Source organism: Streptomyces sp. NPDC051561 (genome assembly GCF_044454195.1).
In the GTDB taxonomy this organism is placed as follows: domain Bacteria; phylum Actinomycetota; class Actinomycetes; order Streptomycetales; family Streptomycetaceae; genus Streptomyces.
Genome location: NZ_JBITDM010000005.1, coordinates 1 through 57,671, shown reverse-complemented (window position 1 = coordinate 57,671; position 57,671 = coordinate 1). Strand labels below are relative to the sequence as shown.

Annotated in this window: 47 protein-coding genes and 1 pseudogene (1 of these 48 running past the window's edge); 27 read left to right on the top strand and 21 right to left on the bottom strand. The window is 71.5% G+C overall.

The window, feature by feature from the left end; translation table 11 throughout:
* From ACIA73_RS13700 to ACIA73_RS13675, 6 genes are all read left to right on the top strand, one after another.
* Window positions 1-753, top strand: the 3' portion of a protein-coding gene (locus ACIA73_RS13700) for a carbohydrate ABC transporter permease (RefSeq protein WP_399438649.1). 231 nt of this gene lie to the left of the window's left edge; the window shows 753 of its 984 coding nt (coding positions 232-984); its start codon lies off the left edge, out of view; its stop codon occupies window positions 751-753.
* Between the two features lie 98 nt (window positions 754-851).
* Window positions 852-2,186: an ABC transporter substrate-binding protein gene (locus ACIA73_RS13695; protein WP_399438648.1), complete on the top strand. Its 1,335-nt coding sequence runs from the start codon at window positions 852-854 to the stop codon at window positions 2,184-2,186.
* A 165-nt stretch (window positions 2,187-2,351) separates the two neighbouring features.
* Window positions 2,352-3,389 carry a substrate-binding domain-containing protein gene (locus ACIA73_RS13690; protein WP_399438647.1) on the top strand — a complete coding sequence of 346 codons (1,038 nt, stop codon included), beginning with the start codon at window positions 2,352-2,354 and terminating at the stop codon, window positions 3,387-3,389.
* A gap of 53 nt (window positions 3,390-3,442) precedes the next feature.
* Entirely contained in the window at window positions 3,443-5,056 is a 1,614-nt protein-coding gene (locus tag ACIA73_RS13685) for a sugar ABC transporter ATP-binding protein (RefSeq protein WP_399438646.1), read from the top strand.
* Window positions 5,053-6,078, top strand: a complete 1,026-nt coding sequence (locus ACIA73_RS13680) for an ABC transporter permease (RefSeq protein ID WP_399438645.1) — start codon at window positions 5,053-5,055, stop codon at window positions 6,076-6,078. The genes ACIA73_RS13685 and ACIA73_RS13680 overlap by 4 nt, the downstream gene beginning before the upstream one ends.
* A gap of 183 nt (window positions 6,079-6,261) precedes the next feature.
* Window positions 6,262-6,414 (top strand): SCO1431 family membrane protein, encoded by a 153-nt coding sequence (locus ACIA73_RS13675; protein WP_399438644.1) that lies wholly within the window; start codon window positions 6,262-6,264, stop codon window positions 6,412-6,414.
* 43 nt (window positions 6,415-6,457) lie between these two features.
* Here ACIA73_RS13675 and ACIA73_RS13670 read toward each other — a convergent pair whose 3' ends face one another.
* Together ACIA73_RS13670 and ACIA73_RS13665 are read right to left on the bottom strand one after the other, a co-directional pair.
* A complete protein-coding gene (locus tag ACIA73_RS13670) occupies window positions 6,458-7,438 on the bottom strand; it encodes a DUF6114 domain-containing protein (protein WP_399438643.1) in 981 nt (326 codons plus the stop codon).
* Window positions 7,429-7,950 carry a DUF6230 family protein gene (locus ACIA73_RS13665; RefSeq protein ID WP_399439025.1) on the bottom strand — a complete coding sequence of 174 codons (522 nt, stop codon included), beginning with the start codon at window positions 7,948-7,950 and terminating at the stop codon, window positions 7,429-7,431. Before ACIA73_RS13665 ends, ACIA73_RS13670 begins: the two co-directional genes overlap by 10 nt.
* Window positions 7,951-8,175: 225 nt before the next feature.
* Here ACIA73_RS13665 and ACIA73_RS13660 point away from each other — a divergent pair, with 225 nt between their 5' ends.
* The 4 genes from ACIA73_RS13660 to ACIA73_RS13645 all read left to right on the top strand — a co-directional run bounded on the left by ACIA73_RS13660 (window position 8,176) and on the right by ACIA73_RS13645 (window position 13,056).
* Window positions 8,176-8,814: a TetR/AcrR family transcriptional regulator gene (locus tag ACIA73_RS13660; RefSeq protein ID WP_399438642.1), complete on the top strand. Its 639-nt coding sequence runs from the start codon at window positions 8,176-8,178 to the stop codon at window positions 8,812-8,814.
* A gap of 202 nt (window positions 8,815-9,016) precedes the next feature.
* Window positions 9,017-10,189 carry an acyl-CoA dehydrogenase family protein gene (locus ACIA73_RS13655; RefSeq protein WP_399438641.1) on the top strand — a complete coding sequence of 391 codons (1,173 nt, stop codon included), beginning with the start codon at window positions 9,017-9,019 and terminating at the stop codon, window positions 10,187-10,189.
* A 545-nt stretch (window positions 10,190-10,734) separates the two neighbouring features.
* The gene (locus ACIA73_RS13650; RefSeq protein ID WP_399438640.1) at window positions 10,735-11,892 is read left to right on the top strand and encodes a hypothetical protein; all 1,158 of its coding nucleotides are present in this window, start codon (window positions 10,735-10,737) and stop codon (window positions 11,890-11,892) included.
* 54 nt (window positions 11,893-11,946) lie between these two features.
* Window positions 11,947-13,056 carry a phosphotransferase family protein gene (locus ACIA73_RS13645; protein ID WP_399438639.1) on the top strand — a complete coding sequence of 370 codons (1,110 nt, stop codon included), beginning with the start codon at window positions 11,947-11,949 and terminating at the stop codon, window positions 13,054-13,056.
* Between the two features lie 6 nt (window positions 13,057-13,062).
* Here the strand turns inward: ACIA73_RS13645 and ACIA73_RS13640 are convergent, their stop codons facing one another.
* On the bottom strand, window positions 13,063-13,494 hold the full coding sequence (locus ACIA73_RS13640; protein ID WP_399438638.1) for a hypothetical protein: 432 nt from the start codon (window positions 13,492-13,494) through the stop codon (window positions 13,063-13,065).
* Between the two features lie 239 nt (window positions 13,495-13,733).
* Between ACIA73_RS13640 and ACIA73_RS13635 the strand changes: the two genes are divergently transcribed.
* From ACIA73_RS13635 to fxsA, 4 genes are all read left to right on the top strand, one after another.
* Window positions 13,734-14,177 carry an Lrp/AsnC family transcriptional regulator gene (locus ACIA73_RS13635; protein WP_399438637.1) on the top strand — a complete coding sequence of 148 codons (444 nt, stop codon included), beginning with the start codon at window positions 13,734-13,736 and terminating at the stop codon, window positions 14,175-14,177.
* A 63-nt stretch (window positions 14,178-14,240) separates the two neighbouring features.
* Window positions 14,241-15,890 carry an amidohydrolase gene (locus ACIA73_RS13630; protein WP_399438636.1) on the top strand — a complete coding sequence of 550 codons (1,650 nt, stop codon included), beginning with the start codon at window positions 14,241-14,243 and terminating at the stop codon, window positions 15,888-15,890.
* Window positions 15,891-16,413: 523 nt separating this feature from the next.
* On the top strand, window positions 16,414-17,181 hold the full coding sequence (locus ACIA73_RS13625; protein ID WP_399438635.1) for a polyprenol monophosphomannose synthase: 768 nt from the start codon (window positions 16,414-16,416) through the stop codon (window positions 17,179-17,181).
* 94 nt (window positions 17,182-17,275) lie between these two features.
* The gene (gene fxsA / locus ACIA73_RS13620; protein ID WP_399438634.1) at window positions 17,276-17,893 is read left to right on the top strand and encodes an FxsA family membrane protein; all 618 of its coding nucleotides are present in this window, start codon (window positions 17,276-17,278) and stop codon (window positions 17,891-17,893) included.
* Between the two features lie 310 nt (window positions 17,894-18,203).
* On the opposite strand, the gene ACIA73_RS13615 is transcribed toward fxsA, so the two are convergent.
* The 4 genes from ACIA73_RS13615 to ACIA73_RS13600 all read right to left on the bottom strand — a co-directional run bounded on the left by ACIA73_RS13615 (window position 18,204) and on the right by ACIA73_RS13600 (window position 21,780).
* Window positions 18,204-18,578: an RNA polymerase-binding protein RbpA gene (locus ACIA73_RS13615; protein ID WP_142215978.1), complete on the bottom strand. Its 375-nt coding sequence runs from the start codon at window positions 18,576-18,578 to the stop codon at window positions 18,204-18,206.
* A 260-nt stretch (window positions 18,579-18,838) separates the two neighbouring features.
* Window positions 18,839-20,191: an MFS transporter gene (locus ACIA73_RS13610; protein WP_399438633.1), complete on the bottom strand. Its 1,353-nt coding sequence runs from the start codon at window positions 20,189-20,191 to the stop codon at window positions 18,839-18,841.
* A gap of 54 nt (window positions 20,192-20,245) precedes the next feature.
* Complete coding sequence (locus ACIA73_RS13605) at window positions 20,246-21,016, bottom strand: glycerophosphodiester phosphodiesterase (RefSeq protein ID WP_399438632.1); 771 nt, start codon at window positions 21,014-21,016, stop codon at window positions 20,246-20,248.
* The gene (locus tag ACIA73_RS13600) at window positions 21,013-21,780 is read right to left on the bottom strand and encodes a YitT family protein (protein WP_399438631.1); all 768 of its coding nucleotides are present in this window, start codon (window positions 21,778-21,780) and stop codon (window positions 21,013-21,015) included. Before ACIA73_RS13600 ends, ACIA73_RS13605 begins: the two co-directional genes overlap by 4 nt.
* Before the next feature lie 63 nt (window positions 21,781-21,843).
* On the opposite strand from ACIA73_RS13600, the gene ACIA73_RS13595 reads away from it, so the two are divergent.
* Window positions 21,844-23,346, top strand: coding sequence for a PLP-dependent aminotransferase family protein (locus tag ACIA73_RS13595; RefSeq protein ID WP_399438630.1), 1,503 nt, complete (start codon window positions 21,844-21,846; stop codon window positions 23,344-23,346).
* Window positions 23,347-23,471: 125 nt separating this feature from the next.
* Here ACIA73_RS13595 and ACIA73_RS13590 read toward each other — a convergent pair whose 3' ends face one another.
* Both ACIA73_RS13590 and ACIA73_RS13585 read right to left on the bottom strand, forming a co-directional pair.
* Window positions 23,472-25,034 (bottom strand): hypothetical protein, encoded by a 1,563-nt coding sequence (locus tag ACIA73_RS13590; RefSeq protein WP_399438629.1) that lies wholly within the window; start codon window positions 25,032-25,034, stop codon window positions 23,472-23,474.
* A 36-nt stretch (window positions 25,035-25,070) separates the two neighbouring features.
* Entirely contained in the window at window positions 25,071-25,265 is a 195-nt protein-coding gene (locus tag ACIA73_RS13585; protein ID WP_018534760.1) for a hypothetical protein, read from the bottom strand.
* 256 nt (window positions 25,266-25,521) lie between these two features.
* Here ACIA73_RS13585 and ACIA73_RS13580 point away from each other — a divergent pair, with 256 nt between their 5' ends.
* Together ACIA73_RS13580 and ACIA73_RS13575 are read left to right on the top strand one after the other, a co-directional pair.
* A complete protein-coding gene (locus ACIA73_RS13580) occupies window positions 25,522-25,914 on the top strand; it encodes an ankyrin repeat domain-containing protein (RefSeq protein WP_399438628.1) in 393 nt (130 codons plus the stop codon).
* A gap of 299 nt (window positions 25,915-26,213) precedes the next feature.
* Window positions 26,214-27,638 carry a HEAT repeat domain-containing protein gene (locus ACIA73_RS13575; RefSeq protein ID WP_399438627.1) on the top strand — a complete coding sequence of 475 codons (1,425 nt, stop codon included), beginning with the start codon at window positions 26,214-26,216 and terminating at the stop codon, window positions 27,636-27,638.
* 136 nt (window positions 27,639-27,774) lie between these two features.
* Here the strand turns inward: ACIA73_RS13575 and ACIA73_RS13570 are convergent, their stop codons facing one another.
* The 4 genes and pseudogenes from ACIA73_RS13570 to ACIA73_RS13555 all read right to left on the bottom strand — a co-directional run.
* Window positions 27,775-28,656, bottom strand: a complete 882-nt coding sequence (locus ACIA73_RS13570; protein WP_399438626.1) for a biotin-dependent carboxyltransferase family protein — start codon at window positions 28,654-28,656, stop codon at window positions 27,775-27,777.
* Window positions 28,653-29,270, bottom strand: a complete 618-nt coding sequence (pxpB, locus tag ACIA73_RS13565; RefSeq protein WP_399438625.1) for a 5-oxoprolinase subunit PxpB — start codon at window positions 29,268-29,270, stop codon at window positions 28,653-28,655. The genes ACIA73_RS13570 and pxpB overlap by 4 nt, the downstream gene beginning before the upstream one ends.
* Window positions 29,271-29,313: 43 nt before the next feature.
* Window positions 29,314-30,096, bottom strand: coding sequence for a LamB/YcsF family protein (locus ACIA73_RS13560; RefSeq protein WP_399438624.1), 783 nt, complete (start codon window positions 30,094-30,096; stop codon window positions 29,314-29,316).
* Window positions 30,097-30,275: 179 nt separating this feature from the next.
* A pseudogene (locus ACIA73_RS13555) lies at window positions 30,276-30,509 on the bottom strand (MFS transporter); the annotation flags it as partial.
* Window positions 30,510-30,676: 167 nt separating this feature from the next.
* Here ACIA73_RS13555 and ACIA73_RS13550 point away from each other — a divergent pair.
* The 3 genes from ACIA73_RS13550 to ACIA73_RS13540 all read left to right on the top strand — a co-directional run bounded on the left by ACIA73_RS13550 (window position 30,677) and on the right by ACIA73_RS13540 (window position 38,347).
* Entirely contained in the window at window positions 30,677-32,203 is a 1,527-nt protein-coding gene (locus ACIA73_RS13550) for a hypothetical protein (RefSeq protein ID WP_399438623.1), read from the top strand.
* Between the two features lie 64 nt (window positions 32,204-32,267).
* Complete coding sequence (locus ACIA73_RS13545; protein ID WP_399438622.1) at window positions 32,268-33,158, top strand: hypothetical protein; 891 nt, start codon at window positions 32,268-32,270, stop codon at window positions 33,156-33,158.
* A 203-nt stretch (window positions 33,159-33,361) separates the two neighbouring features.
* Window positions 33,362-38,347 carry a hypothetical protein gene (locus tag ACIA73_RS13540; protein ID WP_399438621.1) on the top strand — a complete coding sequence of 1,662 codons (4,986 nt, stop codon included), beginning with the start codon at window positions 33,362-33,364 and terminating at the stop codon, window positions 38,345-38,347.
* Between the two features lie 33 nt (window positions 38,348-38,380).
* Here the strand turns inward: ACIA73_RS13540 and ACIA73_RS13535 are convergent, their stop codons facing one another.
* Entirely contained in the window at window positions 38,381-38,824 is a 444-nt protein-coding gene (locus ACIA73_RS13535) for a hypothetical protein (protein WP_399438620.1), read from the bottom strand.
* 492 nt (window positions 38,825-39,316) lie between these two features.
* On the opposite strand from ACIA73_RS13535, the gene ACIA73_RS13530 reads away from it, so the two are divergent.
* The 4 genes from ACIA73_RS13530 (at window position 39,317) to ACIA73_RS13515 (ending at window position 44,058) form a co-directional block, all read left to right on the top strand.
* The gene (locus ACIA73_RS13530; protein WP_399438619.1) at window positions 39,317-42,331 is read left to right on the top strand and encodes a nitrate- and nitrite sensing domain-containing protein; all 3,015 of its coding nucleotides are present in this window, start codon (window positions 39,317-39,319) and stop codon (window positions 42,329-42,331) included.
* Entirely contained in the window at window positions 42,331-42,771 is a 441-nt protein-coding gene (locus ACIA73_RS13525) for a roadblock/LC7 domain-containing protein (protein ID WP_399438618.1), read from the top strand. Before ACIA73_RS13530 ends, ACIA73_RS13525 begins: the two co-directional genes overlap by 1 nt.
* A gap of 11 nt (window positions 42,772-42,782) precedes the next feature.
* Window positions 42,783-43,304 (top strand): DUF742 domain-containing protein, encoded by a 522-nt coding sequence (locus ACIA73_RS13520; RefSeq protein WP_399438617.1) that lies wholly within the window; start codon window positions 42,783-42,785, stop codon window positions 43,302-43,304.
* Window positions 43,305-43,443: 139 nt separating this feature from the next.
* Window positions 43,444-44,058, top strand: a complete 615-nt coding sequence (locus ACIA73_RS13515; protein WP_399438615.1) for a GTP-binding protein — start codon at window positions 43,444-43,446, stop codon at window positions 44,056-44,058.
* Window positions 44,059-44,211: 153 nt separating this feature from the next.
* Here ACIA73_RS13515 and glpK read toward each other — a convergent pair whose 3' ends face one another.
* The 4 genes from glpK to ACIA73_RS13495 form a co-directional block, all read right to left on the bottom strand.
* Complete coding sequence (glpK, locus tag ACIA73_RS13510) at window positions 44,212-45,732, bottom strand: glycerol kinase GlpK (RefSeq protein WP_399438614.1); 1,521 nt, start codon at window positions 45,730-45,732, stop codon at window positions 44,212-44,214.
* Between the two features lie 91 nt (window positions 45,733-45,823).
* Window positions 45,824-46,561, bottom strand: coding sequence for an MIP/aquaporin family protein (locus ACIA73_RS13505; RefSeq protein ID WP_399438613.1), 738 nt, complete (start codon window positions 46,559-46,561; stop codon window positions 45,824-45,826).
* 235 nt (window positions 46,562-46,796) lie between these two features.
* On the bottom strand, window positions 46,797-47,141 hold the full coding sequence (locus ACIA73_RS13500) for an Mpo1-like protein (protein ID WP_399438612.1): 345 nt from the start codon (window positions 47,139-47,141) through the stop codon (window positions 46,797-46,799).
* 182 nt (window positions 47,142-47,323) lie between these two features.
* Window positions 47,324-48,181, bottom strand: coding sequence for a M15 family metallopeptidase (locus ACIA73_RS13495; RefSeq protein ID WP_399438611.1), 858 nt, complete (start codon window positions 48,179-48,181; stop codon window positions 47,324-47,326).
* 389 nt (window positions 48,182-48,570) lie between these two features.
* On the opposite strand from ACIA73_RS13495, the gene ACIA73_RS13490 reads away from it, so the two are divergent.
* Window positions 48,571-49,101, top strand: coding sequence for an NUDIX domain-containing protein (locus ACIA73_RS13490; protein ID WP_399438610.1), 531 nt, complete (start codon window positions 48,571-48,573; stop codon window positions 49,099-49,101).
* Between the two features lie 94 nt (window positions 49,102-49,195).
* Here the strand turns inward: ACIA73_RS13490 and ACIA73_RS13485 are convergent, their stop codons facing one another.
* Window positions 49,196-51,583, bottom strand: a complete 2,388-nt coding sequence (locus tag ACIA73_RS13485; RefSeq protein ID WP_399438609.1) for a TIM-barrel domain-containing protein — start codon at window positions 51,581-51,583, stop codon at window positions 49,196-49,198.
* A gap of 318 nt (window positions 51,584-51,901) precedes the next feature.
* On the opposite strand from ACIA73_RS13485, the gene ACIA73_RS13480 reads away from it, so the two are divergent.
* Entirely contained in the window at window positions 51,902-53,911 is a 2,010-nt protein-coding gene (locus tag ACIA73_RS13480) for an acetoacetate--CoA ligase (RefSeq protein WP_399438608.1), read from the top strand.
* 81 nt (window positions 53,912-53,992) lie between these two features.
* Window positions 53,993-54,907 (top strand): hypothetical protein, encoded by a 915-nt coding sequence (locus ACIA73_RS13475; RefSeq protein WP_399438607.1) that lies wholly within the window; start codon window positions 53,993-53,995, stop codon window positions 54,905-54,907.
* 64 nt (window positions 54,908-54,971) lie between these two features.
* Here ACIA73_RS13475 and ptsP read toward each other — a convergent pair whose 3' ends face one another.
* On the bottom strand, window positions 54,972-56,642 hold the full coding sequence (gene ptsP / locus ACIA73_RS13470) for a phosphoenolpyruvate--protein phosphotransferase (RefSeq protein WP_399438606.1): 1,671 nt from the start codon (window positions 56,640-56,642) through the stop codon (window positions 54,972-54,974).
* A gap of 77 nt (window positions 56,643-56,719) precedes the next feature.
* Window positions 56,720-57,169, bottom strand: a complete 450-nt coding sequence (locus ACIA73_RS13465; RefSeq protein WP_399438605.1) for a PTS glucose transporter subunit IIA — start codon at window positions 57,167-57,169, stop codon at window positions 56,720-56,722.
* Between the last annotated feature and the right edge of the window lie 502 nt (window positions 57,170-57,671).

Here is a 57,671-nt window from a genome sequence, read left to right as displayed (position 1 = left end):
ACCAAGGACCAGAACAGCCTCTTCAGCTCCTTCGGCCTCTGGTTCGGCGACGACTTCGACCTCTTCGGCAACATCTCCCGCACCCTGACCTACGACGACGGCGTCTTCCTGCGCTGGCTGCTCAACACGCTGCTGTACGTCGTCGTGGGGGCGGGCGGCGCCACCTTCCTCGCCGTACTGGGCGGCTACGCACTGGCCAAGTTCCAGTTCCCCGGCCGCCGGGGGGTTTTCGCCGTCGTCCTGGGCGCCGTGGCCGTGCCCGGCACCGCGCTCGCCGTGCCCACCTTCCTGATGTTCAGCAACATGGGGCTCACCAACACCCCGTGGGCCGTCATCATCCCCTCCCTCATCTCGCCCTTCGGGCTCTATCTGATGTGGGTGTTCGCCGCCGAGTCCGTACCCACCGAACTCATCGAAGCGGCCCGCATCGACGGCGCCGGAGAGCTCCGCATCTTCTTCCGCATCGCCCTGCCCCTGCTGGTGCCCGGCACCGTCACGGTCCTGCTCTTCTCCATGGTCGCGACCTGGAACAACTACTTCCTGCCGCTGATCATGATCAAGGACCCCGACTGGTACCCGCTCACCCTCGGGCTCAACGCCTGGAACTCGCAGGCCCAAACGGCGGGCGGCGAGGCCGTGTTCGACCTGATCATCACCGGCTCGCTGCTCACCATCGCGCCGATCGTCCTGGTCTTCCTGCTGCTCCAGCGGTACTGGCAGTCCGGCCTGGCCGCAGGAAGCGTCAAGGAATAACACAGCTCCGCAGCAGCCGGCTCGGGCCGCATCCCGGGCCCCTTTCCTCTCCGCGCCTCTCCGTACCTCGAATCAAAATCGAATCAGGAGCACCCTCCATGAGAACGCCCAGTACCCGCCGCCGGCTCGTCGCGGCCGCTGCCACCGCCTGCGTCATGGCCCTCACCGCCACCGCCTGCGGATCCTCCGACCAGGCGGCCGAAAGCGGCCCCAAGGACGTCAAGTCGGCGCTGGAGAAGGGCGGCAAGCTCACGGTGTGGGCCTGGGAGCCCACGTTGAAGAAGGCCGCCGCCGAGTTCGAGAAGAAGTACCCGAAGGTCGACGTAGAGCTGGTCAACGCGGGCACCGGCGACAAGCAGTACACGGCCCTGCAGAACGCCATCGCCGCGGGCTCCGGGGCCCCCGACGTGGCGCAGCTGGAGTACTACGCGGTGAGCCAGTTCGCCATCGGCAAGTCCGTCGAGGACCTCTCCTCCTACGGCGCCGCCAAGCTCGACAAGACGTTCAGTGCGGGCCCGTGGAGCGCGGTGCACACCGGCGACGCGGTGCACGCACTGCCCATGGACTCCGGCCCGATGGCGCTGTTCTACAACAAGAGGGTCTTCGACAAGCACTCCATCGCCGTCCCCACCACCTGGGACGCGTACGTGGAGGCGGCCCGCAAGCTGCACAAGGCCGACCCGAAGATATCCATCACCAATGACACCGGCGACGCGGGCGCCACCACCAGCCTCATCTGGCAGGCCGGCGGCCGCCCGTACAAGAGCCAGGACACCGAGGTCACCGTCAACTTCACCGACGCCGGCACCAAGAAGTACGCGGACACCTGGCAGAAGCTCCTCGACGAGAAGCTCGTCGCGCCCGTCAGCTCCTGGAGTGACGAGTGGTACAAGGGCCTGGCCGACGGCAGCATCGCCACCCTCGCCATCGGCGCCTGGATGCCCGCCAACTTCGTCTCCGGTGTCGCCTCCGCCTCCGGTGACTGGCGGGTCGCCCCGCTTCCTCAGTGGACCGAGGGCGCCAAGGCCAGCGCCGAGAACGGCGGCAGCTCCCTCGCCGTACCCAAGGCCGCCAAGAACAAGGAACTGGCCTATGCCTTCAGCGAGTTCGTGACCACGGGCGCCGGAGCCTCCGCCCGCGTCGCCGAGGGCGCCTTTCCCGCCACCAAGGCCGATCTGGACTCGAAGAAGTTCCAGGACACGAAGTTCCCCTACTTCGGCGGCCAGCGGGCCAACAAGGTGTTCGCCGAATCAGCACGCAACGTCGGCACCGGCTGGTCCTACCTGCCCTACCAGGTGTACGCCAACTCGGTCTTCAACGACACCGTCGGCAAGGCCTACGTCTCCGCGACCCCGCTCTCCCAGGGCCTGACCGCCTGGCAGCAGGCCAGCGTCAAGTACGGCACGGACCAGGGCTTCAGCGTCAACAAGTAGCCCCCCTCACGCCTCAGCGCGTCCCGCCCGGCAGGCGGCCCCCCTGCCGGGCGCGCTCCACCACACTCCTGCCCGCCCTTCCACGGGCCCGCACTCCCCTCTGCCCTTTTCCGGGCCCCGCGCCGCCGGGCCCGTACCCCCGCATGCCCTTTTCGAGGAGCCCAGATGTCCCGTACGTCCCGCAGGTGCACATCCGCCGCCACCGGCCTCGTACTCGCCCTGAGCGCCACCGGGTGCTCCTCCGGCAAGGAGGCCGCCGGTGACGACACGACGGCCGAGGTGACGGGAAGGATCTCCCTCACCTACCTCCAGAAGCAGGGCGACCAGGAGTACTTCGTCGGCGAGGCGGCCGGCGCCACGGCCAAGGCCAGGGAACTCGGCATCGACCTCAAGATGGTCAACCTGGGCAACGACGCCAACAAGACGGTCAGCGAGATCCAGTCCGCGATCGCACAGAAGACCAACGGCCTGATCGTCGTCGTCCCCGACCCGGCGGTGGGCCCGCAGGTGGTCCGTACCGCCAAGGACGGCAAGGTCGCCCTGCTGACCTCCGACGACCAGATCTGCACCACCGGCCCCGACCCGTCCGCCTGCGGGAAGACCGATCTGGTCCCGAGGATCGGCTTCAGCGGGGCGCAGATGGGCGTCGAGGTCGGCAAGCGGGCCGCCGAGGAGTACAAGAAAGCGGGCTGGAGGGCCGAGGAGACCCGGGTCATCTCGGCCTGGAAGCAGGACGTCACGGTCTGCGGCGACCGGGTCGGCGCCGCGAAGAAGGCGTTCGGCGCCGCGGCCCCCGGCGTGCAGGCCCTCGACGTACCCACCGACAACACCCCCACCGGCGCCCAGGACAAGATCGCCGCGACCGTCACCGCCCATCCCAAGGTCACGAACTGGGTGGTCTGGGGCTGCAACGACGAGAACGTCATGGGCGGCGTCACCGCCCTCCAGAACTCCGGCATCAGCCCGGACCGCGTCATCGGCATCGGCCTGGGCGCCTATCTCGCCTGCAAGGAATGGCAGTCGGACAAGCCGAGCGGAATGAAGGCGGCGCTGTTCATCAACGGCAAGGACGTCGGTGCCCTGGCCGTCCAGACCATGTACGACAAGCTCAAGAACGGCAAGGACTTCCCGCAGGAGGCCTTCGCCCCGACCACCATGGTGGACCGGACCTCCTGGAAGAGCAGCGGCGTCGTCTGCGGCTGACCGCCCCCCCGCCCAGAGTCCGCTCGCGCGACACCTCAGAGGTGAAACCAGCCATGAGCCGCACCAACTCCCCCTCTTTACCGGACAGCCCGGGTACGCAACCGGAAGGTGCCCCGCACGACCCCGAAGCCACCCCGCACGATCCGCACACCGTCGCCGTCACCGGCATCAGCAAGTCGTTCGGTGCGGTCCACGCCCTCACCGGCGTCACTCTCGACTTCCCGCCCGGCCGGGTCACCGCACTGATGGGCGAGAACGGCGCCGGGAAATCCACCCTCCTGAAGATCCTCACCGGCGTCCACCGGCCGACCACCGGCCAGATCCGGATCGACGGCCGCCCCGTCGAGCTGCACTCTCCCGCCCAGGCCAGGGCCGCTGGAATCCGGATCATTCCGCAGGAACCGGAGATCATTCCGCACCTCTCGGTCGCCGAGAACGTCTACGCGGGGTCCCTGCCCCGCCGCCGCGGCAGGATTCTCGACCGTGCCGAACTGCGGCGACGTGTCGAGGCGGACCTGACCCGGCTCGGCTTCGCCGACGTACTCGACCCCTGGCTCCCCGGATCCAGGCTCACCCCCGCCCAGCGCCAGCTCGTCGAGATCATGCGAGCGCTCACCGGTGACACACCCGCCCGGCTGATCGCCTTCGACGAACCCACCTCCTCGCTCTCGGAGCACGAGGTGGACGCCCTGTTCGCCCTGATCCGACGACTGCGCGGGCAGGGCATCGCGATCGTCTACGTCTCCCACCGGATGCGGGAGATCTTCCGGCTCGCCGACCGGGTCGCGGTCCTGCGCGACGGCGGCCTGGTCGACGTACAGCCGGCCGACGACACCGACGAGGGTGAGCTGGTACGTCTCATGGTCGGCCGCGACCTGACCGGCATGTTCGTCCGCCACCGCGTGGCCACCGACCGACTGGTCCTCGACGTCCGGGGTGTCACCACCGACGACGTCCAGGACATCTCCCTGAAGGTGCACGCGGGCGAAGTCGTCGGCCTGGCCGGGCTGATCGGAGCCGGACGCTCCGAACTCGCCCTGGCCCTCGCCGGTGACCTCCCGCTCCGCGATGGCAACGTAACCATCGACGGAAAGGCCCTGCGCAGCGGCCATCCCGGCGACGCCATCCGGGCCGGACTCGGCCTGGCACCCGAGGAACGCAAGGCCCAAGCCCTGTTCCTGCACCGGTCGGTGCGCGACAACACCACCCTGGTCGTACTCGACCGGCTGCGCCGCTTCCGCTTCGTCCGGCGCTCCGCCGAGCGTGAACTCGCCCAGCAGTACACCGACCGCCTCCGGGTCCGTACGCCGTCGATCAACCACGAGGTGCGCAAGCTCTCCGGCGGCAACCAGCAGAAGATCGTGCTGGCCCGCTGGCTGGCCCGTAAACCCAAGGTCCTGATCCTCGACGAGCCGACCCGAGGCATCGACGTCGGCGCCAAGGCCGAGATCTACCGGATCATCGCCGACCTGGCCAAGGACGGGGTCGCCGTCCTGGTGATCTCCTCCGAACTCCCCGAACTGCTCGGTCTCGCCGACCGTGTCGTGGTGATGCAGGGCGGCCGGATCACCGGCGAGCTCGACCACAGCGAAGCCGACGAAGAATCGATACTCGCCCTGGCCATGGCCGACGACCTGGCCGGCTCCCACTCTGGAGTCACCTCATGACCCTCACCAGCGCTCCCGCCCCCGCAGCGAAGGAGGACAGCGCCGGGCCCCGGCGCTCCGTCCTCGCCGGAGTCGGTGGCCAGAACCTCAGCCTGGTCGGCGCCCTGATCGGCGTGCTCGCGCTGTTCGGGCTCCTCAACGACAATTATCTGAGCCTGTCCAACATGCAGGTGATCGCCGAGGCCGCCACCATCACCGGCCTCCTCGCGCTCGTCCAGACCGTTGTCATCATCTGCGGCGGCCTCGACATCTCGGTGGGCTCCCAGGTCGGTGTCGCCTCGGTGGTCAGTGCGATGGTCTTCGCCGGTTCCGGCTCGAACGCCCTGCTCGGCATGGCAGCGGCTCTCGCCGTCGGAGTCCTGGTGGGCCTGCTGAACGGCCTGGTCATCGTGTACGGCAGGGTCAACCCGACCATCGCCACACTGGCCGGTCTCGCCGCGTACAAGGGCCTCGCCCAACTGCTCTCCGACGGCCGGGCACAGGGATACGTCCTCAACAACGACGTCTTCGTCTTCCTCGGCCGGGGCAGGATCGCCGGGCTGCCGGTGATGGTCTGGATCCTGATCGTCGTCGCCCTCGCGGTGCATCTGCTCCTCAAGTACACCGACATCGGCCGCAACATCTACGCCGTCGGCGGCAACGACACCGCGGCCCGTCTCGCGGGCATCAACATCAACAAGTACCTGGTCTGTGTGTACGTCCTGGTGGGCGTCGTCGCCGCCATCGCCGGCATCCTGCTCACCGCCCGCACCGGCTCCGGCCAGCCCACCTCAGGCAGTGAGGGCCTGGAACTCAAGGCGATCACCGCCGCCGCACTGGGCGGCTGCGCACTGAAGGGCGGCAAGGGCGGCATCGGCGGCACCCTCCTCGCCGTCGCCCTGCTCGGGGCCCTGGAGAACGGCCTCACCGTGGAAGGCATCAACACCTTCTGGCAGAACGTCGCCCAGGGGGCGCTGCTCGTCGTCGCCGTGGTCATCCAGCAGCGGCGCAACGGGGAGCGGGCGGTCGGGCTGCCGCACTGACCGCCCGGCCGGCGTCCGGTCGGGCGGGCGGGCCCCGGGCCCCGGGGACGGTGACCAACGTCATCTGTACCGGGGCCCGTCCCGCTGGCAATGTGGAAGCGATGGTTCCGCATGGTTTCCACCGTTCCTGTTCCACGGTTCCTGTCCCACCGTTCCTGTCCCCTGCCACGTTCGTGAGATCCGATGACTGCCGCCACTGCCGCTGTGTCCACCCGCCTCCGCGCCCGCACCGGCGGCCCCGACGACCGAAGCGGCCCCAAGCTGCTGGAGCACCTGCTGGGCTGGACCCTGGTGGTACTGGTGGCGATGTTCGTCACCGGCGCCGGTCTGCTGTGACGCCGTAGCCCCCGAGAAGGGGGGCCGGTGCTCGGGCCGGGGGTCAGGAGGCGCCGAGGGTGAGCCCGTTCGTCACGATCAAGTCCGAGGTGACCATGGCCTGTTCGGCGCTGACGTCCGTCATGAAGACGAAGGGCGGCACCACCGGCGGTACGGGCAGCCGATCCGGGGTGAAGGTCAGACAGAGCAGCCCTTCCAGGCAGCCGCTGAACTTGGTGAGGTAGAGGGTGACGTTGCCGCTGAGGTCCAGGGTGTCGGCACCCAGGGCGAGTTCGTCGCGGCCGTCGCGAGTCCTGAGCCGGTAGTCGGTGAGGGAGGCGGCCTTCATCTTGAGGACCATCACCTTCAGCGAGCCGTCGGCGGTGCGCACTTCCTTCACCCCGGCGATCAGGAAGCCGTCCGGGGCGAACAGCGTGGTGGTGACGGTCGGCGGCACCCGGGGGGCCAACGGCTCGGCCGGCGCGGCCACCGCCTTCTGGAGCGGGGTGGCGAGGGCGGCGAACAGGACCACGGGCAGCGCGACCGCCAGGGCGCGCGGCCCCTGCTGCCGGACCGGAGGGGGAGTGCGCCCGCCGTCGGCGGCTTCCGGCTGCCGCTCGGCCAGCGGCGCCCATCCGAACCCCATCGCACTGCCCGCGATGCCCAGCACCGTGCCGACCAGGAACCCGCCGAGATTGGTCGCCGCGAACGAGAGCACCGACAGGATCAGCGCGTTGATGCTGACGTAGTGCCGGGTGTGCGGCAGGAACCACAGGAACAGTCCCGCCGCGACCAGCGCGATCCCGATACCGAGGGCGGCGAGCCCGCCGAGACCCAGACTGACCAGCACCGTCAGGGGCGACAGCGGCACGAGGAGCAGCTCGGCGCCCGCCAGGACCAGTAACAGCCCCGCCCAGAAGGGGCGTCGGTGCCGCCAGCCCCGGAATCGCCGCCGCCGCCCGGGCCACGGCAGTCGTTTGTCCAGCCACCTGCGCCGGGCCCGGGCGGGCCCGGCGCCCTTCGGCCGGCCGCCGCTCAGAAGCACTTCTTGCCGTCCAGGTTCACATCCAGCTTCAGGCCCTTCAGCCGGAAGTTGCCGCCGGTCGCCGACCAGGCGTGCGAGCGCACGCCCGCGACCTCGATGTTCCCCGCCTGGAGTCCGAACTTGCCCGCCTCGCCCTTGACCCCCGGCACCGCGTCCAGGGTGGAGGCGTCCCGGCCGATCTGCGCCGTGCCGAAGCGGGCGTTTCCGGTCAGGTCCTCGCCGTCGATGATCAGGTTGCTGGCGGTGACCTCGCCCGCATCCCCGCCCGCCATCAGCTTGAACACCACCGTGCCGACCGGGGTCTTGACCTCGGCGGACTGGCAGATGTCGGAGAGCCTGGCGTTCCCGATGCCGAGCAGGGCCACCGGGTGACCCTTGCCGTCCGCCGACCGGTCCGTCTGGACGTACGACGAAAGGCCGCTGCTGGTCAGCTTGGAGGAGGAGACCTGGAAAGTGGTGCCGGAGACGGCGAACGAGGCGGCCAGCGCGCCCTGCCCCATCATCGCCGCCATCGCCCCGACGGCGAGTACCGCCGGCACTGCCAGGACCGCGCTCCGGCGCCAGGACGTTCTGCCTTCGGGGGACTGTTCCGCCGCTCGATTCCGCGGCTTGTTCGCTGCGCTCACCGGTTCCTCCCGTACGTCGCAGACAGTGCGTTGGGGGAAGTGCATGAGGAGCGGAGGGCGGGCCGTGGAATACTGCGGCCATCCTTCCGGAGTAGGAGGCTAGGGCCTAATTTGAATAAGAGTCAACAGCGCGGAGCGACCGGTAAATCCCAGGCGCGCAGAGCCGAACTCATCGCAACAGGGCGGAAGTTGTTCGCCGACACCTCCTACGACGCGCTCTCCATGGACGACATCGCGCAGCACGCGGGCGTCGCCAAGGGGCTCATCTACTACTACTTCACCAACAAGCGCGGCTATTACCTGGCGATCGTCGAGGAGTCCGTCGCCGACCTGGTCGCCCGAGCCGGCAGTCACCCCGAGCTTCCGCGTGCCCAACGGGTCCGGAGCACCGTCGACGGCTATCTGCGCTATGCGCAGCATCATCAGGCGGCGTACCGCACGATCGTCACCGGCGGGGTCGGCTTCGACGTCCAGGTGCAGTCGATCCGTGACGCCGTGCGCGAGCAACTGCTCACCACCCTCGCCGAGGGCGCGTATGGCAGCGCGAACATTCCGCCCACCGCCCGGCTGGCGCTGCTCGGCTGGATGACCGGCGTCGAGGGCATCACGCTCGACTGGGTCGGTGATCCGGTGCTGCCGCGGGAGGAGGTGTGCGAGCTGCTCGTCGCGCTTCTGCGCGCGACCCTGGAGGCCGTCGGCGAGCTGGTGCCCCAGTGCCCTGCTCCGGCGCTGGACGACACGGTCACGTAACACCGGCGCGCCCTGCCCGGCCTGCGGCTTTTCGACCCGTGACGGATGGGGCGCGATCGGGCATACTCAGCCGCCACAGCCCCGCCGGCCCCGCTTCCGTAACCCGGAAAGTTGGTTCAGGCTGGCAGGGAGAGAGAACCGGCGGCGCCGCCACACCCTGCGCGTGCGTCTGCCGTCGCGCCCGACAGGGAGGACGCCGCACATGCCCGACCGCGCTCCGCAGCCGGTGGAACGACAGCTGCCCACCGAGGAGTCCCGCGACCTGCTCGCGCTGGTACGCGACATGATCCAGCGGGAGATCGCTCCGCAGGCCGCCGCGGAGGAGGACGCCGGGCACTTCCCGCGCCAGGTCTTCTCCCTGCTCTCGGAATCCGGGCTGCTCGGTCTGCCGTACGACTCCCGCTTCGGCGGCGGTGACCAGCCGTACGAGGTCTACCTCCAGGTACTCGAAGAGCTCGCGGCCGCCCGCCTCACCGTGGGCCTCGGCGTCAGCGTGCACAGCCTCGCCTGCCACGCGCTGGCCGGTTACGGCACCAAGGAACAGCAGTCCGCCCACCTCCCCGCCATGCTCGGCGGTGGCCTCCTCGGCGCCTACTGCCTCTCCGAGCCCGCCTCCGGTTCGGACGCCGCCTCGCTGCGCACCAAAGCGGTCCGGGAGGGCGAGAACTGGGTCATCAACGGCACCAAGGCCTGGATCACCCATGGTGGCATCGCCGACTTCTACACGGTCCTCGCCCGAACGGGGGTGGACGGGCCGCGCGGCATCACCGCCTTCCTCGTCCCCGGCGACGCGGACGGGCTGAGCGCCGCCACCCCCGAGAAGAAGATGGGCATGAAGGGCTCGCCCACCGCCCAGCTGCACTTCGACGGCGTACGGGTGTCCGACGAGCGCCGCCTGGGCGACGAGGGCCAGGGCTTCGCCATTGCGCTCTCCGCGCTGGACTCGGGCCGCCTGGGCATCGCCGCCTGCGCCATCGGCGTCGCCCAAGCGGCATTGGACGAGGCGCTCTCGTACGCCACCGGGCGCGAGCAGTTCGGCCGGCCGATCGCGGACTTCCAGGGGCTGCGGTTCATGCTGGCGGACATGGCCACCCAGATCGAGGCAGGCCGCGCCCTCTACCTGGCGGCGGCCAGGCTGCGGGACGCCGGCCGCCCCTTCTCCCGCCAGGCGGCGATGGCGAAGCTCTTCTGCACGGACGCGGCCATGAAGGTGACCACCGACGCGGTCCAGGTCCTCGGCGGCTACGGCTACACGGCCGACTTCCCGGTCGAACGCCTGATGCGCGAGGCCAAGGTCCTCCAGATCGTGGAGGGCACCAACCAGATCCAGCGGATGGTGATCGCCCGGCACTTGGCGGGGCCGGAGTCGCGCTGAGGGCGGCTTCGGGGGCGGTGGCTCGCGCGTGTTCGGGGCCCCGAGCCCCGGCTGCCGGTCTCCCGGGCCTGGTCCGGTTGTCCGTGGGCGCTCATCGGTGGGTGGCGTGGGTCGCCTGCGGTGCGATTCCCCACCCCGCCCCTTCCCGAAATCGGGCGCGAGCCCCCGGGCCTGAGGGGCAGGGGAACGCCTTCAGGTGCGTCGTGGCTGGTCGCGCAGTTCCCCGCGCCCCTGGAATGCCCCTGCGGGGCACCAGGCCGCGAGGCCGCCACCCCCGCTATGCCGCCGCTGCCTTGGGCGGCGGGGCCGCCCCCCGGGGGCGGAATGGGCGGGCAAGGGGGCGGCCCCCGGCGGACGCCGAACCCACCCGGCACCGGCCCGCTCCGGCACCGGCTCCTCCCGCCCCGAGCCCCCGCCGCCGGCGACGTACCCCCATCCCTCACCCCGCCCTCACTCCTCTTGGCCCCGGCCCTCTCCTGACGTACCGTCAGGAAACTCATTCCCAGGGCCGGCCCCACCCGCGCCCGGACAGGCCAGGAGGACCCATGCCCGCCCCCGCCGACCGACCCGCCGACCGCCAGGTCGACCGCCCTGTCGCCCTGGACGAATACCCCGTTCACCAGGCCCCCTTATCGATGAAGCACGTCGTCACCGGTGACCGGAACGCCTACGACCGCTGCATCTACCACCTCGTCGACCACACCGGCCACGCCCTCCTCATCCTCGGCCTCGGTGTCTACCCGAACACCGGCGTCATCGACGCCTACGCGACCCTCCGCGTCGGCGACACCCTGCACGCCGTCCGCGCCTCCGACGCCCTCCCCGACGACCGCATCGGCCCCCTCTCCGTCGGCCCCCTGCGGATCACCGTCGACGAACCCCTGCGCCGCTTCACCCTCGCCTGTGACCCCGACCCCGGCGACCCGGACTCCCTCTCGTACGAGATCAGTTGGACCGCGGACTTCCCGGCCGTCTGGGAGCCCCACCACGTCCAGTACCGCGGCGACCGCCTGATGCTCGAAGGCCGCCGCTTCGTCCAGGCGGGCAGCTGTACGGGAGTGATCCGCGTCGGCGGCGAGGAGATCCGGCTCGCACCGGGGGAGTGGACCGGCACCCGCGACCGGAGCTGGGGCGTGCGCCCGATCCCCGGCGAGGAGGGCGGCCGCGCCGCCGAGGAGCTGCGGCCCGAGGGCTTCCACTGGCTCTGGATACCGGCCCGCTTCGACGACCGCTTCGTGCTGGTGATCGCCCAGGAGGACGCGGACGGCCACCGCACCCTCAACGAGGCCCTGCTGGTCCGCGAGGGCGAACGCGACCGCCAACTCGGCTGGCCCAGGACCGACATCAGCTATCGCCCCGGCACCCGCCACCCCACCGGGGCCGTCGTCCACCTCACCGACCAGGACCGCAAACCCCTCGAACTCGGCATCGAGATCCTCGCCTCCTCGCCCCTGGCCGTCGGCGCCGGCTATCCGCCCGCCGCCGACTGGCAGCACGGCACCTGGCAGGGCCGCGACTGGACCGACCGCCGCACCTACGACCTCTCCGACCCGTCCGCCCACCCCATGGCCGCCTACGGCGTCATCGACCACGCCGCCCGCTTCACCCTCGAAGGCCGCACCGGATACGGCATCTTCGAGCACGGCAGCTTCGGCCGCCACGACCCCAGCGGCTTCACCGGCTACGACTCGACGGCGCCCTGACCCGGGCACATCGCACCGACCCGACCCGCCCTTCCCACCCAGAGGAGTACGGAAATGGTCTCCGCACCGCGCCCCCGCACCACCACCCGCGACCCCGAAGAACTGGGCCGCCGGCTCACCGCCTGGTTCCAGCCCCAGCTGCCGGGCGCCCGCGTCCACGACATCCGGGTCCCCGACTCCAACGGCATGTCGAGCGAGACACTCCTCTTCGACCTCGACCACCCCGACGCCCCGGAAACCGCCTGCGCCCTGCGCCTCGCGGCCGACCCGGCGGCGTACACCGTCTTCCCCGTCTACGACATGGCCCGCCAGCATCGCGTGATGAGCCTGGTCGGCGCGCACACCGACGTCCCCGTTCCCCGCGTGCTCCGGCTGGAGGAGGACCCCGGGCCGCTGGGCGCGCCGTTCTTCGTGATGGCCCGCGCCGAGGGCCGGGTGCCGCCGGACGTCATGCCGTACACGTACGAGGGCAACTGGCTGCACTCCGCGACCGACGCCGAACGCGGCACCCTGGAGGCCGCCAGTATCGGCGTCATCGCCCGCCTGCACGACCAGTTCCCGCCCAAGGAGAGCGAGTTCCTGCTCCCCGAGGTCGAAGGCGGCCCGCTGCGCCGCCATGTGACGGCCCAGCAGACCTACTACGAATGGGTCGTCGACGGACTGCCCCGCTCACCCCTGATCGAGAAGGCCTTCCAGTGGCTGGAGGAGCACTGGCCCGACGACGAGGGCGAGTCCGTGCTGTGCTGGGGCGACGCGCGGATCGGCAACATCGTCTACGACGGCTTCGAGCCCGCCGCCGTACTCGACTGGGAAATGGCCGCCCACGGCCCGCGCGAACTCGACCTCGGCTGGACCGTCTATCTGCACCGCTTCTTCCAGGACCTGACGGTGTCCTTCGGCCAGCGCGGCCTGCCCGACTTCCTGCGCCGGGACGCCATCGAGGAGCGATATGCGCGGCTGACCGGCCACACCCCGCGCGACATGGAGTTCCACACCCTCTACGCCGCGCTGCGGCACGCCGTGGTCATGCTGCGCATCGCCTACCGGCAGGCCCACTTCGGCGAGGTCCGGGTCCCCGAGGACCCGGACGTGCTGATCATGCACCGGGACTCACTGCAGGCCATGGTGCGCGGCACGTACTGGAGTGAACAGGGCCACCGCTAGCGGGGGTTACGCCGCCCGCTGGCGCGGCACCTTCAGGGGACGCGAGCCCGGACCGCCGACGTGCGAGAAGGGCTGCGTCCGCCAGTCCAGCCCCTGCGGGAGCGTCAGGAGCAGAGCGGTGTCCTGCTCCTGCACCTCCGTGGTCTCGTCGGCAGGCCCCGCGTCGGCGGCCGGGCGCCCCGTGCCGGAGCAGGCCGTCAGACCGAAGGGGTTCCACGGGGTGGGGCACTTGGCGTGCTCCGGGAGCACGTCCTCGCCAGCCAGCAGCGCGATCGGCTGGACGCAGTCCGGGCAGATCACCCGGAACATCTCGAAGGTGTCGTACGAGTCCGGGTCCGGCCCGGCGCTGTCGGCGGCCACGTAGGACGCGGCGTCGGTGATGTCGGAAACATCGGAGGGCCCCGATTCGGAACGACCGGTGCGCTTCAGGCTCTGCATGGAGACTCTCCCCCTAGAGGTGGGCCGACAAGGCGCTGCGGCCTCGACCACACCAAGCACTTCCCTGCGCACCTGCGCGATAACCCCACAACCGGGAAGGACACGGTCGCAACTGTGTGGTCTTCGTCACATGCCGTCCGCAGATGCCCGTCCCGCCGTCTCGCGACCTCCGTTCCACCAGGCAAGACGCAACCGGCTCACGTATCACTCGGGCCCCACGCCCTGTAAGTTCTTGGCCCATGGAGGAGCTGGATCGTCAGATCGTGGACCTGCTCGTCAAGGACGGGCGGATGAGCTACACCGACCTGGGCAAGGCCACCGGCCTGTCCACCTCGGCGGTGCATCAGCGTGTCCGCAGGCTGGAACAGCGCGGGGTCATCCGCGGGTACGCCGCGGTGGTGGACCCCGAGGCGGTCGGGCTGCCACTCACCGCGTTCATCTCGGTGGCTCCCTTCGACCCCAGCGCCCCCGACGACATCGCCGAACGGCTGGCGGGCGTCGAGGAGATCGAGGCCTGCCACAGCGTCGCCGGCGACGAGAACTACATCCTCAAGGTGCGTGTCGCCACCCCGCTGGAACTGGAGCACCTGCTCTCCCGCATCCGCTCGCTGGCCGGAGTCTCCACCCGCACGACGGTCGTCCTCTCCACCCCGTACGAGGCGCGCCCGCCCCGCGTCCAGTAGGTCACGGGGCCGTCCGGGCACCCTGGTCACGAGGGCCCCGCGCGCTGCGCGAGACTGGTCCCCATGACCGAGCGCACCGCCCCCACTTCCCCCACGCCCTCCGACCGCACCGTGCTGCTGCGCGGCGGTGAGGTGCACAGCCCCGCCGACCCCTTCGCCACCGCCATGGTCGTCGAACGCGGACATGTCGCCTGGGTGGGATCCGAAGGGGCGGCCGACGCCTTCGCGAGCGGGGCCGACGAAGTCCTCGACCTCGAAGGCGCGCTCGTCACCCCGGCGTTCACAGACGCACATGTGCACACCACTTCCACGGGCCTCGCGCTCACCGGGCTCGACCTCGCCGGGGCCCGGACGCTGCCCGGCGCGCTGGAGATGGTACGCGCCCACGCCGCGATGCGCCCGGCCGGCGAGGTGCTCATCGGCGGCGGCTGGGACGCCTCCCGGTGGCCCGAGCAGCGCCATCCCACGCGCGCCGAACTCGACGCCGCGGCCGGCGGGCGCCCGCTCTGCCTCCCCCGTATCGACGTCCACTCCGCCGTCGTCAGCACCGCCCTGCTCGACCTGGTCCCCGGAATCACCGGCCTGGACGGCTACCACCCGGACGAGCCGCTCACCGCGGCCGCCCACCACGCGGTACGCGCCGCCGCCCACGGCGCGATCAGCCCGGCCCAGCGCACCGCCGCCCAGCGCGCCGCGCTCGCCCGCGCCGCCTCCCTCGGCATCGGCTCCGTCCACGAGTGCGCGGGACCCGAGATCTCCTCCGAGGACGACTTCCTCGGCCTGCTGGAGCTGGCCGCCGACGAACCCGGCCCGCGCGTCTTCGGGTACTGGGCCGAACTCGTCGCGAATGCGAAGGACGCCCAGCGCATCCGCGAACTCGGCGCACTCGGCGCGGCCGGCGACCTCTTCGTCGACGGCTCGCTCGGCTCGCACACCGCCTGCCTCCACCAGCCCTTCGCCGACGCCCCGCATACGGGCACCGCCCACCTCGACGCGGCCGCCGTCGCCGCCCATGTCGCCGCCTGCACCGAGGAAGGCCTCCAGGCCGGCTTCCACGCCATCGGCGACGCCGCCCTGACCACCGTCGTCGAGGGCGTCCGCGCCGCCGCCGAACAGGTCGGCCTGGCCCGCGTCCGCGCCGCCCGCCACCGCGTCGAGCACGTCGAAATGCTCACCCCCGAGGCCCTGGCCGCCTTCGCCGACCTCGGCCTCACCGCCTCCGTACAGCCCGCCTTCGACGCGGCCTGGGGCGGGGCGGAGGGCATGTACGCCCAGCGCCTGGGCGCCGAGCGGGCCCGCACCCTCAACCCGTACGCCGCCATGCTCAAGGCCGGTATCCCGCTCGCACTGGGCTCCGACAGCCCGGTCACCCCGCTCGACCCGTGGGGCACCGTGCGCGCCGCCGCCTACCACCGCACCCCCGAGCACCGGGTGTCCGTGCGGGCCGCCTTCACCGCGCACACCCGGGGCGGCTGGCGGGCCGTCGGCCGCGACGACGCCGGCACCCTGGTGCCCGGCGCCCCCGCCGACTACGCGATCTGGCAGACCGGCGAACTGCTGGTCCAGGCCCCCGACGACCGGGTCGCCCGCTGGTCCACCGACCCGCGCTCCGGCACGCCCGGGCTGCCCGACCTCTCGCCGGGCGCACAACTGCCGGTCTGTCTGCGCACCGTGGTGGCCGGCCGGACCGTCCACGTAGGGCCGAACGCATGACCTCAAGGGTCTCGCGTACCGCCGATCGGTGAGCGTGAAGCGGCCGGAGGGTACTCCGCTCAATCCGCACTGACCTGCTGATTCGAAGAAACGCCGCAGGTCGCACGGGTGTTGACAGACAGCGGCCACCGGCGGGTAGGTTCGGCCGGGTCCACCACGAAACGTCCGGCCGGAAACCTTCCACGCAGTCGTCGAACGCCGCTGGGTCATGGGACGGAAGGTGCCGCTACCGGCACCCCGCCCCGGGAACCAGGTTCAGCGCCCGCGCCTCGGGGGCGAGGGAAGGTTTTTTCGTCCGACGGTGCGACCCGGGTAGGGCCCCGGCGTTCAGTAGACAACGGCGAGGATGTCCGCAGCCGGCGGGCAACTGGTCGGCCCGAAGGACGCCGGGCCCCCATCCGTAGAACCTCCGCACATCCCTTCCCCGGAACCGGCCCCGGCCGAACACACGACCCTGGGCCTCGCGCCGCTGCCCGCTCGCTATGGTGGGTCCCTCTGTGTACGGGCATGAAAAGGGGCAGTAGTGAACGACGGCGGTCAGAAGCGTTACGGTCCGCTCGGCAATGTTCTGGTGATCATCCCGACCTTCAACGAGGTCGAGAACATCAAGCCGATCGTTGCCCGGGTCCGGGAATCCGTTCCCGAGGCGCACATCCTGGTCGCCGACGACAACAGCCCCGACGGCACCGGAAAGCTCGCCGACGAACTCGCCGCCGCCGACGACCAGGTGCACGTCCTGCACCGCAAGGGCAAGGAAGGCCTCGGCGCCGCCTACATGGCGGGCTTCCGCTGGGGGATGGACCACGACTTCGGGGTCCTGGTCGAGATGGACGCCGACGGCTCCCACCAGCCCGAGGAACTGCCCCGCCTGCTGACCGCGCTCAAGGGCGCGGACCTGGTCCTCGGCTCGCGCTGGGTGCCCGGCGGCCGCATCGTCAACTGGCCCAAGTACCGCGAGTTCATCTCCCGCGGCGGCTCCACCTACTCGCGCCTGCTGCTCAACGTGCCGATCCGCGACGTCACCGGCGGCTACCGCGCGTTCCGCCGCGAGACCCTCGAAGGCATCGGCATCGACGAGGTGGCCTCGGCCGGCTACTGCTTCCAGGTCGACCTGGCGCGCCGCACCGTCGAGGCCGGGTACCACGTGGTCGAGGTCCCGATCACCTTCGTCGAGCGGGAGCGCGGCGACTCCAAAATGAGCAACGACATCCTGGTCGAGGCGCTCTGGCGGGTCACCGCCTGGGGGGTCGGCTCGCGCGCCAACAAGCTGCTGGGCCGCAAGCCCTCCTGACGCACCTCCGCGGGCCCCTCCCGGGCCGGGGTCCCCAGGGGGAGCTCACGCGCTCTTTACGCCGTTCAGGCGCCCTGCCAGGCACACTGGGGGCATGACGACCGGCACACCGCCCCCGACCGCCCCGACGACCACCCGCAAGCGCTCGCGCGTGCGCACGTATCTCCCCCTCGCCATCGCGGCCTGGCTGGTGCTGGAGATCTGGCTGCTGACCCTGGTGGCCGGCGCGGCCGGAGGGCTCACCGTCTTCCTGCTGCTGGTCGGCGGGGTGGTGCTCGGTGGAGCCGTGATCAAGCGGGCCGGACGCCGCGCCTTCAAGAACCTGAGCGAGACCCTCCAGCGCCAGCAGCAGAGCGGCGGCGCCTACGACCCCCAGGCCGAGCAGGGCCGCAAGGGCTCCGGCAACGGCTTCGTGATGCTCGCCGGACTGCTGCTGATCCTGCCCGGCCTGATCTCCGACGCCCTCGGCCTGCTGCTTCTGCTGCCGCCGGTGCGCAAGGCGCTCGGGCGGTACGCCGAGAAGTCCCTCCAGCGGCGGATGAACGCCGTGCAGCAGCCCGGCAGCCTCGGTGACATGTTCCAGCAGGCCCGCATGCACCAGCCCGACGGGAAGGTCGTCCAGGGCGAGGTCATCCGCGACGACACCCCCGGCGGCTCCCACCCGTACCCCCCGCGCCACGACGACGGCCCCCGGACGCCGCTCACGCCCTGAGAGCCGGGCCCCGGCCCCGGGGGACGGGGAGACCCCGGGCTCCGGGGCCGCACATGACAAAGAGCCGTGGGGGGGGGGGGGGGGGGGGGGGGGGGGGGGGGGGGGGGCGGGGGTGGGGGGGGGGGGGGGGTGGGGGGGGGGGGGTGGGGGGGGGGGCGGGGGGCCGGGACACCCCCCCCCGCCGCCCCCGCCCCCCCCCCCCCCCCCCCCCCCCCCCGCCCCCCCCCCCCCCCCCCCCCCCCCCCCCCCCCCCCCCCCCCCCGCCTCTTTGCGCTGTACTTCTCCCGAGGCCCTCAGCCGAGAAACGGCATCAGGCAGACTTGCGGCTGTCCCGCGGGTGCACAGCGATGTTCATGGCGCCGGAACGCAGTACCGCGAGCCTTTCGGCCAGGACCTCTTCGAGTTCCTCGCGGGTGCGTCGCTCCATGAGCATGTCCCAGTGCGTACGCGCGGGCTTGCCCTTCTTCTCCTCCGGCCCATCGCCGTCCACCAGAAGTGCCTGGGTCCCGCAGACCTTGCACTCCCACTCCGGCGGAATTTCAGCTTCCACGGAGAAAGGCATCTCAAAGCGATGCCCCTTCTCACATGCGTACTCCACCGCCTGGCGCGGGGCCAGATCGATGCCGCGGTCCGTCTCGTAGCTTGTCACCACGAGCCGCGTACCGCGGAGAGCTCGCTCACTCATGAATCGTGCCTCCCGGGCTTTGTCGCCCACAGGACAGGTGTGTCGCTGTCGTCGTCATCCGGTCAACGTCCGGTCGGCGGTAAAGATTCCCGTTGCGGGTCAGTGCGTCGCCCGTCGTGCCGCCCCCTGTTGTACCCACCAGTGACCGCTTTGTCACATCTGACAAGCAGATGTCACCCATACTTTTTCCTGCGTAAGCACGCAGTAACGGTCCGCCTGGTAAGCCAAAGGCGTACACTACCGGCCTTTTACTTCAAGGTCTAAATTCTTTCCGGTACGGGGTTTCCCGCCGCCGCCACGGCCTCCCTCACGGGTACCCGCGCCAGCAGAACGAATCCCACCAAGAAGAAGACCACCAGGGAGATGATGGCGTCCCGGTAGCTTCCCGTCAGCTGGAAGGCCAGACCGAACACCAACGGCCCCAGCCAGCTCATCCCGCGGTCGCTCATCTCGTACGCCGAGAAGTACTCGGCCTCCTTGCCGCGCGGCACCAGGTGCGAGAACAGTGAGCGGGACAGTGCCTGGCTGCCGCCGAGCACCAGTCCGATGGCGGACGCCAGCACGAAGAACCAGACGGGTGCGCCGGCGGGGAGGAAATAGCCCACGCCGATCGTCAGCGTCCAGGCGACGAGCGAGCCGAGAATGGTCCGCTTGGCGCCGTACCGCTGGGCCAGACGCCCCATCCCGAGCGCCCCGAAGATCGCCAGGACCTGGACGAGCAGGATCGCCGTGATCAAGGTCGTCTGGTCGAGTCCCAGTTCCTCGGAGCCGTAGATCGAGGCCTGTGAGATCACCGTCTGGACGCCGTCGTTGTAGACCAGGTACGCCAGCAGGAACGACAGCGTCAGCGGGTGCCGGCGCATGTCCTTGAGGGTGGCGACCAACTGCCGCCAGCCCTGGCCCATGGACAGCCGGGCGCCGTCGGTGGCCACCTTGGCATCGCGCAGCCGGCGCAGCGGGATCAGGGCGAAGGCGCCCCACCAGACCCCCGCCGACGCCAGACAGATCCGCACCGCGGTCGACTCGTCCAGGCCGAAGCTGTCATGGCCGGTGTAGAGCACCAGATTGAGCACCAGCACGAAGGCGCCCGAGGTGTAGCCGAAGGCCCAGCCCCGGGAGGACACCCGGTCGCGCTCGTCCGGCTCGGCGATCTGCGGCAGATAGGCGTTGTAGAGCGCCATCGACACGGAGAGCGAGGCATTGGCGACGATCAGCAGGAGGGCGCCCAGCAGGTAACGGTCGCCGTCCAGGAAGAACATCCCGGCCGTCGCGGTCGCCCCCAGGTACGCGGCGGCGGCCAGCAGCGGCTTCTTGCGGCCCGTACGGTCGGCGATCGCACCCACCATCGGCATCAGCAGCACGGCGACGATCACCGACAGGGACACCGCGTAGGCGAACAGGGAGCCCGCGCGGACCGGGATGCCGAGCGGGTGGACGTATCCCTCCGCGTCGGCGGCGGCCTTGGCGACCGTCGTCAGATAGGGGCCGAGGAACACGGTCAGCACGCTCGTGGAGTAGACCGAGCACGCGAAGTCGTAGAAGTACCAGCCCCGTTGTTGACGTCCGCGGTCCGCCGCGTCCCCCTGCGGCTGATCCACTGCTCGGCTCTGCACGCGCGCTCCCTGTCAGATCCCCGTAACAACGCGTGAACGGGCGGGGAGGTCAGGTCAGGTCCAGGCCCCCCGCGCGGTCAGCACCGACCGCAGCGTCGCGATCCGGTCCGTCATGATGCCATCCACACCGAGATCGACAAGGGCTTCCATCCGGTCCGCCTCATTGATCGTCCAGACATGGACGCGCAGGCCGAGCGCGTGCGCGGTGGTGAGGAAGCGTCGGTCCACCACGCGTACCCCGTTCTGCGTCTCCGGCACCTGTACGCAGACCGCACCCCGCCGCAGCGGAACCGGCACCCCGAGCGAGCGCAGCCGCAGCGCCAGCACCCCGCGGACCCCGTAGGAGGTCGCGAGCCGCGGTCCGGCGAGGCGCTGCGCCCTGGCCACCCGGCTCTCGCTGAAGGAACTCACACAGACGCGGTCCCAGGCGCCGGTACGGCGGATCAGGTCGAGCAGCGGGAGCAGCGCGGACTGCGCCTTCATGTCGACGTTCCAGCGGGCCTCGGGAAACTCCTCCAGCAGGTCCTCGAAGAGCGGGAGGGGCTCGGTGCCCGCCACCCGGGCCCGGCTCACCCGCTCCCAGGGCAGGTCCGCGATCCGGCCGGCGGAGTCGGTGACCCGGTCCAGGGTCGGGTCGTGGAAGGCGACCAGCTTGCCGTCGGCCGTGGCGTGGACATCGGTCTCGAAGTACCGGTAGCCCTCCTCGGCCGCCCGGCGGAAGGCGGTCGCGGTGTTCTCCAGGCCGTCGGCCGCCCCGCCGCGGTGGGCGAACGGAACGACCGGTCCCGGATGATCGAGGTAGCTGTGCTGAGGTGCGCGGTTCACCCGGGAAGTATCGCCCGCCCCGGCGCGTCACCGGCGACCGGCTCCGCCGGCTCCCGCGCCTCCCGCACAGGCTCCGGCGACTCCTCCCGCGCCGGCTCGGGCGACTCCTCCCTGGCCGTTTCCGGCGACTCCTCCCGCGCCGGTGCCGGTGCGGAGAACAGCCGGAGGAAGAACTGCGCGAGCGGGCCGATGGCCAGGGCGTACGCCACCGTGCCCACCCCCACCGAGCCGCCGAGCAGGAAGCCGGTGACCACCACCGCGATCTCGATGCCGGTACGGACCAGGCGGATCGAGCGTCCGGTCGCCCGGTGCAGCCCGGTCATCAGACCGTCGCGCGGCCCCGGGCCGAACCGGGCGGCGATGTACAGACCGGTCGCCGCCCCGTTGAGTACGATCCCGCCCGCCAGCAGCGCGATCCGGGCGGGCAGTGCGTGCATCTCCGGGACGAGGGCCAAGGTGGCGTCGATCGCGAGGCCGACGACGAACACATTGGAGACGGTGCCCAGACCGGGCCGCTGCCGGAGCGGAATCCAGAGCAGCAGGACGAGCGCGCCGACGATGATCGAGACGACGCCGATGCTGAGACCGGTGTGCTCGGCGAGGCCCTGGTCCAGCACGCTCCACGGCGAGAGCCCGAGCCCCGCCTGAACCAGTACCGCCGCACTCGCTCCGTACAGCGCGAGCCCCACGTACAGCTGGGTGAGACGGCGGATGAGATCCGGCATGGGAGGCCCCTCGGGGGTAGTGGTGGTGGACCGACGCATGACACTCTGTGGCCTGTAAGGACGAGCCAACCATGGCCAATCCGGGGAAGGTGGACTGATTTCATGGCGCAGTGGACTTCGGCGGTGGGGGCGCCCCAGCTCGCCCGTCAGCTGGCTTCCCAGCAGTCCCGTCCGGCAGGCCCGCACGCCCGCAAGCCGCCCGCCTACCGGGCGCTGGCCGACGGGGTGCGGCTGCTGGTCCTGGAGGGCCGGGTTCCGGTCGCGGCACGGCTGCCCGCCGAGCGGGAACTCGCGGTGGCGCTCGCGGTGAGCCGTACCACCGTCGCCGCCGCCTACGAGGCGCTGCGCGCCGAGGGCTTCCTGGAGTCCCGCAGGGGAGCGGGCAGTTGGACCGCCGTACCGGCGGGCAATCCACTGCCCGCGCGCGGCCTGGAACCGATGCCTCCGGAATCGCTGGGCAGCGTCATCGACCTCGGTACGGCCTCGCTGCCCGCGCCCGAGCCGTGGCTCACCCGGGCCGTCCAGGGCGCCCTCGAAGAGCTGCCGCCGTACGCCCACACCCACGGCGACTACCCGGCGGGCCTCCCCGCCCTGCGGCAGATGCTCGCCGACCGGTACACCGCCAAGGGCATCCCCACCATGCCCGAACAGATCATGGTCACCACCGGTGCGATGGGCGCCATGGACGCCATCTGCCACCTCTTCGCGGGACGCGGCGAGCGGATCGCCGTCGAGTCGCCGAGCTACGCCAACATCCTCCAGCTGATGCGCGAGGCGGGCGCCCGCCTCGTCCCGGTCGCGATGGCGGAAGGACTCACCGGGTGGGACCTGCCGCGCTGGCGGCAGGTGCTGCGCGACGCGGCCCCGCGACTCGCCTACGTCGTCGCCGACTTCCACAACCCGACCGGCGCCCTCGCCGACGAGGACCAGCGCCGGGCACTCGTCGAGGCGGCCCGCTCGGCGGGCACCGTGCTGGTCGCCGACGAGACCATGACCGAACTCCGTCTGGACGGCGACTTCGACGCGATGCCGCGCCCTGTCTGCGCCTTCGACCCGGCGGGCAGCACCGTCCTCACGGTCGGCTCGGCGAGCAAGGCGTTCTGGGCGGGCATGCGCATCGGCTGGGTGCGGGCCGCCCCCGAGGTCATCCGCAGTCTGGTCTCGGCGCGTGCGTACGCCGACCTGGGGACGCCCGTGCTGGAGCAACTGGCCATCAACTGGCTGATGAGCACCGGCGGCTGGGAGCAGGCGGTGGACGTCCGGCGCACCCAGGCCAGGGAGAACCGGGACGCCCTGGTCGCGGCGGTGCGCAGGGAACTGCCGGACTGGGAGTTCGACGTACCGGCCGGCGGGCTGACCCTGTGGGTGCGGACCGGCGGGCTGTCCGGGTCGCGGATCGCCGCGGTGGGGGAGCGGGTGGGCGTGCGGGTGCCCTCGGGGCCCCGCTTCGGGGTGGACGGCGCCTTCGAGGGGTATGTGCGGCTGCCGTTCACCGTGAGCGGGCCGGTGGCGGAAGAGGCGGCGGTACGCCTGGCGGCGGCCGCGCGGCTGGTGGAGTCGGGGGCCAGCTCGGGGACGGACGCGCCGAGGACGTCGGTGGCCTGACCCCCGGTACGCCGAAGAGCCGGTACCCCGTGTCGAAGGGCCGGTACCCCGTGTCGAAGGGCCGGACCCCGTGTCGAAGGGCCGGTACCCCGCTCACCACGCGGGGTACCGGCCCTTCGGCCTGCTCAGCCCTCGGCGGGCACCGGTGCCGGGTCCAGGTCCGCGCGGCGGTCCTCGACCGGGAAGGACCGCTCCGGCAGCAGTTCGAGCACGGCCTGCCGGTGGGAGTCGCTGGTGGCGTCGTCGTACGGGTCCGGCGTGGCCGGCACCTGGAGCCGCATCACCGGGCCGCCGCCCAGCCGCGCGTATCCGCGCCCCGGCGGCACCTCCGGCGTCGGTGTGGTGTGCGGAGGCACGCCCAGTACCTCCGCCACTTCCTCCGGGGAGGCCGGTCCGAGCACGGCGCGCGCGCGGGTGTGCGCGCGCACCGGGTCGCTGAGGGTGTCCAGGGTGTCGAACTGCTCGGCCACCACCACCGTCACATTGGCCGCCCTGCCGTGCCGCAACGGCACCTGGAGCAGTTGCTGCGGGTCACAGTGGCCACCGGACGCCGCCAGGTGACCGAAGACGCTGGGCCGGTCCAGCAGGATCCACAGCGGGCGCCGGGTGTCCTCGGGCGCCGGACGGCCCGCCTGCCGGGCCAGATTGGCGGAGATCAGCCGTCGCTCGGTCTCGGACGCCGCCCACTCCAGACTGGCCAGCGCACCGGACAGGCCGCACTCGACCGCCAGGACGCCGTTGCGTCCGGTGAGACAGGCGTACTCGCCGGTGCCGGTGCCCTCGGCGATCAGTACGTCGCCGTCCTGGAGCGCCTGGAGAGCGAGCGAGCGCAGCAGGCTGGTGGTGCCGCTGCCGGGCTGGCCGACGACCAGCAGATGCGGCTCGGTGGAGCGGGGCCCGGTCCGCCAGATCACCGGGGTGGCGTCGCTCTCCCCGTCGTCGGCCTGGACCGGGACCGTGCGGGGCACCGCGTCGCCGTCGGTGAAGCCGAGGACCGTTTCGCCGGGAGCGGTCACGAAGCGCTGGGCGGCGACGGTGGTCGCCAGCGGGTCGAGGACCGTCATGACGAGTTGGTTGCCCTCCTCGTCCCAGTCGAAGCGGTACTCGCGGCCACGCCCCGACTTGGCGTGCAGCAGTTGCTCGATGCGGGCCCGGGCGGGGGCCTCGCCGTCGGTGAAGTAGGCGGGATAACGGATCAGCAGCCGCGAGGGGCGGCCGGTGCCGTCGAATTCGTACTCGCTGAAGGCCTTGTCCCACTCGCCGCCGTGCGCGAAGAGCGGATCGGGGTCCTCGGGGACCGAGAAGTAGGGCACCAGCGCCTCGTAGAGGGACTGGAGCCGTTCGGTCTCGGCGGGGGCCGGACCGGTCTGTACGGGGGCGCGCTCATGGCCCTTCCAGGCGGCTGCGGCCATCACCGTGATCAGGGCGAGCAGCGGCCCGTACGGGATGAGCGCGACCACCAGGACGACGGAACCCACCAGGAACAGCGCGGGACCGCGCTTCTCCTTCGGGGTACCCGCCCAGCGGGCGCGACCGGCCGCGGCGAGCTTGCGCAGGCCGCGGCTGATCGTGATCAGCGGATGGAGTACGTCCGTGGCGCTGTCGGCGGCAGTGCGCGCCAGCTCGCGGCTGCGGGCCACCGAGACACTGCTGCTGCTCAGAATGCGGGGGAGGGGACGCCGGGCCACGTCGTAACTCCTGGGTTGGGGGTGGGTGGACGCGGGTCAGAACTTGATCCCGCCCAAAAGGCTGGCGAGGCTTGCTCCTCCGGCCTTGATGCTTGGGGCGATGGCGGTGCCAGCGAGGTAGAAGCCGAAGAGTGCGCAGACCAGGGCGTGGGATGCCTTGAGTCCGTCCTTCCTGAAGAACAGGAAGACGATGATGCCGAGCAGCACGACGCCGGAGATGGACAGGATCATGAGAGATCTCCTGGTTGAGGGGGACAGTCACCATGAGTCCTTCCAGGCTCACAGAAAGTATCTATGCCGCAAATCGGGCAGTCGGGTTAGTTTTCGTTTCTTTCACCGGACTGGCAGAGCCGGACGCGCTCGCGGTGATCTTTGCCTCACGGGGGCCGGGTCATGTCGCCCGCGGGCCAGTACCCTGACGATTCACTCGTACGGCTCTGACGCCGTGCGCCCCTGGTCAAGGCATGCGAAAGGCAGGAAGTCCGCGATGAGCGAAGCTCCGGACCCCGAGGTCGTGGAACTGGCGACCAAGATCTTCGATCTCGCCCGGCAGGGCGGGACGGCGGATCTGGCCGCGTACATCGACGCGGGCGTCTCGCCGGACCTGACCAATGAGCAGGGGCAGACGCTGGTGATGCTCGCCGCCTATCACGGGCACGCGGCCTCGGTGGAGGCGCTGCTGGCCCGGGGCGCGGACGCGAACCGCGCCAACGACCGGGGCCAGACCCCGCTCGCGGGAGCGGTCTTCAAGGGTGAGGACGAGGTGGTCGCGGCGCTGCTGGCCGGCGGGGCCGATCCGGCCGCCGGAACGCCGTCCGCGGTGGACACAGCACGGATGTTCGACAAGAAGGAGCTGCTGGAGCTGTTCGGCGCGAGCTGACGGCTCGCGTGGTGGGGGAGTCCGGGGGACGTCGTAAATGTGGTCGCGGTGGCGAAATGACCGGGGCATCATGACGACGGATTCACAAACACCAGGGGCGGGCAGAAGTCGCCGCAACGGGGAGATGTGGAAGGGCCCACTCCGGGCCATCGGGTCCGCTCCGGGCCCACCGACGAGAGGCAGAGGAAGATGGTTTACATCAAGCAAGAGTTGTCCGCGGGCGGCCGAGCATGTTGTCGCGTGGCGTAGGCACGGCACGATTCCCGGTTGCGTCGACAGCTTGATGTGAGGCTTTTTCCATGTTTGATCCAGTCATAGCGCCGAGCGGCACGCTGCTCGGCCTCCTGCAGAGGGGCCGGGGTGACGGCACGCTGCACGCGCTCGCCGCACCCCGCCCGGAAGCCCTCGCGGCTCTGCACCACTGCGTGACGACCGACCCCCGCCACGACTGGCAGGTCGAGAATCGCTCGCTCTACTACGCCCGCCTCTACCTGGACCTGGACGGCGGCCTCGAAGCGATCGAGGAGCACCTCTTCGACGTCGAGGACGTCTTCGACACCGAGGAGAACCGCACCGGGCTCGCCCTCGCGGTCCTCGGCCACCTCGCCTCGTACGGCAGGGACGACGCCCTCGTCCTGCTGCGCAAGTACGCCAGGACCGGTGCCAACTGGGCCTGGGCGCTGGACGAACTGGCGCTGCGCGACGACGACAGCGGGCTGCGCTCGCTGGCCGGTCCTGTGCTGTCGCGGTTCGCCACGTCCCCCGAGGGGGACGCCGAGCTGGCGGCGGTGGTGCGCGACGCCTACGAGCCCCGGCCCTGGCGGCTGTGGGCGGAGGATCCGCGCGACGCCGTGGGCGGCCGGGTGCGGGCGGCCCAGGAGCAGGGGTCCTTCGACCGCTGGCAGCGTCAGATGCGTACCTCGGGGCCGCGCCCCGAGTGGAGTGTCGAGGCGGTCTTCGAGTGGGCCCAGCAGGGGCTCGAACGGGGCGCGGCGCTGCACGTGCCGGCCGCGCGCTGCCTGTCGGCGGTCGCCGGACCGGAGGATCGTTCAACGATCCTTCACGTCGCACGTAGTGGTGTTGACGGGGCCCGGTGCACGGCCCTGCATTACCTGGCCGAGTCACGGGACCCCGCCGTCCTCGATCTGATCGAGGACGCGGCACAGAGTCCGTCGTCCACCGTCGCCGAGGCCTCCGTCGCCGCCTTCGAGCGGATGTGCGGACCCGAAGCCGTGGACCGGGCCAGGGGCTGGGTCCACCGGCCGGACGCCCTGGGCGCCTCGGCAGCGGGTGTGCTGGCCTGCCGAGGCGGGGCGCAGGACGCGCCGCTGGTCCTCGGCGCACTGCGCGAGGCGGTACGGGCCGACGGCCCCGACGCGCCACGTATCTGGCCCCTGGTGGACGGGGCGGGCCGCCTCGGCATCGCCTCCGCCGCTCCCGTACTGCGCCACATCTACCGCGAGACCACCTCCTCCCACCTCCGGCAGCGCGCGGCAGGCGCGCTGGCCGCCACCGATCCGTCCTTCGCCTCCGGCTTCGCCGTCGAGTGCCTCTGGGACTGCGAGGAGACGACCCGCGAGGTCGCCGCACGGCACGCCGAGACCGGCGACGTGCGGGTGGCGGACCGGCTGCGGCGGCTGGCCGCCGACCCGGCCGAGGAGATCGAGGTGCAGACGGCCGTACGCAGCAGGTTCGGCCCGGACGCGGACGCCGCCGCCGTCTGAGCGGGCGTACGAGCGTGAAGTCGAGGGCGGGAGTGCCGGAGGGATCCGGGGCTCCCGCCCCCGGCGCGTTCCCGGATCTCGCGGCCCTCTGCCCGTGACGCGTTCCCGGGGCCCTTCCTCCCTCAGCGCCTGTGTCTCAGGACGCCAGACGCCCCGTCGGCACGAAGCGCAGCGCGATGCCCGGAGCGGCTTGGGCCGCCGCGTCCAGATCGGCCTCCGGCACGACCCCCACCACCGGGTAGCCGCCGGTGGTCGGGTGGTCCGCGAGGAAGACGACCGGGCGGCCGTCCGGCGGCACCTGCACCGCCCCCAGCACCAGCCCCTCACTGGGCAGTTCACCGTCCACCGCCCGCTCCAGGGCCGGGCCCTCGGTGCGCAGCCCGATGCGGTTGCTGGCGGAGGACACCCGGTAGCGGGCGGTGGCCAGCGTGCGCAGCGCGTTGTCGGTGAACCAGTCCGTCCGGGGCCCGGGCCCCAGCCGCAGCACCAGTTCGCGCGGCGGCTCGCGCCAGGGCAGCGTGTCGACCCGGGCGGCGGCACCGGCCCCGCCCCGGCCCCCGAGCGGCAGCATCGCCCCGGCGGCCAGCGGCGGCGGGCCGAGCCCCGAGAGCAGATCCGTGGAACGGCTGCCCAGTATCGGCTCCACCGCGATCCCCCCGCCGAACGCCAGATAGCTCCGCACCCCCACCACCGCCCGGCCCACGTCCAGCAGCGCACCCCCCGGAACCCGCACCGGAGCCCCCCACGCCACCGGTCTCCCGTCGACCCTGACCGGGCACGGCGCCCCCGTCACCGCAACGGTCACCGCCCCGCGCACCCGTACCGCGCAGCCGTCCAGGGTGGTCTCCAGCACGGCGGCCCCGGCGGGGTTGCCCAGTAGCCGGTTGGCCAGGTCACGGGCGGCCCGGTCCAGTGCCCCCGAGAGCGGTACCCCGACATGGGCGTGCCCGGGGCGCCCCTCGTCCTGGACGGTGGTCAGTGCCCCGGGCCGTACGACGGCGAAAGCTCCGTCCGTCACTGTTCCTCCGGTACGAAGCGGACCCGGTCGCCCGGGGTGAGCAGGGCCGCGGGCACCCGCGCGGGGTCCCACAGCACGGCGTCCGTCGCCCCGATCAGCTGCCAGCCGCCGGGCGAGGAGCGCGGGTAGACACCGGTGTACGGTCCGGCCAGCGCGACGGATCCCGGCGGGACGGCGGTACGCGGAGTGGCCCGGCGGGGGACGGCGTACCGCTCGGGCAGCCCGGTCAGATAGCCGAAGCCGGGCGCGAACCCGCAGAAGGCGACCCGGAATTCGGTTCCGGAGTGCAGGCGTACCACCTCCTCCTCGGACACGCCCCAGAGCTGTGCCACGTCGCGGAGGTCGGGACCGTCGTACCGCACCGGCAGCTCGATCACCTCCCGCCGGTCCGCCACCAGTGGCGGGACCTCCCAGCCCACCAGGTGCTCGGCAAACCTGGCCGGGTCGTCGAGACCGTCGAGCAGGACGGTGCGGGCGGCGGGCACTATCTCGCGCACCGGCGGCAGGGAACCCGCGGCACGGCGGCGCAGCAGCTCGGCGTGGAGCGCGCCCGCCTCCTCGGCGTCGGCGAGTTCGACGAGGAGGGCGTGGTCACCGGCGGGCAGGGTTCTCATCAGGCGGATTCCGTAAGGGAGTTCGGACCGGTCGTACGCCAGCTCATACGAAGGACTCCACCCGGACCCCGGCCGCCTCCAGCGCTGCCCGCACCCGTCGGGCGATCCCCACGGCGCCCGGGGTGTCCCCGTGGACGCACAACGAACGCGCGCGGACCCGCACCGGCTGCCCGGACAGTGCCGTGACCTCACCGGAGACCGCCATGGCCACGGCCCGCTCCACCACCGCGTCGGCGTCGGAGATCACCGCGCCCTCCTGGGAACGCGGCACCAAGGTGGCCTCGGAGGTGTACGCCCGGTCGGCGAACGCCTCGCGCACGACGGGCAGCCCGGCCTTGACCGCGAGGCCGAGCAGCAGCGACCCGGGCAGGCCGAGCACCGGAAGGGAGTCGTCCGCCACCAGCACACCCGCCACCACGGCCGCCGCCTGCTCGGCGTCGTGGACCACCCGGTTGTAGAGCGCCCCGTGCGGTTTCACGTACGCCACCCGGGACCCGGCCGCGCGCGCGAAGACGTCCAACGCGCCGATCTGGTAGGCCACTTCGGCGGTCAGCTCGGCGGACGGAACCTCCATCGAGCGGCGTCCGAACCCGGCCAGGTCACGGTAGGAGACCTGGGCGCCGATCGTCACCCCCCGCTCGGCGGCCAGCTCGCAGACCCGCCGCATGGTGACCGGGTCGCCCGCGTGGAAACCGCAGGCCACATTGGCGCTGGTGACCACGGAGAGCAGTTCCTCGTCGTCGGTCAGCCGCCAGCGGCCGAAGCCCTCGCCGAGGTCGGCGTTGAGGTCCACGGAGATCCCGGGAACCGGCGCGTCGTCGTTCATGTACGCATCATCCTCCTGTTCAGGCCACCCGGTACTGCTCGTCGCGGACGTCGGTGAGGAGCATCTGCCCCGGCGCACGGGTCAGCGCGCGAACGGCGGCCGGGTGGTCCCGGTGGCGCCCGCCCGGTAGCCCTCGCGGGCCTGCCGCGGAACGCGCGCCGCGCACACCCCGGTCACGCTCACACCAACTCCTTCCCGCGCGTCTCGGGCAGACCGAGCAGGGCGATCACGGCCAGCCCGTATCCGATCGCACCGAAGACCAGCGCGCCGCCGACGCCCCAACTGCCCGCCAGAAAGCCCACGGTGGTCGGGAAGACGGCACCCACGGCGCGTCCGGTGTTGTACGTGAAGCCCTGCCCGGTGCCGCGCACGGCAGTCGGGTACAGCTCGCTCAGGAACGAGCCGAAGCCGCATGCCCAGGGCGGGGGACAGAGCCTGATCGGCCTCACGTCCGGCCACCCGCATCCGCGCCCCCGAGCCCCAAATCGACGCCGCCCCCACCGCCGGCACCGAGACGCCACCCCCGCCCCCATCTGGCCCGTTTCGACCGTTGTCAGTGCAAGGACCTAATCTGTGCCACGTGACTTCGCCTGCCTCGACGGAATTGGTTCCGCCCCAGCTCAGCGCGGGGCCGCGGCCCGCCCAGGGCCCGGCCGCCGACGAAGGGCTCGCGCGGCGCCTTCGCGCGCTCGCCTGCACCGCGCCGCTGCACGACCTCGACGTACGCAAGGCGAATCTCGCCGGTGAGTACACGGTCTACGCGATGGCGGAGGTGGCCCTCTCCGCGATCGACCTGATCACGCTCAACATGGACTTCGACACCGGCGCCGACCACGACCAGATCGTCTCCCGGCTGCTGCCCCGCGTCGCGGCCCAGGCGCCCCGCCGCCCCGCCTCCGAACACGAGCGGGTCGCCCGCTGGGTGCTGGAGAACCTGGTCAACGTCGGCAGCGTCGACCGGGGCTTCCGCGCGGTCTACGGGACGTTCGGCACCGACGGCGTCTACACCCGCCGCGACTACGACTTCAAGCTGGTCGAGGAGGTCGCCGGGTACGGCGGCGGGGTCTTCCTGCGCACCACCGACGAAGCCGTCAACGTCCTGGTCGGCGCCCTCGACACCGACGTCACCAGCGCCCAGATCGCCGCCGAGGTCAAGCTGGAGGTCCTGATCAACCGGGGCCGCCTCGCCGACGCCCAGCTCGCCGCCGAACAGGCCCGCTACCGGACCGTGCAGTACGCCGAGACGCTGCGCCGCACCCTGGAGGCCACCCGCCGCAACGTCCGCGCGGTCGACTGGCTGAACGCCGTACCCGACATGATCGCCGAGGCCCTCGACCACGTCGCCGACCGCTACCGGCACGAGAACGCGATCCTCACCAACATCCGCAAGGCCCGCGACGAGTCAGAGGAGCCCGAGCACAAGCGGCGCGCCGCCGAGCTCGTCGACATCGTCAAGGACTGCATCCGCCGCCACACCCAGCTCCAGTCCCGGCTGCTGGAAGCGGGCCCGCTGTTCCGCGCCGAGCAGGACCGGCAGGCCTTCGCCCCGGCCTCCGCCCACTCCGGCCTCGACCTCTACGGCCAGCTCGTCGCGCCCGTACTGCCGTTGCCGCTGGAACAGGCCATCCGCGTCACCGACGCCTTCTTCGCGCACGGTGCGGGGCTGCGCACACCCACCTCCGTCCGGGTCGGCGACCTGGTCGACATACTGCTCAGCCCACCTGTGGAGCGCGAGCACCTGGGCGCCGAGATGCCCGAGCCTGACCTCATCGCCACCCCCGACGACAGCCGGTTCAGCGAGGAGCAGCTCGCCGACGCCCTGGAACTGCTCGACCTGCCGCACGACGCGCCCCGCCGCCTCTCCGGACTGCTCACCGAGGCCCGCCGCCGCGACCCCGAACTGCCGTACCTTCTCGCGCTCCTCGCCGTGCACGCCGCCAGCCCGCCGGTCGGCACGGCCTACCGGCAGGGCGAGGAACGCCTGCTGTTCGCCGTCGACGACGGCACCCAGCTCGACGACCCGGAGTTCGGCGGTGCCGATCTCATCGTCGGCACCGCACTGCTCGACACGATCGGTATGGCATCCGGCCGGGCGGAGGCCTCATGAGACATCCCGGCCGCCCCGCCCGCGTAACCCCCCACCGCACCACCGACGCCGAGGAGCAACAGCCGTGAGCGAGACCCACGCAGAGCACACCGCGTGGACCGGTGACGTCGTCGACGTGCCCGCCGTCCCCGCCGCGGTGACCCCCGCCGACGCCGCCGACGCCGCACGCCTCGTCTCCTTCGGCCTCCAGCCCAAGCTGCTCCCGGCCCGCGACGCCGAGTACGCCGAACTGCTGCGCCGCTACCGCGAGGAGGCCCCCTTCGCGCGGCTCGCCGACGCGGTCGCCACCGGCCTCGGGCTCGTCGTCCTGGAGGTGTCCACGCGCGCGGGGATGGCTGTTTCCGCCGGTGAGGACTCCGTCTTCGCCGTACGGATGGGCGACTACGCCCGGCGCGCCTCGGCCGAGTCCGCCGACCGGTTCCTGCACGGTCTGGCCCATCTCGCCGTCGCCGCGATGGCGTTCCCGCGCCCCGAGGACCTGGCCGACGACGGCTACATCGGGCGGCTCACCGTCAACGGTGTCGATGCCTTCGTACGTCAGGCCTGCCGCCGCCTGGAGGAGCGCGCCGAGGAGGCGGGGGAGAACACCGACCCCGCCACCGAGGCCCCCGGCCTGGAATCCGCCTGGCGGATCTACTCACGGCGCAGCGCCACCGGCGCCACCAAGGACGCCCGCCGCCTCGCCGGATCCACCACCGGCATCGTCGGCAAGGCCGTCGCGTTCCTCACCGACTCCGGCTTCCTCCAGCGCACCGGCGACGACGCGGGCGGCGCCTACCGCACCACCGCTCGTTACCAGTTGCAGGTACGCGACATGGCGGGCAGTGCGGCCATGGCCGAGCTGCTCGACCTGGGCGTCGTACCCGTCACGGACGGCAGCGCCACGCTGGTGCCGCCGTCCGATACCGATGATCTTGAGCTGGCCGCAGACGCCGGCCTGCCCTTCCACGCGTAAGAGCCTGTGTCCGAACCCCGGCCGGGCGCCCGCCGCCCGGCACGCACGCTCGCGGCGTTGCGACAAGCTCCTCGTAGCTCCGTTACGAGGACCTTCCCGCGCCTTGCGATCGCACGCACCGGACGACGTTCGCTGATCCGACCGGGTTTTCAGACACAGGCTCTCACCGCGCAACCGTTCCAGACGACTGAGAGTCCGCCGCCATGTACGAGTTGTCCCGGGTCCGCCTCTACTCCATCGGGCCCGCCGGCGCCCGCTACGCCGACACCGTGCTCGACCTGCGCGGCGTCGGCGCGCCGGTGCCCCACCCCGCGCCCACCCAGGCGGACTTCTTCGAGGACGAGCCGGTCGGCCCGCCCCGCCGCCCGGCCCCCGCGGGCGTGCTCTTCCTGGAGAACGGCGGCGGCAAGTCCGTACTCCTCAAGCTGATCTTCTCGGTCATGCTGCCCGGGCACCGCAACACCCTCGGCGGCGCCAGCTCCGGTGTGCTCCGCAAGTTCCTGCTCGCCGACGACTGCGGGCATGTCGCCCTGGAGTGGCAGCACACCCTCACCGGCGAGTGCGTGGTCGTCGGCAAGGTGAGCGAGTGGCGCGGGCGGCAGGTCTCCAACGACCCGCGGAAGTTCGCCGAGGCCTGGTACTCCTTCCGGCCGGGACCCGGGCTGAGCCTGGACTCGCTGCCGGTCGCCGAATCCACCGCCGTACGACGCAACACCGAAGGCAGCTCCGGCGCACAGGGCCGCCGCCGCACGATGAAGGGCTTCCGCGACGCGCTCACCGAGGCGGGCAAGGCCTACCTCAATCTCGACGTCCACTGGGAAGAGATCCACGACCGCTGGAACGAGCACCTCGGTGACCTCGGCCTGGACCCCGAACTCTTCCGCTACCAGCGCGAGATGAACGCCGACGAGGGCGAGGCCGCAGGACTCTTCGCGGTCAAGAAGGACTCCGACTTCACCGACCTGCTGCTGCGCGCCGTCACCGACACCCGCGACACCGACGGCCTCGCCGACCTGGTGCACGGCTTCGGCAACAAGCTGGGCCGCCGCGCCGAGCTGATGGCCGAGCGCGACTTCACCGCAGGCTCCGTCGAGCTCCTCAACCGCATCGTCGAGGCCGCCGACACCCGCGCCCGCACCCGCGACATCCACACCGCCTCCGAGCGCCGTACCCGCACCCTGTCCCGCCGGCTGTGGGCCCGCGCCGCCGAAGAGCGCGGACGTACGGCAGAACTCGCCCAGCAGGTCGCCTCCGCCGCACACACCGTCACCGAGGCCGAAACCGCCCGCGGCCACAGCGCCCAGATCTCCGCCGAACTCGCCTACCGGCACGCCTCGCTGGCGCTGGCCGCCGCCGAGAAGGGGGCCGCCGCGCAGCGTCGCGAGCTGGCCGACGCCCGCACCCTGCACTCCGCCTGGCAGGCCGCCGAGGCCGTGCTCCGCCATCGCGCCGCCGCCGACCGCTCCGCCCGCGTCGCTGTCGCCATCCGCGACGCCGAACGCGACGCGGCCCCCGCGCTCGCCGCCCGCGCCACCGCCGCGGGCGATCTCGTACGCGCCCTGCACAGCGCCGCCGAGGACGGCGAGCGGGTCGCCGCCGAGCACGAGGAACGTTCCGCCGCGCTCCAGGAGACCGGCGAGGCCGCTCACCGTGACGCCACCGTCGCCGCCACCGAGGCCCAGCGGGCCCGCAGCGAGATCGGCCACCTGCGCCAGCGCCTCACCGAGGTCGAGGCGGAGACCGCGGAGGCGGTACGGGCGGGCTGGCTGGACGACACCGCCCCGGACGCCGACCCGGCCCGCGCCGCCCTGGCCGCCTCGGACGCCGAGAAGACCGCGGTCGCCGCCTGGGACGTCGCCCGCGAGGCCGCCCGCACCACCGCGGACCGGGCCCGCGAGGCAACGGCCGAGGACGCCCGCGCCGAGCTCACCGCCGCCCGCGCGGCAGACGCGGCACAGGCCGCCACCGCCGTCCACGAGGCCGAGCACCGGGCCGCGGCCTCCCTCGCGGCCGAGGAACGGCTGGCCGAACTGCTCAGCCTGCCGGGGGCCGAGACCTCCGGCGGCACGACCGGCCTCCCGCAGCCGCGCAGCGGCGATGCGGGCGAGCACGGGGCCGACGGCACCGCGCCGGGTGAATCCGGTGTCCGGGCCGACGCCTCCGCCGGTACCCCGCCGGGTTCCGGCCTCGGCTCCCAGCGCGACGGCTCGGGCCCGGGCCGTACGCCTTCCACCGCCCCGCGCAACGGCGCCACCCACTCCTCCTCCGACGGCACCCGCCCCGGCGCCACCGCCACCAAGGCCCCCCGTACCCTCCGTCCCACCGCCGAAGGACCCCTCACCGTCGAGGAACTGGACCGCAACGCGGAGGACCTCCTCGCCCTGCTCGACCAGGGCGTCGCCTCCGCCGAACGCCAGCTCTTCGAGCTGCGCACCGCGGCCGCCGACGACTCCCGCATCCTCGGCGCCCTCGGCGACGGCGGCCTGCTGCCGGCCGGCCCCGACGTACTCGCCACCGTCGAGTACCTCGGTGAGCACGGCATCCCCGCCCTCCCCGGCTGGCGCTACCTCGCTCAGGCCGTCGACCCCGCCGACCACGCGGCCGTCCTCGCCGCACGCCCCGAGCTGGTCGACGGCGTCGTCATCACCGACCCCGACTCGCACGCCCGTGCCCGCGAAGTCCTGGCGGGCGCCGCCCTGCTGCCCCGCTCCGCCGTGGCCGTCGGCACCGCGTCCGCCCTGCTCGCGCCCGTCCCGGGGGCAGCAGGCGGGCGCGCGGAGCAGGGCTCGGTCTTCCTCGTCCCGCCGAACCCGGCCATGCACGACGAGCACGCCGCCGACGAGGAGCGGCAGGCACTGCGGGCCAGGGCCGCCGTCCGCGACGAGGAGATCCGCACCCTCGCCGCCCGGCTCACCGGCGACCGCACCCTCGGTGCCCGGCTGAGCTCCTGGCGCGAGGACTGCCCGCCCGGCATGCTCGCCGAACTGGCCGAAGCCGCCGCCACCGCCCGCGAGGCGGCCGAAGCAGCCGCAGCCGTCCTCGCCGAGGCCCGTACGGTGCGCGCCGAGGCCGACGAGGCCGCCGCCGACGCGGCCAGGGTCCGCGACGAACGCCAGGAGGCCGCCCAGCGCGCCCGCCGGGTCGCCGACGTGCTCGCAGGCCTCGCCCACCGGCTCCGCGACCGCGCCGGCTGGCAGGCCACACTCCGTGAACTCGCGGACGAGGCCGCCGAGTCGGAGGCCCGCGCCGCCACCCTCCTGGAGCGCGCCAAGGCCGCCGACGAGGACCGCCGCACCGCCCAGCGCACCGCCGACGACGCCCACCGCACCTCCCGCACCCTGCGCGCCGAGCGCGCCGAGATCGCGGGTGCCCCCGAGACACTGCCCGAACCCGGCCCCGACGCCCCGCGCACCGCCCTTCCCGCCCTGCGCGAGGCCTACCGGGCCGCCTCCCAGCTGTACGAGAAGGTCGGCGTCGGCGCCGACCTGCGCGCCGAACAGGCCCGCGCCGAGAGCGACGAGAGCGCCGCCCTCACCGACCTCAACCGGCTCAGCAACAAGGTCCGCACCCGGGCGGGGCAGCTCCTGGAAGGCACCGACGGCGCCGACGGGCCGTCCCGCCAGGCCGCCGCCGCCCGCGCCGAATCGCTCGTACAGACCCTGGAGACCCGGGCGTCCACGGCCAGCGAACAACTCGGACGGCTGCGCGGCGAGGCCGAACGTCTGGCCCCCGAGGACGGCGAGTCGCACACCGAGCTGCCCGCCGGGCTGGCGCCCTCCGACGCGGAGCACGCCCAGACGCTGCTGCGCACCGCCAACGCCGAACTCGCCTCCCGAGCCGACGCGTTGGAGGTCGCCCGAGCAGCCCACGGCGAGCTGCTGCACGCCCACCGCGCCGCGGAGGACGCGGCCGGAGGCTTCGACGAGACGGCCGCCCTGCTGCGGGACCTGCTGCGCGACCACCAGCAGGACGAGGAGGGCCAGGGGAACCCCGAGCTCTACCCCGGCACCCTGGAGGAGGCGCGCAACTCCGCTGCCGAGGCCCGGCGTTCACTGCGCGGCTGCGCGGCCGACCTGTCGGCGGCCGAGGCCTCCGTACGGGAGGCGAGCGACGTTCTCGTACGGCACGCCAACTCGACCCGTTACGAGCAGGTGCGCACCCCCGCCCGCCAGCAGATCCGCGAGCTGCCCGCCGCCTCGCTGCCCGAGCACGCGGCGGCCTGGGCGGCGGCCTTCGCGCCCCGACTGCGGGTACTGACCGACGAGTTGGCGCAGCTGGAGCGCAACCGCGACAGCATCGTCGACCGGCTGCGCGGCCTGGTGGAGTCCGCGCTCGCCACGCTCCGTTCGGCGCAGCGGCTCTCGCAGCTGCCCGAGGGGCTGGGGGAGTGGTCGGGGCAGGAGTTCCTGCGGATCCGCTTCGAGGAGCCGGACCAGGCGACGCTGGTCGAGCGGCTCGGCGAGGTCGTCGACGAAGCCACCCGGGCGGCCGTGAAGAAGAACTCCGACATGCGGCGCGACGGCATGTCGCTGCTGCTGCGGGGTGTGCAGGCGGCCCTGGAACCCAAGGGGATCGCGGTCGAGATCCTCAAGCCGGATGCCGTACTGCGCGCAGAGCGGGTGCCGGTGGGGCAGATGGGTGACGTGTTCTCCGGCGGGCAGTTGCTCACCGCGGCGATCGCCCTCTACTGCACGATGGCCGCACTGCGCAGCAACGACCGGGGCCGCGACAAGCACCGGCACGCCGGCACGCTCTTCCTGGACAACCCGATCGGACGCGCCAACGCGACGTATCTGCTGGAACTCCAGCGGGCAGTCTCGGACGCGCTCGGCGTCCAGCTCCTCTACACGACCGGGCTGTTCGACACCACGGCGCTCGCCGAGTTCCCCCTGGTCATCCGGCTGCGCAACGACGCCGACCTCAGGGCGGGTCTGAAGTACATCAGCGTCGAGGAGCACCTGAGGCCGGGCCTGCCGCAACAGAGCACCGAGGGCGAGACGATCCACGGCGAGATCACCGCGACCCGCATGTTCAAGCGCACCCAGCCGGACGAGACCCGGGCCGCCGGGTCCGCGGACGTAACCCCGCAGGCCGACCGGGAGGCGATCGCTCCGGCGCCGGCCGCCGAACCCAGGGACGTAACCCCGCAGCCGGCCCAGGAGCGGTCGGCGACGGCGCAGGTCGACTGACCGCCGGGTGCCAGTCCCCCCGCGCGGCAGCCCTCACGCCTCCGAGAGCTGCCGCGCACCCCTGCGGTCCCTGCCCGAGGCCCGCTCCCGCTCGCGTATTCGCGCTTCCTCGCGTGCCGAACGCCGTGCCAGCCGGCGCTCCCGCCGCAGCTGCCGCGCCGTACTGCTCGGCACGGACACCACACCGTTGCGCTGGTTCCACACCTGGCGGGTGACCCACACATCCAGCACGCCCCAGGTCGCGGCGACCGTACTCGCCACACTGCTCAGCACCATCGGGAACGCCAGCCAGGACCCGGTCAGGCTGAACAGATACGCCACCATCGCCTGTATCAGGGTCAGTGACGCTATGACCACCGCCCGCACCGCGGACGTACGCACCGGATCCGGCAACCGCCAGCGCACCGCGGGCTCCTCGACCCACAACTGCCGCGCCGCCGGCATGTCCGAGTCCGGCTGGTGCTCCTCCGTCTTCATGACCCCACTCCCCACCACTGCTCCCCATCAAAGCCCGGATCAAGCGCCGTCAGCTCTGATCTGACTGCCCGGCTTGTGCTGCTTTACGCGAGCGCCGGGCCCCCCATTCGTCTGCCCGTACACAAGGACGAACAACCCGTACAAAAGATTCCCGGTGTTGGGACACGGAACGAATAATTCCAGCCATCCCCCCGTGTGCGGAGAAGGGCGCATGGGGAGGTGTCCTTTGCCACAGGCACGGCGACCAACTCCCGTGATTCCGGGACAAGTCATGATCAGCACCCGACGCGACGGCCGAAAACAGTCCGGACGTGCCTTCGAGTTGCCAGCGCGTCAGTAGTAGGCTCACGCCGTTTGTTGACGGCGTGCGTTGACGGATCGTGCGCGGCACGCAGTCGACGCAGCCCGGACGGACCAGACAGACACAGCACTTCAAGTATCGGATCAGACGGAACACCACCCCCGCCGCGCGGGGTTGAGCTGGGGGAGGCCATGCGCTTTCGCGGGAAGTCCATCCGCCGGAAGATCGTGGCGTTGTTGCTGGTGCCGCTCGTCTCCCTCACCGCCCTGTGGGGATTCTCGACGGTGCTCACCGGCCGCGAGGCAAGCGAGCTACTGGACATCGCCTATGTCGTCGAGAAGATCGGCTCACCGGTCGAGGACGTCGTCCAAGTCGTCCAGCAGGAACGCCGGCAGACCCTCGTCTACCTCGCCGACCAGCGGAATTCCGAGGCCCTGCCCACCCTGCGCCGACAGCGTGCCGCCACCGACAGGGCGGTGGCCGCAGTGCGCAAGAACTCCCAGGACCCGGATGTCGCGGAGGAGTTGAAGCCGCAGGCCACCCAGCGCCTGGCCTCGCTCCTCGAAGCGTTCGACGGAATCGCCGCACTGCGCCGCTCGGTGGAGAACAACACCGTCACCCGCAGCCAGGCGCTCGGCCTCTACAACCGGCTCGTCGACCCCTGCCACACCTTCCTCGCCAACCTCCATGTGCTGCGCGACGTCGAGATGGACAAGCAGGGCCGCGCCCTCGTCGGCACCACCCGCGCCCGCGAACTCGTCTCCCGCGAGGACGCGTTGATCGCCTCCGCACTCGCCCTGCGGAAGATCACCGCCACCGAACTCAGCGAGCTCACCGGCCTGATCGCCAGCCGCAAGACGCTGTACGACACCAGCCTGGAGCAACTGCCGTCCTCCGAGAGGCAGCGCTACGAGCAGATCTGGAGCGGCCCCGACACCGCCGACCTGCGCTCCGCCGAGGAGAAGCTGCTCGCCCAGGGCCCCACCCGCCGCCCCACCGCCGTCAGCGCCACCACCTGGCAGAACGCCGCCCCGCCGGTCCTCGACCTGCTCGCCACCCGGGGCGACGAGGCCAGCCACGCCTACCAGACCCGCGTCGAACCGGTCGCCTTCGGTGTCCTCCTCAAGGCGGGCGCGGCAGGCGTCCTCGGCTTCCTCGCGCTGATCGTCTCGATCGTGGTGTCCGTGCGCGTCGGCCGCGAACTGGTCCGCGACCTCAACCGGCTGCGCAAGGAGGCCCACGAGGCCTCCGGTGTCCGGCTGCCCGCCGTGATGCGGCGTCTCGCCGCCGGTGAGGCCGTCGACGTCGAGACCGAGGCGCCGCGGCTGGAGTACGAGAAGGACGAGATGGGCCAGGTCGGCCAGGCCCTCAACACCCTTCAGCGGGCCGCCGTCGAGTCCGCCGTGCGCCAGGCCGACCTGCGGCGCGGTGTCTCCGAGGTCTTCGTCAACCTGGCCCGCCGCAACCAGGTGCTGCTGCACCGCCAGTTGACGCTCCTGGACACCATGGAGCGCCGGACCGAGGACACCGACGAGCTCGCGGACCTCTTCCGCCTCGACCACCTCACCACCCGTATGCGCCGGCACGCCGAGGGCCTGGTGATCCTCTCCGGCGCGGCCCCGTCCCGGCAGTGGCGCAAGCCCGTCCAGCTGATGGACGTCGTCCGCGCCGCCGTCGCCGAGGTCGAGGACTACGAGCGCATCGAGGTTCGACGGCTGCCGCGGATCGGCGTCGGCGGCCCGGCCGTCGCCGACCTCACGCACCTGATCGCCGAACTCCTGGAGAACGCCACGGTGTTCTCGCCCCCGCACACCGCGGTGCAGGTACTCGGCGAGCGCGTCGCCAACGGTTTCACCCTGGAGATCCACGACCGCGGCCTCGGAATGGCCCCCGACCTCCTGCTCGACGCCAATCTCCGGCTCGCCGAGACCCCCGAGTTCGAGCTGTCCGACACCGACCGGCTCGGCCTGTTCGTGGTCAGCCGGCTCGCCCAGCGGCAGAACGTCCGGGTCTCCCTCCAGCAGTCCCCGTACGGCGGCACCACCGCGGTCGTCTTCATCCCGGCGGCCCTGCTCACCGAGGCCCCGGACACCGACGGCAGCGGATTTCGCGTCGAGTCCGGGAGCGAGCACGACCGGGGCCGAACCGGCGAGCCGGTGCTGGCCGCTCTCGGCCGTACGTCCACGGGTCCCGGCCGTACGTCCACGGGCCGGCCGGGACAGCCGGTGCTCGACGGCCCCGTGGAACTGGAGCCCCCGCTCGGCGCCCTCGGCCTGGAGCCGGCGCCCGCCCTCGGCGCCGCCTCCGCCTCGCTCGGCGACCTGGAGGACACCGAGAGCGAGCGGGGCGGGATCTTCCGCGCCAGGGGCCTGGAGAACCGTGGCGCGGAAAACCGTGGCGTGGAGAACCGTGGCCCGGACAGGCCGCGCACCAACGGCAGCCGTACGGGCGGTCCCAGCCGGGGCCGTATCACCGACGCCGCCCGTGTCCAGCACCAGCAGGCCGCCGACCTCACCCGGGACAGCGCGGGCACCGCCCGCCCCGGAGGCCCGGTACCCCTGCCCCGCCGCAAGCCCTCCCTGGTCGCCGAACACGGCCGCCGCATCGGCCCGCAGCAGCCCCGCGAGACTCCACAGCCCCGCGAAACTCGGCAACTTCGTGAGACTCCACAGCCCACCGGGAGCCAGCAGCCCCGCGAGCCCCAGCGGCTTCGCGACATTCGGCAGCCCCGAGAGGCCCAGGAGACACAGCAGGCCCCGGCACCCCAGCACGTCCGCGGACAGACGGCCGCCGGGCCCGACGGCGCAGCGCCCTCCCTGGGCGGCCTCCCGCGCCGCGTACGCCAGGCCAGCCTCGCCCCGCAGCTGAAGAAGGAAGCGGAAGCTGCCCGTACCGCCCAGAACGCCCGCCCGGTCCTTGCCGAGGAGCCCGAGCGCGACGCCGACGAGGTACGCAGCCGCATGGCCTCCCTCCAGCGCGGCTGGCAGCGCGGCCGCCGCCAGAACGAGGAGCCCGACCCCACCGACGCACCGGGCACGCCCCACACCCCGGGCGCACCGCACACCTCCCACACCCCGCCCGCGCCAGCGAACCGTACCGCCGCCACCACCGCCGAATCCGCCGCCGACGCCACCGGGCCACGCACAGGGAACGACACCGGAACGGCCGAGACAGCATCAGGAACGACAGCAGAGGGAGACGGTTGATGACCACACCGCACGCACCAGCACACAACGCCACGGGCCGGGGATCCGGCGAACTCAACTGGCTCCTCGACGAGTTGGTCCAACGCGTCGGCAGCATCCGCAAAGCGCTGGTGCTCTCCAGCGACGGGCTCCCCACCGGTGCCTCGCAGTCCCTCACCCGGGAGGACGGCGAGCACCTCGCCGCCGTCGCCTCCGGATTCCACAGCCTGGCCAAGGGCGTCGGCCGTCACTTCGAGGCGGGCATGGTGCGCCAGACCGTCGTCGAACTGGACGACGCGTTCCTCTTCGTCACGGCGGCCGGCGACGGCAGCTGTCTCGCCGTGCTGTCCGACGCGGATTCGGACGTCGGCCAGGTCGCGTACGAGATGACGCTCATGGTCAAGCGCGTCGGTGCCCACCTCAGGACGGCACCACGGTCCGGTCTGCCCACCGGCGGGTGAGCGGAGCCGGGATGAACGACGCAGGCACGGACAGAGGTACGGGTGCGGGCGGCCCGCCTCCCACGGGAGGCGAGGGCCGTACGGCCGCGTGGCCACCGGGTGACCCGGGACCGCGCGACAATACGGGCGCCCCGGCCGACTCCGCCGGACGTGGGCAGCCCTCGCACTGGTTCGACGACGACGCGGGGCCGGTCGTCCGCCCGTACGCGATGACCAGGGGACGTACGAGCAGTGCGACCCGGCACCGGCTCGACCTGATCGCCGTCGTCATCCCGCAACCCGAGGCCGACGAACCCGACCGCGACCAGACGCTCGCCCCCGAGCACGTCGAGATCGTCGAACTCTGCCACGAGAGCCCGCAGTCGATCGCCGAACTCGCCGCCACCCTCGACCTGCCCGTCGGCGTCGTCCGCGTCCTGGTCGGCGACCTGGTCGAGGACCAACTGGTGCACGTGACCAGGCCGGTCGAGCCGGCCGAACTGCCGGACGAGAGCCTGCTGCGCGAAGTGATCGACGGCCTCAGAGCACTCTGAACCGCCTCCGAAGCAGTCTCCACGACAGCTTCGGGAACCGTCCCCGCGGCGGCCTCGACAACTGCCTCTGATACGCCGCCCTCTGACACACGGCGCGGAACACAACCCTCCGCGCAGCGAGATCGGGAGAACCCAAACGATGGTCTTCGGGCGTTCCAGCCGCAAGAAGCGGCCCGTGGAGCCGGTGACGCTGAAGATTCTGGTCGCCGGCGGATTCGGGGTGGGCAAGACCACCCTGGTCGGCGCGGTCAGTGAGATCAGACCGCTGCGCACCGAGGAAACCCTCAGTGAGGCGGGCCGGCCGGTCGACGACACCCAGGGCGTCGAGGCCAAGACGACCACCACCGTCGCCATGGACTTCGGCCGTATCACCCTGCGCGAGGACCTCGTCCTCTATCTCTTCGGCACACCGGGACAGGACCGCTTCTGGTTCCTGTGGGACGAGCTGGCGCAGGGTGCGCTCGGCGCCGTGGTGCTCGCCGACACCCGCAGGCTGGAGGACTGCTTCGCTGCCATCGACTACTTCGAGCGCCGCGACATCCCCTTCACTGTCGCCGTCAACTGCTTCGACGGCGCGGACCGGCACCCCGCCGAGACCATCGGCGCGGCACTCGACCTCGACCCGGACGTCCCTGTGATGCTGTGCGACGCCCGCGACCGAGAATCCGTCAAGGAAGTCCTGATCGCGGTGGTCGAGCACGCCCTGGAGCTGTCGGCGAGCCGCCGCAGGGCCGCTGCGGCGGCCACCTCGTAACACCTGACGTACCGGGCCGCTGCCCACGAGGCGGCCCACACCCCCGCCGACTGGCGCGAAGCGGCCCGCACCCCCGCCGACTGGGGTGCGGACCGCGGCAGTTGCCCCTCCCGCGCGCCGCACGGAATGCGACGCCTGACGATCGTAGTGCCGTTACTCCTGTCCGTCCTCCTGCCAGCCGAAGCTGCGCTCAACCGCCTTGCGCCAGTTGCGGTATTCGCGGTCGCGCTCCGGCGCACCCATCCGCGGCGTCCACTCCGCGTCGCGCTGCCAGTGCGCCTTCAGCTCGTCCAGGTCCGACCACACCCCGGTCGCCAGACCGGCCGCGTACGCCGCACCCAGACAGGTCGTCTCGGAGACCTTCGGCCGGATCACCGGCACGCCCAGCACGTCCGCCTGATGCTGCATCAGCAGATTGTTGACGGTCATCCCGCCGTCCACCTTGAGCGTGGTGATCTGCACCCCGGAGTCCTGGAACATCGCGTCCACCACCTCGCGGGTCTGCCAGCTGGTCGCCTCCAGCACGGCCCGCGCCAGGTGCGCCTTGGTGACGTAGCGCGTCAGGCCGGTGATGACCCCACGGGCGTCGGAGCGCCAGTAGGGCGCGTACAGACCGGAGAAGGCCGGTACGATGTACGCCCCTCCGTTGTCCTCGACGCTCGCGGCGAGCGGCTCGATCTCCTCCGCACCCCGGATGATCCCGAGCTGGTCGCGGAACCACTGCACCAGCGCCCCGGTGATCGCGATCGAGCCCTCCAGGCAGTAGACCGGCGCCTCGCTGCCGATCTTGTAGCCCATGGTGGTGAGCAACCCGTTCTTCGACGGCACCGGCCTGTTGCCGGTGTTCAGGAGCAGGAAACTGCCGGTCCCGTACGTGTTCTTGGCCGTCCCCGTGTCGTAGCAGGCCTGCCCGAACACGGCCGCCTGCTGATCGCCGAGCGCGGACGCCACCGGCACCCCGCCGAGCTGGCCGACGGCCGTCCCGTACACCTCCGCCGACGACTTGATCTCCGGCAGCACGGCCTCGGGCACCCGCATCGCGGAGAGGATCGCCGGGTCCCACTGGAGGGTCTGAAGGTTCATCAGCATGGTCCGGCCGGCGTTGGTGACGTCCGTGACGTGCACGCCGCCCTGCGTGCCGCCGGTGAGGTTCCAGATCAGCCAGGAGTCGATGGTGCCGAAGGCGATCTCGCCGCGCTCGGCCCTGGTCCGCAGCCCGGGAACGTTGTCGAGCAGCCAGGCCGCCTTCGGGCCGGAGAAGTAGCTCGCCAGCGGCAGCCCGGTCCGGTCGCGGAAACGATCCTGCCCGTCCGCGCCGCCCAGCTCGTTGCAGAGCGCGGAGGTACGGGTGTCCTGCCAGACGATCGCGTTGTGCACCGGCTTCCCGGTGGCCCGGTCCCAGAGCACGGTCGTCTCGCGCTGGTTGGTGATGCCCAGCGCGCTCAACTGGTCCGCGCGCATTCCCGCCTTGGCGAGCGCCCCCGCGACGACCGCCTGCACCTTGGACCAGATCTCGGTGGCGTCGTGCTCCACCCAGCCGGGCTTCGGGAAGATCTGCCGGTGCTCGCGCTGGTCCACGGCGACGATGCCGCCGTCGTGGTTGAAGATGATGCAGCGGCTGGAGGTGGTGCCCTGGTCGATCGCCGCGACGAACTTCTCGCTGTTTGCGCTCATGAGGTCCCCTCGATCGGAAGCTGCCGGTGGTTCGGGAGGCGCCGGTTCGATAGGTGTGGGTGGCATGCCGGAGTACGGGCCCCAAGGGCCGTTACTGGAAGAGCCAGTTGTAGACGAGGCCGCCGAGCGCACCGCCGGTCAGTGGGCCGATCACCGGGATCCACGCGTAACTCCACTGCGACGAACCCTTGTTGGGTATCGGCAGGACGGCGTGCACGATGCGCGGGCCCAGGTCGCGGGCCGGGTTGATCGCGTAACCCGTGGGCCCGCCGAGCGACAGACCGATACCGACCACGAGAAACGCGACGAGCAGCGTCTGGGTGCCGGAGACGCCCAGCCCCTTCGTCAGCCCGAAGGCCAGGATCGGCAGCACCAGCGCGAAGGTGGCGATGATCTCGGTGACGAGGTTGGCGGCCGGGTTCCTGATCTCCGGGATCGTCGAGAAGATCCCCAGGGTGGGAGTTGACTGCTCCTTGTCCTTGTTGGCGTCGAACTGTGCGTAGTAGACGAGCCAGGCGAGTACGGCGCCGATCATCGCGCCCACCATCTGGCCCAGGATGTACACCCAGACCTGGCCCCACACGCCGGTGTCGACCGCGATGCCGAGGGTCACCGCCGGGTTGAGGTGGCCACCGGAGAGGGGGGCCGCGGTGTAGGCGCCTGCCAGTACGGCGAAGCCCCAGCCGAAGGCGATGACGATCCACCCGGCTGCCTTCGCCTTGGAGAATCTCAGGGTGACCGCGGCGCACACACCGGCGCCGAACAGGATGAGAATGGCGGTGCCGATGACTTCCCCGCGGAAGACTTCCCCATTGGTGAAGGTGTCCATGGCGGCTCCTTGGGATCGCCCGGGGGCGGGCCCCGGTCCGTGACTGGGCACGGCGCGGCGCGGCTCGATCCCGTACAGGCTGGGGCCGGTGAGGCGACGGCGCCGACTGACAACGGGAAGTGTTCACCGGCTGCGATAGGGCGTCAAGGCGCAGGACAGCAACGGGAGTTGGGGTTCCGGTGCGGCGAGGGGAGGGGGTCGGACGGCCCGGTCCGATGGGCCGCCCGACGGTTTGTCAACGGTGCTCGGCAAGCCACTTCTGGGCAGTCTCGGCAAGCTCCGCGTCGCGCCCCGCCAGCATCATCCGGATCATCTGGACATCCCCGCGCAGCGACCACGCGGGGTGGCCGAAGGTGGCGGGGTTGTTCTTCTCGATCAGGAAGTGCGCGGGCCAGGCGGCCCCGTACCCGACGAGCGGAAGCGCGGGGAGGTACCGTTTCTTGCCGCGCGCCAGACCGTAGGTGGTGAGGGCCAGGCCGGTGAGGGTGCCGGCCAGATGGACCCAGCGGGTGGCGGCGCGGGAATGCATGGCGACGTAGTAGGGCCAGAACTCCTCGTACGAATCACATGTCTGCTCCATGGGGGCACCGTATGCGCTCCACGCGGGAACGGGTCCGGTGAGCAAGGGTGCGGTATCGGGAACCGGCGCGGAGAACCCTCGGACGAGGAGAACCGGACACGGGGAATCCTGCGTCCGGTGAGGAGAGAGCGGGTTGCCGGGGCCGACGGGGGTGGTCCTGGCAACCTGCTCCCTCACTTCCTTCACTTCACGGACCGCCGCGCCACCGGGAAGTCGAAGTACGTGTCGGGGAAGAGCTCCGGCTTGTGCGTGAAGTGCCACCACTCCTCGGGCAGGTTGGTGAACCCCTGCGCGGCGAGGGTGTTCTTCAGCAGTTGCCGATGCGCCCGCTGCGCTCCCTGGATACGAGGGTCGTCGGTGTGCGACAACGTGTCGAAACAGTCGTAGCCGGTTCCCATGTCCACGGAGTTGTCCCGGAAGCGCTCACCGGGCGGCGCGAAACACGGCACAAGCCTTTCACCCGGTACGTACGGCCGGGTGGGACGGGCCGGCAGTCTGACGATCGTCAGATCGACCGTACTTCCCCGGCTGTGCCCCGACTTCTCGGCGATGTACCCGTCCGCGAACAGCCTCGACTTGTCGACCCGCGGATAGAACTCCCCCTTCATCCGGGTGTCTCCGAGATCCTTCGCCCACCGCACGAAGTGATCGACCGCGCGCTGCGGCCGGTAGCAGTCGTACACCTTGAGCGTGTACCCCGACCGCAACAGCCCCCGCTGCGCCTTGCGCAGCGCCTGCGCGGCGGGCCGCGTCAGAATGCAGACGGGCTCCCGGTATCCCTCCACCCGCTCACCCATGAAGTTGTGGGCGGTGGCATACCGCATGTCCTGCAGAATCGTCGGATCCACGTCCCGCAGAGCGACAAATCCACGGGGAGCTTCGGGGGATACGGTCCCGCCGGGGGCGGGATGCGGGCCGGTGCCGGGCACGGTGCCGGACGCCAGGGCCGGGGTGGGCGCCACGGCAACGGAGATCAGAGCAAGCGCGGCGGCGGCAAACACACCGCACATCCGCCCGGAAGAACCAGATCGTCGTCTCATGCGCCCCGTCTACCACCTCTGAACCCCGCCCGAAACCCCGCCCGAAACCCCGTTCGTGGTCCCCGCCGGCTTCTGCCGAGTGCTACGCAGCGATGGCCGAGGTGTCGGTCACGGCGGACCCTCCGGGCATGGGACCGGACCTCCACGCCACATCTCTCAGGCAAGCGACCCGCTTCGCCCGGCCGACTCGCAGGCCACCCGCTTCGCCCGGCCGACTCGCAGGCCACCAGCCTCCGCGCCAGCCGTGATTCCTGCTCCCACAGCCACGTCCACGGCGTGCTCCGTGTCCTTTCCCGGTCTCTCCCCTTCGTGCCGGCCCGCTCCCGTTCAGCCCCCCGAAAGCCGCCAATACCCTCCACCTGCCACCCCAGTTCACCTAGCCTCACCCCGTGAACCCCTCGCCCCCGCACTCCCACTGCCACCACTGCGGCACCCCCTACCCCCACCTCAACTCCTGGCCCCGCAGCTGCCCCGCCTGCCACCGGACGGCCTACCTCAACCCGCTGCCCGTGGCAGTGGCCCTCCTCCCGGTACGGCCCTGCCGCCCTCAGCCGGGACCCCACACCACCGGCCTCCTCGTCATCACCCGCACCATCGCACCCCACCCCGGCCAGGTGGCCCTCCCCGGCGGATTCATCGACCACGCCGAGGACTGGCGCCAAGCCGTGGTCCGCGAACTCCGCGAAGAGACCCGCATCGAGGCCGATGCCGCCGACGTCCGTCTGGCCGACGCCCTGAGCTCCCCGACCGACCACCTCCTCCTCTTCGGCCTCCTGCCCGCCGTCGAGGAAACCGACCTGCCCCCGACCGCGCCCACCGACGAGACCGCAGGCTGGCACATCCTGCACACCCCGGCCGAGCTCGCCTTCCCCCTCCACACCCAGGCAGCCCGCGCCTGGTTCGCCGGCGCCTACTCCTGACCCGACACCGCTCCCGGAGCGCCACAACACCCGCCCCCTGAGCGGGCAGGGTAACCAGCCTCCCCACCCGGAAGCCCGTCGGCCCCCGCCCTCCTCAAACCCCCCGCTCCCGCACCGGAATCCCCACCTCCGCACCCCCTTCCCGCTCCACCACCACCCGCCCCTTCTCCACCCGGGAGGTGAACCGCTCCACCACCGGCTGCTCCCACCCGTCGCCCCCGTCCCTCACCAGCAGCCCTCCACCCGTCCGCCCCGCCTCCGGAGCCCACACCTCCAGCACCAGCTCGCCACTTGGCTCCCGGACCGGAATCACCGCACCACCCCTGGCCAACACCGGAACCCTCGACCTGGCCCCCGCCACGCCTGGCGCGTCCATCAGCACCTGCCCCGGCCCCTCGAACGCCTCTCCGCTGGCCGTGTCGTACCACCGCCCCCGCGGCAACCGCACCGCACGCCGGTCCACCCCCGGCTCCAGCACCGGCGCCACCAGCAACGCGTCCCCCAGCAGAAACGCGTCCTCGCAGTCCCGCAACGCCCGGTCCCCGGTCGCCCCCCACCACACCGGCCGCACATACGGCGCCCCGGTGAGCCGAGCCAGATGCGACAGCGTCACGAAGTAGGGCAGCAACCGCTCCCGCTCCGCCAGCGCCGCCCGCGCGTGCTCCAGCACCCGTGGCCCGAACTCCCACGGCTCCCGCCGCCCCGCGTAGATCGCCCCATGCGTACGGAACAACGGCAGCCACGCCCCCAACTGGAACCACCGCAGATAGAGCTCGGGCCCCGGATTCCCGCCGAAACCCCCCACATCCGGCCCCGAATACGGAACCCCGCACAACCCGAGCCCCAGCACCAGCGACAACGAAGCCCTGAGCCCCGGCCACCCGGTGGTCACATCCCCGGACCACGTCCCCCCGTACCGCTGCATCCCGACCCACCCGGACCGCGAGAACAGGAACGGCCGCTCCTCGGGCCGCAGCCGCCGCAGCCCCTCGTATCCCGCCCGGGCCATCGCCAGCGCGTAGACGTTGTGCGCCTCACGATGATCGCCGCCCCGCCCCTCCATCCCGTGCCGAGCCGACCGCGGCAACGTCGGATCCCCGAACGCGGAGAACGAGACCGGCTCGTTCATGTCGTGCCACACCCCCGAAAAGCCCTGCTCCAGCCGCTCCCGGTACAACCCGCTCCACCACTCCCGGACCCCCGGATCCGTAAAGTCCGGAAACGCACACTCCCCGGGCCACACCTCCCCGCGCACCTCCCGCCCCCGCCCGTCCCGCACGAACGCCCCGGCCGCGACCCCGCTCTCATACACCGGATCGCCCCGCTCCGCCCGCACCGCCGGATCCACGATCGACACCATCCGCACCCCGCCCTCCCGCAACTCCCGCGCCAGTCCGGGCAGATCCGGGAACTTCTCCCCGTCCACGGTGAAGACCCGATGCCGGTCGTAATGATCAATATCCAGATGTACGGCGGACAACGGCAGCCCCCGCTCCCGGTACCCGGCCACCACCCGCCGCACCTCCTCCGCACTCCCGAACCCCCACCGGGCATGCTGCGGACCCAGCGCCCAGGACGGCGGCCGTACCGGCCGCCCGGTCAGCGCGGTCCAGCCCTGCAACACCCTCGCCGGTGTCCCCACCACCACCCAGCACCGCAACGGCCCACCTGTCATCCGCACCTCACTGCACCCCGCCCGGTCGTGCCCCGAGCCGTCCCCCTCCTCGCCCTCCCGCAGCACGACCTCCCCGTCCCACGTGCTGTCGTAGAACGCCAGATGCGCCCCCGCATCCGCCACCACGAACTGCACCGGCATCGTCAGATACAGCGGATCGTCGCCCGGCCCGAACTCCCCACCCGGATCCGTGTTCCACAGCCGGTACGTTCCGCCCCGCAGCCGTGGCCCGCCCGCGCGCCCACCCAGGCCGAAGAACCGCGCATCCGCCCCCACCTCCGACCGCTGCGACCACCGCCCCTCCGTCCCCGGCCCCTCCGCCACCCGCCCCTCATCAACCGACCCCACCGGCTGCCACCACCGGGGAGGCAGCTCCCGCCGCAGCAGAACCCCGCCCGGGGTGCGTACCTCGATCGCCCCGTGCCTGGACACCGCCACCGTCACCCGCTCCGAGACAACCTGCCAGCCGTCGTCCTTGTCGGGCTCCAGCACAACCCGGGGATCGGCATCGGGACACAGACCCGCCAGCGCATACGACGGCTCCGGCCCGGCCCCGTCCCACCCCCAGAACACCGCCCCACCCACAGCCACCAGAATCCGCAGCTCCGACCGGCCGAACCGGACGATCCCGCCCCCGGGCAACGCCTCCGCCCCGACCACCGCCCCCGGCACCCGGGCCCGCTCGGGACGCCGCTGCGGCAACCCCCACGCATCCGTACGCCGCCTTCGCCACGCGGCCCGCACGGACCGAAGCCCCTGTGCCGTACCGACCAGCCTTACCGAGCGAACCAGGTCACGACCGTTCATGGCCCTCACCCTGCCACCGCCCCGCCGCCCGGGGAGCCCCGTTCAACTCCCGTTCACCCAGACCGGCTTCACGACCTCGCCGCGATACCCGCCACTGGCTCCCCCCTTCTCCTCAGCACCCCTCCGACCAGCACTTTCACCCGCCCGCCCTGGTGCGGAAGTCGATCACATGGCATCGTCCCCCTCAGCCCGCCCACGCACCGACGGTGGCACCGGACCGCAACCCCGTCCCACCACCCCCGCGCGGATGCAGCCCAGGACCAGCACATCCAACGCACCGATCAGAACCGCAGAGCCGTAGAACCCGGGAGCCGCCCCATGACCTCGATCTCCGCGACGAACACCGCGTCCCAGCCCGAGCCCCTCTGGCAACCGGGGCCCGACCGCATCGCCGAGGCCGCGGTCACCCGCTTCCAGACCTGGGCCGCAGACCGCTACGGAGCCCCCGCCGACGGCGGCTACGAAGCACTCCACCGCTGGTCGGTCACCGAACTCGACACGTTCTGGAAGGCCGTCGCCGACTGGTTCGAGGTCCGCTTCTCCACCCCGTACGAGTCCGTACTCGGCGACCGCACCATGCCCGGCGCCCAGTGGTTCCCCGGCGCCACCCTCAACTACGCCGAACACGCCCTGCGCACCTCCGAGGACCCGTCCCGCGCCGACGACCCCGCCCTGCTGCACGTCGACGAGGCCCAGAACCCCCAGCCCCTCACCTGGTCCGAGCTCCGCCGCCAGGTCGGCTCCCTGGCAGCCGAACTCCGCGCCCTCGGCGTCCGCCCCGGAGACCGCGTCAGCGGCTATCTCCCCAACATCCCCCAAGCAGTCACCGCCTTCCTCGCCACCGCCGCCGTCGGCGCCGTATGGACCTCCTGCGCCCCCGACTTCGGCGCCCGCAGCGTCCTCGACCGCTTTCAGCAGGTCGAGCCCGTCGTCCTCTTCGCAGTCGACGGCTACCGCTACGGCGGCAAGACCCACGACCGCACGGAAACCGTCGCCGAACTCCGCCGCGAACTGCCGACCGTCCGCGCGGTCATCCACATCCCCCTGCTCGACACTCCTGCCCCCTCCGGCACTCTCGAATGGTCTTCCCTCACTGAGAGTGACAACGAGCCGGTCTTCGAGCAAGTTCCCTTCGCTCACCCTCTTTGGGTTCTTTATTCGTCGGGCACCACAGGACTGCCCAAAGCGATCGTCCAGTCCCAGGGCGGCATCCTGCTCGAACACTTCAAGCAGATCGGCCTGCACTGCGACCTCGGCCCCGACGACCGCTTCTTCTGGTTCACCTCCACCGGCTGGATGATGTGGAACTTCCTCGTCTCCGGCCTGCTCACCGGCACCACGATCGTGCTGTACGACGGCAGCCCCGGCTTCCCCGACACCGGAGCCCAGTGGGCCGTCGCCGAAAAGACCGGCGCCACCCTCTTCGGCACCTCCGCCGCCTACGTCATGGCCTGCCGCAAGGCCGGAGTGCATCCGGCCGCCGACCACGACCTCACCCGCATCAAGTGCGTCGCCACCACCGGATCCCCGCTCCCGCCCGACGGGTTCCGCTGGCTCCATGACGAATTCGCCGCCCGTGACCACGACCTGTGGATCGCCTCGGTCAGCGGCGGAACGGACGTCTGCAGCTGCTTCGCCGGCGCGGTGCCCACCCTCCCCGTCCACATCGGCGAACTCCAGGCTGCGTGCCTCGGCACCGACCTCCAGGCCTGGGACCCGGAGGGCAAGCCCCTCAGTGGTGAGGTCGGCGAACTCGTCGTCACCAACCCGATGCCGTCGATGCCGATCCGCTTCTGGAACGACCCCGACGGCTCCCGCTACCACGACAGCTATTTCGACACCTACCCCGGCGTCTGGCGCCACGGCGACTGGATCACCCTCACGGAACACAACTCCGTGATCATCCACGGCCGTTCCGACTCCACCCTCAACCGCCAAGGCGTCCGCATGGGCTCCGCCGACATCTACGAAGCCGTGGAGCGCCTCCCGGAAATCCGCGAATCCCTCGTCATCGGCCTCGAAGAGCCGAACGGCGGCTACTGGATGCCACTCTTCGTCCACCTCGCCGAAGGCGCGGAACTCAACGACGAACTCCGCACCCGCATCAAGAACACCATCCGCACCGCGCTCTCCCCCCGCCACGTCCCCGACGAGGTCATCGAAATCCCCGCCGTCCCCCACACCCTCACCGGCAAGCGCATCGAAGTCCCGGTCAAACGACTCCTCCAGGGCACCCCGCTCGCCAAGGCGGTCAACCCCGGCTCGGTCGACAACATCGACCTCCTGCACTTCTACGAGGACCTCGCCCGCACCCGCGGCAACCGCTGAGCAGACCGGGCCCACGCCCCATTGTCAGACCCTCCGGTTACGGTGAGTGAGCAATGATCGACTGCGAGCTCAGGGGGAGCAATGGAGCACATCGGGAACGACATCAACCGCAACCACCACACTCAAGCCATGCGCCGCACCCTGCGCCGCGAAGTCCCCAGCACCGTTGGCCTGTTGGTCGACGAGGAGGACTTCGCGGCCATGGCCGGCTACCGCACCTTCACCTTCGACGACCACACGGTCTACCTCCAACTGGTCGCCGAACTACTCACGGCCCTGGCCTCACAAGGCCTGCACACCACCGTCGCGCTCTTCGACCCGGAGGAGTTCGAGGAGTTCTGTACGAGCACCGGCCTCGACCCCGACACACCTGAGACACGCGCCCGCTTCACGGCGGAGGTGGCCGCCCGGGGCGCCTGCGTCCCCTACGCGGGCCAGCCACTCGACACCCTCGTCCCCACCCTCATCAACCAAGCGGTCCGCCAGGCCACCTGGGACTGCGCCACCCTCCTCCTGGCCGACCTCGGCAACTGCGCCGACTGCGGCAAGGACATCGGCCGCGAAGCCTTCGAACGAGCCTCGTACCTGGTGGTCGGCCTGCTCCAGGGAGCGGGCCCCGGCCTCCACCACCTGGTGTGCAGCGTCACCGCGGACGACGAGCAACTGCTTGCCGTGCTCCACGTGGAAGTGAGCCAGGACGGACTCCCCGAACTCCTCGACGACGACGGCGCCCAGTTCGTCACCGTCCTCGCGGCAGGACTCGCGCTCAACAGCCCCGGGGGAGTGGTCCTGCGCACCACCCGCAACGATGAGCCCGACCGGGTGTACGGCTGGCGCCTGGACCACGGCAGGCTCGCGGCCCTGACCGAGGCCGAAGTCTTCAACGCCTACTGCACCGACGCCGAAACCGGCGAACCGGTCGCTCCGGAATCCGGCGTCGACTACTGCGCGGGCTATCCGATCGTGAACGATCCGGGAGGCGGCCCCGGACACTGAAAAGCCCGTGGGGCCGCCGTTACCACCGGCGGCCCCACGGGCCTGACACTTCAACGCTGTCGGGTCACTCCCCGGACAGCACCGCCTGCGCGGCCACACGCGCTTCCTCGGCGGTGTCCACGGCACGCGCCGCGGCAGCCGCCCGCTCGCACTGCGCCAGCGTGTACTTCGCCAGCGTCGCACGGACGTAAGGAATGGCCTTCGCGCCCATCGACAGAGAGGTGACACCCAGACCGGTCAGCACACAGGCCAGCAGCGGGTCGGCGGCAGCCTCCCCACAGACGCCACAGCTCTTGCCCTCGGCCTTGGCCGCATCGGCCGACGCCGCGACCAGGTCGAGCAGCGCAGGCTGCCACGGGTCCTGCAGACGGGACACCGCACCGACCTGACGGTCGGCGGCGAAGGTGTACTGCGCCAGGTCGTTGGTGCCCAGCGAGAGGAACTCCACCTCCTGCAGGATCGAACGCGCCCGGAGCGCGGCGGACGGAATCTCCACCATCGCGCCGAACTTCGCCTGCAGCCCCGCCTCACGGCACGCGTCCGCGAACGCCTTGGCGTCCGTGCGGTCCGCGACCATCGGCGCCATGACCTCCAGGTACACCGGCAGACCCTGGACGGCCTTCGCCAGCGCGGTCAGCTGCGTACGCAGGACCTCCGGGTGGTCGAGCAGCGAACGCAGACCACGCACGCCCAGCGCCGGGTTCGGCTCCTCGGCCGGCGTCAGGAAGTCGAGCGGCTTGTCCGCACCGGCATCCAGCACACGCACGACCACGCGGCCCTCGGGGAAGGCCTCAAGCACCTTGCGGTACGCCTCGACCTGCGACTCCTCCGACGGCGCGTGCTTGCTGTCGTCCAGGAAGAGGAACTCGGTGCGGAACAGCCCCACACCCTCGGCGCCGGCCTCCACCGCGGCGGGGACATCGGCAGGACCACCGATGTTGGCGAGCAGCGGAACCTTGTGCCCGTCGGACGTCGCACCGGGACCGGTCGAAGCGGCCAGCGCAGCCTTGCGCGCGGCGGCCGCCGCCTCCAGCTCGGCACGCTTCTCGGCACTCGGCTCGACGAAGATGTCACCCGTGCTGCCGTCGACGGCCACGACAGTGCCCTCGACCAGCTCACCGGCACCCGGCAGCGCCACCACAGCAGGGACACCCAGCGCACGCGCGAGAATCGCGCTGTGACTGGTCGGTCCACCCTCTTCGGTCACGAACCCGAGCACCAGCGCCGGGTCCAGCAGTGCGGTGTCGGCCGGCGCCAGGTCCCGCGCGATCAGTACGTACGGCTCGTCACTGTCCGGCACACCCGGCATCGGAACGCCCAGCAGACGCGCGACGATACGATTCCGCACGTCGTCCAGGTCGGCCACACGTCCCGCCAGGTACTCACCAGCGTTGGCAAGCAGCGCACGGTACGCGGCGAACGCGTCGTACACACCACGCTCGGCGGTGCTGCCGACGGCGATCCGACGGTCCACATCGGCCATCAGCTCCGGGTCCTGAGCCATCAGGGCCTGAGCCTCAAGCACAGCCTGGGCCTCGCCTCCGGCCAGGTTGCCCCGGGCCATCAGGTCAGCAGCCACAGCTTCCACCGCCTGCCGGGCGCGCCCCTGCTCGCGCTCAGCATCCTCGACCGGAATCTGCTTGGCCGGCGGTTCCAAAACCGCCGTGCCCATGTGCCGAACCTCGCCGATCGCCACACCGTGGCTCACGCCGACGCCTCGCAGCGTTGTCTCCATTTCACCGTCTCCGCTAGTTGCGACGGACTCCGCCGTCGCGGTGGATGTACTACCCGCCGTCATTACGGCGCCGATGTCTACTTCCAGGTGAAGAGAGCGTCGCCGACCTTCACGTCGCTGTCCTCGGCCAGGTCCGAGAGGGCATCGGCAGTCGCTTCCAGCGCCACGACCGGGCAGATGGGCGACTTGCCGGCAGCCTCGACCGCGGCCGGGTTCCAGCGCACGATGTCCTGTCCACGCGTCACGGTGTCACCCTTGTTGACGAGAAGCTCAAAGCCCTCGCCATTGAGCTGAACGGTGTCGATGCCGAGGTGGGTCAGCACACCGTGGCCCTCGCCGTCGACGACGACGAACGCGTGCGGGTGCAGGGAGACGACAACACCGTCGACGGGCGACACGGCCGCGGACGGTTCGCGTACGGGGTCGATAGCGGTGCCGGGACCGACCATTGCTCCGGAGAACACAGGGTCGGGGACTGCGGCGAGTCCGATGGCGCGACCTTCAAGAGGGGACGTCACGCTGGTCATGGGGGCCTCCCAGGGGCGGAGTTTGTGCGGCGCCGTCACTACCTGTCCTGGACGGCATACCTGCTTCAGAGGGTAAGTCATAAGAAGTCCCGGTTCCGCACGAGAGGTACCGCTTAGATGACCTAGGTACTCACCGGAAACGATTTGCCTCAACAAGCGGCGCCATGTACTGTCGTACTCCTGCCTGACCCCAACACGTACTCACTTCTCTGTGATGTCGTGTGTCGGCAGCGCCTCTTATGAGTGTTGATCCTATCTCGGATCCTTATTCCCGCATGCCGTGGAATAGGTGGTCGGAGGGACGAAAAAGCGCTGGTAGAGTCGGAGTCGCTGGAAAGGGAAAACGCGAAAGCGAAGAACCTGAAAGGCACCGAGGAAATCGGAACGGAAACGGTCTGATAGAGTCAGAAACGCAAGAACAGAACAACTGAAACACCGAACGAAACGTCCGGAGGAAAGCCCGCGAGGGTGAGTACAAAGGAAGCGTCCGTTCCTTGAGAAC

Bases quoted from the DNA above. Each gene is read 5' to 3' on its own strand.
- ACIA73_RS13695 (WP_399438648.1), top strand. From the start codon at position 852: ATGAGAACGCCCAGTACCCGCCGCCGGCTCGTCGCGGCCGCTGCCACC.
- glpK (WP_399438614.1), bottom strand. From the start codon at position 45,732: ATGAGCGCAAACAGCGAGAAGTTCGTCGCGGCGATCGACCAGGGCACC.
- ACIA73_RS13645 (WP_399438639.1), top strand. From the start codon at position 11,947: ATGGTCTCCGCACCGCGCCCCCGCACCACCACCCGCGACCCCGAAGAA.
- ACIA73_RS13595 (WP_399438630.1), top strand. From the start codon at position 21,844: ATGGCGCAGTGGACTTCGGCGGTGGGGGCGCCCCAGCTCGCCCGTCAG.
- ACIA73_RS13560 (WP_399438624.1), bottom strand. From the start codon at position 30,096: ATGAACGACGACGCGCCGGTTCCCGGGATCTCCGTGGACCTCAACGCC.
- ACIA73_RS13475 (WP_399438607.1), top strand. From the start codon at position 53,993: ATGGAGCACATCGGGAACGACATCAACCGCAACCACCACACTCAAGCC.
- ACIA73_RS13635 (WP_399438637.1), top strand. From the start codon at position 13,734: ATGGAGGAGCTGGATCGTCAGATCGTGGACCTGCTCGTCAAGGACGGG.
- ACIA73_RS13665 (WP_399439025.1), bottom strand. From the start codon at position 7,950: ATGGCGGCGATGATGGGGCAGGGCGCGCTGGCCGCCTCGTTCGCCGTC.
- ACIA73_RS13630 (WP_399438636.1), top strand. From the start codon at position 14,241: ATGACCGAGCGCACCGCCCCCACTTCCCCCACGCCCTCCGACCGCACC.
- ACIA73_RS13650 (WP_399438640.1), top strand. From the start codon at position 10,735: ATGCCCGCCCCCGCCGACCGACCCGCCGACCGCCAGGTCGACCGCCCT.
- ACIA73_RS13465 (WP_399438605.1), bottom strand. From the start codon at position 57,169: ATGACCAGCGTGACGTCCCCTCTTGAAGGTCGCGCCATCGGACTCGCC.
- ACIA73_RS13540 (WP_399438621.1), top strand. From the start codon at position 33,362: ATGTACGAGTTGTCCCGGGTCCGCCTCTACTCCATCGGGCCCGCCGGC.
- ACIA73_RS13535 (WP_399438620.1), bottom strand. From the start codon at position 38,824: ATGAAGACGGAGGAGCACCAGCCGGACTCGGACATGCCGGCGGCGCGG.
- ACIA73_RS13690 (WP_399438647.1), top strand. From the start codon at position 2,352: ATGTCCCGTACGTCCCGCAGGTGCACATCCGCCGCCACCGGCCTCGTA.
- fxsA (WP_399438634.1), top strand. From the start codon at position 17,276: ATGACGACCGGCACACCGCCCCCGACCGCCCCGACGACCACCCGCAAG.
- ACIA73_RS13615 (WP_142215978.1), bottom strand. From the start codon at position 18,578: ATGAGTGAGCGAGCTCTCCGCGGTACGCGGCTCGTGGTGACAAGCTAC.
- ACIA73_RS13675 (WP_399438644.1), top strand. From the start codon at position 6,262: ATGACTGCCGCCACTGCCGCTGTGTCCACCCGCCTCCGCGCCCGCACC.
- ACIA73_RS13530 (WP_399438619.1), top strand. From the start codon at position 39,317: ATGCGCTTTCGCGGGAAGTCCATCCGCCGGAAGATCGTGGCGTTGTTG.
- ACIA73_RS13680 (WP_399438645.1), top strand. From the start codon at position 5,053: ATGACCCTCACCAGCGCTCCCGCCCCCGCAGCGAAGGAGGACAGCGCC.
- ACIA73_RS13515 (WP_399438615.1), top strand. From the start codon at position 43,444: ATGGTCTTCGGGCGTTCCAGCCGCAAGAAGCGGCCCGTGGAGCCGGTG.
- ACIA73_RS13575 (WP_399438627.1), top strand. From the start codon at position 26,214: ATGTTTGATCCAGTCATAGCGCCGAGCGGCACGCTGCTCGGCCTCCTG.
- ptsP (WP_399438606.1), bottom strand. From the start codon at position 56,642: ATGGAGACAACGCTGCGAGGCGTCGGCGTGAGCCACGGTGTGGCGATC.
- ACIA73_RS13685 (WP_399438646.1), top strand. From the start codon at position 3,443: ATGAGCCGCACCAACTCCCCCTCTTTACCGGACAGCCCGGGTACGCAA.
- ACIA73_RS13485 (WP_399438609.1), bottom strand. From the start codon at position 51,583: ATGAACGGTCGTGACCTGGTTCGCTCGGTAAGGCTGGTCGGTACGGCA.
- pxpB (WP_399438625.1), bottom strand. From the start codon at position 29,270: ATGAGAACCCTGCCCGCCGGTGACCACGCCCTCCTCGTCGAACTCGCC.
- ACIA73_RS13640 (WP_399438638.1), bottom strand. From the start codon at position 13,494: ATGCAGAGCCTGAAGCGCACCGGTCGTTCCGAATCGGGGCCCTCCGAT.
- ACIA73_RS13495 (WP_399438611.1), bottom strand. From the start codon at position 48,181: ATGAGACGACGATCTGGTTCTTCCGGGCGGATGTGCGGTGTGTTTGCC.
- ACIA73_RS13585 (WP_018534760.1), bottom strand. From the start codon at position 25,265: ATGATCCTGTCCATCTCCGGCGTCGTGCTGCTCGGCATCATCGTCTTC.
- ACIA73_RS13580 (WP_399438628.1), top strand. From the start codon at position 25,522: ATGAGCGAAGCTCCGGACCCCGAGGTCGTGGAACTGGCGACCAAGATC.
- ACIA73_RS13520 (WP_399438617.1), top strand. From the start codon at position 42,783: ATGAACGACGCAGGCACGGACAGAGGTACGGGTGCGGGCGGCCCGCCT.
- ACIA73_RS13505 (WP_399438613.1), bottom strand. From the start codon at position 46,561: ATGGACACCTTCACCAATGGGGAAGTCTTCCGCGGGGAAGTCATCGGC.
- ACIA73_RS13600 (WP_399438631.1), bottom strand. From the start codon at position 21,780: ATGCGTCGGTCCACCACCACTACCCCCGAGGGGCCTCCCATGCCGGAT.
- ACIA73_RS13480 (WP_399438608.1), top strand. From the start codon at position 51,902: ATGACCTCGATCTCCGCGACGAACACCGCGTCCCAGCCCGAGCCCCTC.
- ACIA73_RS13525 (WP_399438618.1), top strand. From the start codon at position 42,331: ATGACCACACCGCACGCACCAGCACACAACGCCACGGGCCGGGGATCC.
- ACIA73_RS13655 (WP_399438641.1), top strand. From the start codon at position 9,017: ATGCCCGACCGCGCTCCGCAGCCGGTGGAACGACAGCTGCCCACCGAG.
- ACIA73_RS13500 (WP_399438612.1), bottom strand. From the start codon at position 47,141: ATGGAGCAGACATGTGATTCGTACGAGGAGTTCTGGCCCTACTACGTC.